This is a genomic window from Mycobacterium sp. NGS68 (assembly GCF_059812195.1).
Window position 1 is genome coordinate 1 of record NZ_JCALCE010000041.1, and the last position, 48,156, is coordinate 48,156.

45 protein-coding genes and 2 pseudogenes are annotated in these 48,156 nt (G+C 67.7%); 24 read left to right on the top strand and 23 right to left on the bottom strand.

Going from position 1 to position 48,156, the window contains the following annotated elements:
- Positions 1-779, bottom strand: a 779-nt coding sequence (locus AC5Y5V_RS27525) for an HpcH/HpaI aldolase family protein (RefSeq protein WP_499941511.1), incomplete at its 3' end; no start/stop codon positions are given.
- A gap of 77 nt (positions 780-856) precedes the next feature.
- On the opposite strand from AC5Y5V_RS27525, the gene AC5Y5V_RS27530 reads away from it, so the two are divergent.
- Positions 857-2,002: an acetyl-CoA acetyltransferase gene (locus AC5Y5V_RS27530; RefSeq protein ID WP_499941513.1), complete on the top strand. Its 1,146-nt coding sequence runs from the start codon at positions 857-859 to the stop codon at positions 2,000-2,002.
- Complete coding sequence (locus tag AC5Y5V_RS27535) at positions 2,002-2,400, top strand: Zn-ribbon domain-containing OB-fold protein (protein WP_499941515.1); 399 nt, start codon at positions 2,002-2,004, stop codon at positions 2,398-2,400. The genes AC5Y5V_RS27530 and AC5Y5V_RS27535 overlap by 1 nt, the downstream gene beginning before the upstream one ends.
- A 5-nt stretch (positions 2,401-2,405) precedes the next feature.
- Here the strand turns inward: AC5Y5V_RS27535 and AC5Y5V_RS27540 are convergent, their stop codons facing one another.
- On the bottom strand, positions 2,406-3,971 hold the full coding sequence (locus AC5Y5V_RS27540; RefSeq protein ID WP_499941517.1) for a class I adenylate-forming enzyme family protein: 1,566 nt from the start codon (positions 3,969-3,971) through the stop codon (positions 2,406-2,408).
- Positions 3,972-4,029: 58 nt separating this feature from the next.
- Here AC5Y5V_RS27540 and AC5Y5V_RS27545 point away from each other — a divergent pair, with 58 nt between their 5' ends.
- The 5 genes from AC5Y5V_RS27545 (at position 4,030) to AC5Y5V_RS27565 (ending at position 8,909) form a co-directional block, all read left to right on the top strand.
- Positions 4,030-4,896, top strand: a complete 867-nt coding sequence (locus AC5Y5V_RS27545; protein WP_499941519.1) for an SDR family NAD(P)-dependent oxidoreductase — start codon at positions 4,030-4,032, stop codon at positions 4,894-4,896.
- Between the two features lie 223 nt (positions 4,897-5,119).
- A complete protein-coding gene (locus AC5Y5V_RS27550) occupies positions 5,120-6,229 on the top strand; it encodes an acyl-CoA dehydrogenase family protein (RefSeq protein WP_499941521.1) in 1,110 nt (369 codons plus the stop codon).
- A gap of 11 nt (positions 6,230-6,240) precedes the next feature.
- A complete protein-coding gene (locus AC5Y5V_RS27555; protein WP_499941523.1) occupies positions 6,241-7,140 on the top strand; it encodes a TIGR03619 family F420-dependent LLM class oxidoreductase in 900 nt (299 codons plus the stop codon).
- A gap of 99 nt (positions 7,141-7,239) precedes the next feature.
- Positions 7,240-8,433: an amidohydrolase family protein gene (locus tag AC5Y5V_RS27560; protein WP_499941525.1), complete on the top strand. Its 1,194-nt coding sequence runs from the start codon at positions 7,240-7,242 to the stop codon at positions 8,431-8,433.
- Positions 8,430-8,909 (top strand): MaoC family dehydratase, encoded by a 480-nt coding sequence (locus tag AC5Y5V_RS27565; protein WP_499941527.1) that lies wholly within the window; start codon positions 8,430-8,432, stop codon positions 8,907-8,909. Before AC5Y5V_RS27560 ends, AC5Y5V_RS27565 begins: the two co-directional genes overlap by 4 nt.
- A 17-nt stretch (positions 8,910-8,926) precedes the next feature.
- On the opposite strand, the gene AC5Y5V_RS27570 is transcribed toward AC5Y5V_RS27565, so the two are convergent.
- Positions 8,927-10,150: a cytochrome P450 gene (locus AC5Y5V_RS27570; RefSeq protein ID WP_499941529.1), complete on the bottom strand. Its 1,224-nt coding sequence runs from the start codon at positions 10,148-10,150 to the stop codon at positions 8,927-8,929.
- A gap of 219 nt (positions 10,151-10,369) precedes the next feature.
- Between AC5Y5V_RS27570 and AC5Y5V_RS27575 the strand changes: the two genes are divergently transcribed.
- Both AC5Y5V_RS27575 and AC5Y5V_RS27580 read left to right on the top strand, forming a co-directional pair.
- Positions 10,370-11,989 (top strand): class I adenylate-forming enzyme family protein, encoded by a 1,620-nt coding sequence (locus AC5Y5V_RS27575; RefSeq protein WP_499941531.1) that lies wholly within the window; start codon positions 10,370-10,372, stop codon positions 11,987-11,989.
- A 30-nt stretch (positions 11,990-12,019) separates the two neighbouring features.
- The gene (locus tag AC5Y5V_RS27580; RefSeq protein ID WP_499941533.1) at positions 12,020-13,168 is read left to right on the top strand and encodes an NAD(P)H-dependent amine dehydrogenase family protein; all 1,149 of its coding nucleotides are present in this window, start codon (positions 12,020-12,022) and stop codon (positions 13,166-13,168) included.
- On the opposite strand, the gene AC5Y5V_RS27585 is transcribed toward AC5Y5V_RS27580, so the two are convergent.
- Entirely contained in the window at positions 13,125-14,363 is a 1,239-nt protein-coding gene (locus AC5Y5V_RS27585; RefSeq protein WP_499941535.1) for a cytochrome P450, read from the bottom strand. The genes AC5Y5V_RS27580 and AC5Y5V_RS27585 overlap by 44 nt on opposite strands.
- A gap of 126 nt (positions 14,364-14,489) precedes the next feature.
- Here AC5Y5V_RS27585 and AC5Y5V_RS27590 point away from each other — a divergent pair, with 126 nt between their 5' ends.
- Positions 14,490-15,596, top strand: a complete 1,107-nt coding sequence (locus tag AC5Y5V_RS27590; RefSeq protein WP_499941538.1) for an NAD(P)H-dependent amine dehydrogenase family protein — start codon at positions 14,490-14,492, stop codon at positions 15,594-15,596.
- A gap of 32 nt (positions 15,597-15,628) precedes the next feature.
- Here AC5Y5V_RS27590 and AC5Y5V_RS27595 read toward each other — a convergent pair whose 3' ends face one another.
- Positions 15,629-16,780, bottom strand: coding sequence for an ABC transporter substrate-binding protein (locus AC5Y5V_RS27595; protein WP_499941540.1), 1,152 nt, complete (start codon positions 16,778-16,780; stop codon positions 15,629-15,631).
- Positions 16,781-16,822: 42 nt separating this feature from the next.
- Here AC5Y5V_RS27595 and AC5Y5V_RS27600 point away from each other — a divergent pair, with 42 nt between their 5' ends.
- On the top strand, positions 16,823-17,455 hold the full coding sequence (locus AC5Y5V_RS27600; protein ID WP_499941542.1) for a TetR/AcrR family transcriptional regulator: 633 nt from the start codon (positions 16,823-16,825) through the stop codon (positions 17,453-17,455).
- A 149-nt stretch (positions 17,456-17,604) separates the two neighbouring features.
- Positions 17,605-18,402 (top strand): SDR family oxidoreductase, encoded by a 798-nt coding sequence (locus AC5Y5V_RS27605; RefSeq protein ID WP_499941545.1) that lies wholly within the window; start codon positions 17,605-17,607, stop codon positions 18,400-18,402.
- 12 nt (positions 18,403-18,414) lie between these two features.
- Here the strand turns inward: AC5Y5V_RS27605 and AC5Y5V_RS27610 are convergent, their stop codons facing one another.
- Entirely contained in the window at positions 18,415-19,221 is an 807-nt protein-coding gene (locus AC5Y5V_RS27610) for an enoyl-CoA hydratase/isomerase family protein (protein ID WP_499941547.1), read from the bottom strand.
- Positions 19,222-19,342: 121 nt separating this feature from the next.
- Between AC5Y5V_RS27610 and AC5Y5V_RS27615 the strand changes: the two genes are divergently transcribed.
- Genes AC5Y5V_RS27615 through AC5Y5V_RS27640 form a run of 6 tightly spaced genes read left to right on the top strand, consistent with a single transcriptional unit; the run spans position 19,343 to position 25,719 of the window.
- On the top strand, positions 19,343-20,593 hold the full coding sequence (locus tag AC5Y5V_RS27615) for a hotdog family protein (RefSeq protein ID WP_499941548.1): 1,251 nt from the start codon (positions 19,343-19,345) through the stop codon (positions 20,591-20,593).
- A gap of 15 nt (positions 20,594-20,608) precedes the next feature.
- Entirely contained in the window at positions 20,609-21,415 is an 807-nt protein-coding gene (locus AC5Y5V_RS27620) for an enoyl-CoA hydratase/isomerase family protein (protein WP_499941550.1), read from the top strand.
- Complete coding sequence (locus AC5Y5V_RS27625) at positions 21,412-22,656, top strand: acyl-CoA dehydrogenase family protein (RefSeq protein WP_499941552.1); 1,245 nt, start codon at positions 21,412-21,414, stop codon at positions 22,654-22,656. The genes AC5Y5V_RS27620 and AC5Y5V_RS27625 overlap by 4 nt, the downstream gene beginning before the upstream one ends.
- Positions 22,653-23,474 carry an enoyl-CoA hydratase/isomerase family protein gene (locus AC5Y5V_RS27630; protein ID WP_499941555.1) on the top strand — a complete coding sequence of 274 codons (822 nt, stop codon included), beginning with the start codon at positions 22,653-22,655 and terminating at the stop codon, positions 23,472-23,474. The genes AC5Y5V_RS27625 and AC5Y5V_RS27630 overlap by 4 nt, the downstream gene beginning before the upstream one ends.
- Positions 23,471-24,277, top strand: coding sequence for an enoyl-CoA hydratase/isomerase family protein (locus AC5Y5V_RS27635; protein ID WP_499941558.1), 807 nt, complete (start codon positions 23,471-23,473; stop codon positions 24,275-24,277). Before AC5Y5V_RS27630 ends, AC5Y5V_RS27635 begins: the two co-directional genes overlap by 4 nt.
- Positions 24,274-25,719, top strand: a complete 1,446-nt coding sequence (locus AC5Y5V_RS27640) for a class I adenylate-forming enzyme family protein (RefSeq protein ID WP_499941560.1) — start codon at positions 24,274-24,276, stop codon at positions 25,717-25,719. Before AC5Y5V_RS27635 ends, AC5Y5V_RS27640 begins: the two co-directional genes overlap by 4 nt.
- Here AC5Y5V_RS27640 and AC5Y5V_RS27645 read toward each other — a convergent pair.
- Positions 25,705-27,228: a class I adenylate-forming enzyme family protein gene (locus AC5Y5V_RS27645; protein WP_499941562.1), complete on the bottom strand. Its 1,524-nt coding sequence runs from the start codon at positions 27,226-27,228 to the stop codon at positions 25,705-25,707. The genes AC5Y5V_RS27640 and AC5Y5V_RS27645 overlap by 15 nt on opposite strands.
- 87 nt (positions 27,229-27,315) lie before the next feature.
- Here AC5Y5V_RS27645 and AC5Y5V_RS27650 point away from each other — a divergent pair, with 87 nt between their 5' ends.
- Positions 27,316-27,936 carry a cysteine hydrolase family protein gene (locus AC5Y5V_RS27650; protein ID WP_499941564.1) on the top strand — a complete coding sequence of 207 codons (621 nt, stop codon included), beginning with the start codon at positions 27,316-27,318 and terminating at the stop codon, positions 27,934-27,936.
- Positions 27,937-27,940: 4 nt separating this feature from the next.
- Here the strand turns inward: AC5Y5V_RS27650 and AC5Y5V_RS27655 are convergent, their stop codons facing one another.
- Positions 27,941-28,645: a haloacid dehalogenase type II gene (locus tag AC5Y5V_RS27655; protein ID WP_499941603.1), complete on the bottom strand. Its 705-nt coding sequence runs from the start codon at positions 28,643-28,645 to the stop codon at positions 27,941-27,943.
- 30 nt (positions 28,646-28,675) lie between these two features.
- Here AC5Y5V_RS27655 and AC5Y5V_RS27660 point away from each other — a divergent pair, with 30 nt between their 5' ends.
- Positions 28,676-29,041, top strand: coding sequence for a YidH family protein (locus AC5Y5V_RS27660; RefSeq protein WP_499941566.1), 366 nt, complete (start codon positions 28,676-28,678; stop codon positions 29,039-29,041).
- Positions 29,038-29,370 carry a DUF202 domain-containing protein gene (locus AC5Y5V_RS27665; RefSeq protein ID WP_499941569.1) on the top strand — a complete coding sequence of 111 codons (333 nt, stop codon included), beginning with the start codon at positions 29,038-29,040 and terminating at the stop codon, positions 29,368-29,370. The genes AC5Y5V_RS27660 and AC5Y5V_RS27665 overlap by 4 nt, the downstream gene beginning before the upstream one ends.
- Before the next feature lie 6 nt (positions 29,371-29,376).
- Here AC5Y5V_RS27665 and AC5Y5V_RS27670 read toward each other — a convergent pair whose 3' ends face one another.
- The 5 genes from AC5Y5V_RS27670 to AC5Y5V_RS27690 form a co-directional block, all read right to left on the bottom strand.
- Entirely contained in the window at positions 29,377-30,405 is a 1,029-nt protein-coding gene (locus tag AC5Y5V_RS27670; protein WP_499941571.1) for a hypothetical protein, read from the bottom strand.
- A 2-nt stretch (positions 30,406-30,407) separates the two neighbouring features.
- Positions 30,408-31,592 (bottom strand): glycoside hydrolase family 19 protein, encoded by a 1,185-nt coding sequence (locus AC5Y5V_RS27675; RefSeq protein ID WP_499941573.1) that lies wholly within the window; start codon positions 31,590-31,592, stop codon positions 30,408-30,410.
- An 81-nt stretch (positions 31,593-31,673) separates the two neighbouring features.
- Positions 31,674-33,260 (bottom strand): serine/threonine-protein kinase, encoded by a 1,587-nt coding sequence (locus AC5Y5V_RS27680; protein WP_499941575.1) that lies wholly within the window; start codon positions 33,258-33,260, stop codon positions 31,674-31,676.
- Between the two features lie 43 nt (positions 33,261-33,303).
- Positions 33,304-34,257: a serine hydrolase gene (locus tag AC5Y5V_RS27685; protein ID WP_499941577.1), complete on the bottom strand. Its 954-nt coding sequence runs from the start codon at positions 34,255-34,257 to the stop codon at positions 33,304-33,306.
- A gap of 45 nt (positions 34,258-34,302) precedes the next feature.
- The gene (locus AC5Y5V_RS27690) at positions 34,303-35,049 is read right to left on the bottom strand and encodes an Rv3717 family N-acetylmuramoyl-L-alanine amidase (protein WP_499941605.1); all 747 of its coding nucleotides are present in this window, start codon (positions 35,047-35,049) and stop codon (positions 34,303-34,305) included.
- Between the two features lie 189 nt (positions 35,050-35,238).
- Between AC5Y5V_RS27690 and AC5Y5V_RS27695 the strand changes: the two genes are divergently transcribed.
- Positions 35,239-35,661, top strand: a complete 423-nt coding sequence (locus AC5Y5V_RS27695; protein ID WP_499941580.1) for a DUF6636 domain-containing protein — start codon at positions 35,239-35,241, stop codon at positions 35,659-35,661.
- A 30-nt stretch (positions 35,662-35,691) separates the two neighbouring features.
- Positions 35,692-36,843 (top strand): acyl-CoA dehydrogenase family protein, encoded by a 1,152-nt coding sequence (locus AC5Y5V_RS27700; RefSeq protein ID WP_499941582.1) that lies wholly within the window; start codon positions 35,692-35,694, stop codon positions 36,841-36,843.
- 50 nt (positions 36,844-36,893) lie between these two features.
- Here AC5Y5V_RS27700 and AC5Y5V_RS27705 read toward each other — a convergent pair whose 3' ends face one another.
- The 6 genes from AC5Y5V_RS27705 to AC5Y5V_RS27730 all read right to left on the bottom strand — a co-directional run bounded on the left by AC5Y5V_RS27705 (position 36,894) and on the right by AC5Y5V_RS27730 (position 41,775).
- Positions 36,894-37,529, bottom strand: coding sequence for a TetR/AcrR family transcriptional regulator (locus AC5Y5V_RS27705; protein WP_499941584.1), 636 nt, complete (start codon positions 37,527-37,529; stop codon positions 36,894-36,896).
- Positions 37,526-38,602: an oxygenase MpaB family protein gene (locus tag AC5Y5V_RS27710; RefSeq protein WP_499941587.1), complete on the bottom strand. Its 1,077-nt coding sequence runs from the start codon at positions 38,600-38,602 to the stop codon at positions 37,526-37,528. The genes AC5Y5V_RS27705 and AC5Y5V_RS27710 overlap by 4 nt, the downstream gene beginning before the upstream one ends.
- 72 nt (positions 38,603-38,674) lie before the next feature.
- Positions 38,675-39,253, bottom strand: coding sequence for a TetR/AcrR family transcriptional regulator (locus AC5Y5V_RS27715; RefSeq protein ID WP_499941607.1), 579 nt, complete (start codon positions 39,251-39,253; stop codon positions 38,675-38,677).
- Between the two features lie 48 nt (positions 39,254-39,301).
- On the bottom strand, positions 39,302-40,783 hold the full coding sequence (locus tag AC5Y5V_RS27720; RefSeq protein ID WP_499941590.1) for an MFS transporter: 1,482 nt from the start codon (positions 40,781-40,783) through the stop codon (positions 39,302-39,304).
- Positions 40,784-40,852: 69 nt separating this feature from the next.
- Complete coding sequence (locus AC5Y5V_RS27725) at positions 40,853-41,089, bottom strand: hypothetical protein (RefSeq protein WP_499941592.1); 237 nt, start codon at positions 41,087-41,089, stop codon at positions 40,853-40,855.
- 212 nt (positions 41,090-41,301) lie between these two features.
- Positions 41,302-41,775 carry an HD domain-containing protein gene (locus tag AC5Y5V_RS27730; protein ID WP_499941609.1) on the bottom strand — a complete coding sequence of 158 codons (474 nt, stop codon included), beginning with the start codon at positions 41,773-41,775 and terminating at the stop codon, positions 41,302-41,304.
- A 122-nt stretch (positions 41,776-41,897) separates the two neighbouring features.
- Between AC5Y5V_RS27730 and AC5Y5V_RS27735 the strand changes: the two genes are divergently transcribed.
- Positions 41,898-43,475, top strand: coding sequence for a serine/threonine-protein kinase (locus tag AC5Y5V_RS27735; protein ID WP_499941595.1), 1,578 nt, complete (start codon positions 41,898-41,900; stop codon positions 43,473-43,475).
- 19 nt (positions 43,476-43,494) lie between these two features.
- Here the strand turns inward: AC5Y5V_RS27735 and AC5Y5V_RS27740 are convergent.
- The 4 genes and pseudogenes from AC5Y5V_RS27740 to AC5Y5V_RS27755 all read right to left on the bottom strand — a co-directional run.
- Positions 43,495-44,097 (bottom strand): annotated as a pseudogene (locus AC5Y5V_RS27740) (nuclease-related domain-containing protein); the annotation flags it as partial.
- Between the two features lie 372 nt (positions 44,098-44,469).
- Positions 44,470-44,739, bottom strand: a pseudogene (locus tag AC5Y5V_RS27745) (PE family protein); the annotation flags it as partial.
- Positions 44,740-44,957: 218 nt separating this feature from the next.
- Positions 44,958-45,344, bottom strand: a complete 387-nt coding sequence (locus tag AC5Y5V_RS27750; protein ID WP_499941597.1) for a hypothetical protein — start codon at positions 45,342-45,344, stop codon at positions 44,958-44,960.
- The gene (locus tag AC5Y5V_RS27755; RefSeq protein WP_499941600.1) at positions 45,341-47,782 is read right to left on the bottom strand and encodes an AAA family ATPase; all 2,442 of its coding nucleotides are present in this window, start codon (positions 47,780-47,782) and stop codon (positions 45,341-45,343) included. The genes AC5Y5V_RS27750 and AC5Y5V_RS27755 overlap by 4 nt, the downstream gene beginning before the upstream one ends.
- Between the last annotated feature and the right edge of the window lie 374 nt (positions 47,783-48,156).

Consider the following 48,156-nt stretch of genomic DNA (forward strand, 5'->3'; position numbering starts at 1 on the left):
GTCCGACCCTCGAGCCCCCGGAGTGCGTGTGCGCGCGAGGTGGCCGCTTCGGTCATCATTCCGACGTCCGTGCCCGCCGAAATGAATCGCAGACCCAGGTCCACGAAGCGTTGCAGCAGGTCAAGAGACTTGATCCCGGCCACACCGAGCGCCACGCCATGAGCATGACAAGCCGCTGCGACAGACCTTACCGCATTGTGGAAACGCTCATTCTCATACTCCCCGTGGATGCCCATCTCGGCGGTCAGATCGCTGGGCCCGATGAGGATCAGGTCGACGCCCTCGACGGCGGCAATGGCGTCACTGGCGTCGACCGCCTCCGAAGTCTCGATCATGACCGCGACAACCGTGTGCCGCTCCAACGCCGCGGTCAACTCGGTCGCCGACCTGACCCCATACCCGCTGACCGCATTGGGACCCGAGATCGACCGATGACCGATCGGCGGAAACCGCGCCGCGGCGACCACCGCCTGAGCTTCCGATTTCGAATTGACATGCGGAACAATCACTCCCACGGCGCCGCAGTCAAGTACGCGCGCGATCACGCTCGGGTCATGCGAGGGCACCCGCACCAGGCCCGAGATGCCCGCACCGACTGCACCGGCGCACAGCATCGCCGCCGTCTCCAGAGATGTGGCGGTGTGCTCCAGGTCGACGTAGACCGCGTCGTATCCACAGGCTGCCGCGATCGACGGAACGTCGGGAGTGCGGGAGTTCAGCAGCGCCAGGCACAACACGAGGCGATCACCGCGCAGCGCCTCCCGCAAAGAACCCGGCACAACGCCACGTTAGCCGACCGGAGAACCCCGTCTCCATCTTTTCGGAAACGCCGTTATCCATGTGATAACCATGACGCATGCCGTCTAGCAGAGTCGCGATCGTGGGCGCAGGGCTGTCCGAATGCGGTCGCGTCCCCGACAAGACGGCGATGGGGCTGATGGCGCAGGCGTCGCGTCGCGCGGTCGCCGATGCCGGCCTGACCAAGGACCACATCGACGGCTTCGGGGCGCACGGCACGCTGCTGCCCCCCGTCGAGGTCAGCGAATACCTCGGCCTGCGTCCTTCCTGGGTCGACGCCACCAACGTCGGCGGATCCTCGTGGGAGGTGATGGCGCGGCACGCCACCGCGGCGGTCGCCGCGGGAGACGTCGGCGTCGTGTTGCTGACCTACGGCTCCACAGCGCGCTCAGACGTCAAGCGCCGGGTGCGCGCGTCGGCGGCCGCGATGGGCACGGGTGGGGCCATCCAGTACGAGGCCCCCTACGGGCCGACGCTGATCGCCAAGTACGCGATGGCCGCCCGGCGACACATGATCGAATACGGCACCACCGTCGATCAATTGGCCGAGGTCGCGGTGGCCGCGCACGAGTGGGCCGCCATGAACGAGCAGGCTTTCGAGCGCGAGCGCATCACCGTGGCCGACGTGCACGCGGCGCCGATGCTGGCCGACCCGTTCACCGCCAAGCACGTCTGCCTGCGCACCGACGGCGGCGGGGCGGTGGTGCTGGCCAGCGAGGCGGTGGCCCGCGACTGCGCCAGGGAGCCGGTCTGGATCCTGGGCGCCGCGGATGCGGCGTCGCACGTCAGCATGAGCGAATGGCGCGACTTCACCACGTCGGCCGCCGCGGTGTCCGGGCCCCGCGCCTTCGCCCGGGCCGGCGTCACCCCGGCCGACATCGACGTATGCCAGCTCTACGATTCGTTCACCTCGACGATCCTGCTCACCGTCGAGGATCTGGGATTCTGCGCCAAAGGAGAGGGCGGAGCGTTCATCGAATCGGGTGCACTGCGGCCGGGCGGGTCGCTGCCGACCAACACCGACGGCGGCGGGCTCGCCTCGTGTCATCCCGGCATGCGGGGGATGTTCCTCATGGTCGAGGCGGTCCGCCAGCTGCGCGGCGAATGCGGCAGCCGCCAGGTCGCCGACGCCCGCCTGGCGTGCGTGCACGCGATGGGTGGGTTTTTCACGCACAGCGCCACGATGATTCTGGGGAGGCAGTGATGACGGACGCGGACCGGCCGACCATCGACATCGACAGCCAAACGTGGTGGGCGGCCGTCCAGGACCACGCGCTCATGGTCAACGCGTGCCGCAGCTGCAACCAGAAGTCGCTGTACGCCAGGCCTTTCTGCCCGTACTGCTGGGCAGAAGACGTGGAGCTGACCCCGGCCAGCGGCGAGGCGCGGCTCTACACCTGGAGCGTCGTACACCAGAACGCCGCGCCCTTCGACGCGCGCACGCCCTACGTGATCGCAATGGTGGACCTGGCCGAAGGACCACGGCTGATGACCGTGGTGGAGGACTGCGCCGTCGAGGACCTGCGCGCGGACCTGAAGCTCGTCGTCGCCTTCCGCGAGGACGACGATGGCTTCGCCGTCCCGGTGTTCCGTCCCGCGTGAGCCGCTCAGCCCGCGGTAACCAGCCGATCCGCAAGTGCGCGCGGCCGTCCCGCGGACGCGGTGTCGAGCCTGTTGCGCTCCACCTTTCCGGCGGCGTTGACCGGTAGCGGTTCGTCCCAGAACACCAGTTCCTCGGGCAGTTTGTACTTCGGCAGTCCCATCCCCAGCAGCGCGTCGGCGACTGCCGGTAGCGATAGGTCGACGCCGGTGTCCAGCACGAGCGCGAGGGCGAGTCGCTCGCCGGTGGCCGCATCGGCGACGGGGTACGCCGCGCACTCGCGCACCCCGCCGATCCGGGCCACCGCCTCCTCTACTTCGGCGGCCGGAATCTTCAGGCCGTTGCGTATCACGATGTCCTTCAGCCGGCCAACGATGCGCACTCGGCCGTCGACGAGTTGCGCAAGGTCGCCGGTGCAAAACCAGTCGCCGTCGAACGCATGCGCTTCATCGTCGGCGTCGGTGTAGCCGAGGAACGCGTGCGGCCCACGGATGCAGCACTCCCCCGGGTCACCCGCCGAGCCCACACGCACCTCGACGCCATGCAGCGGTCTGCCGTCGTCGTGGTGGCGCAACCGCCTGGGCTCGGTCCGCGTGCCGGACGCGCTCACCGGAACCTCCGAGGACCCGTACGCACGCATGACGACGATCCCGAAGTCGCCCTCGGCGCGCGCCACGATCCGCCGGTCCAGCATGGCCCCGCCCAAATACACCGCGCGGAGCGGGATCTCACTGCCCCGGGCTACCGCCTCGTCGAGCAACCGGTCCAGCAGCCGGTCCGGACCGCCGTACCAGGTCGCCCCCGAGGCGACCAGCAGATCGCACGTTGACGCCGGATCCCAGCGATCCTCCAGCACGACGGGCGCCGACAGCATCGGGCCGACGAACACGGCCTGCAGCACGCCGGTCACCGACGCCAGCGGACTGATCAGGAAGATCCGGTCGTCGGGCCGCAGCCCGGCGGCCGCGATGTAGTTGGCCGACGTCGTGGTCAGCGTGCTCTGCGAATGGATCACGCCCTTGGGTGCGGACGTCGTGCCCGACGTGTACAACACCAGCGCCGGCTCGTCGGCGCCGCGCCGCGGCCGCCTAGTGACATCGGGCGGCACACCGTCGTCCACCGTGATCCACCGGCATCCCGACAGGTGCGCGTCCGCCACACCCGGCCAATTCGGTGCCACACCGAAGCGCGCGCCGGAGCGCGCGAGGATGTCGGCGACCAGGGCCGGGCCGGCGCTCCGCGGCACCAGCAGCGGGACGGCGTCCAGACGCAGCGCGGCGTGCACCGCCACCACCGAATCGGGGTCGTTGCCGAGCACGAGCAGCACCGGGGTCTCTGCGGCGACACCGCTCTCCGCCAAGGCATCGCAGCCACGATCGACGCGGTTGTCCAGTTCGGCGTAGGTGAGTTCGCCGCCCCGGCGCTTCAGCGCGAGCCCATTGGGATGCCGCGCCGCGGCCGCGCGAACGACGTCGAGGGGTTGTGACGACCACAGCCCCTCGGCGCGGTAGCGGAGCCGCCGATCCTCGGCGCGCCGCCGCGCGCGTTGCAGCAGCTCGGCCGGGCCGCCCATGTCATGTCCTCCGATGCAAATGAAAGTTCTCTTTAGCAGTAAATGTAACCTCTCATCCATGCAGACAATGACTTTCGATGGCCAGGTGGCGATTGTGACCGGCGCCGGAGGCGGACTCGGACGCTGCCACGCGCTCGAGCTGGCCCGTCGCGGCGCCCGGGTAGTGGTCAACGACCTGGGCAGCGCCGTGGACGGCACCGGAGCATCGATATCGGCGGCCCAGGCGGTGGTCGACGAGATCGCCGCTGCCGGCGGCACGGCGATCGCCAACGGCGACTCAGTGGCCACCGAGCAGGGCGGGGCGGCGATCGTGGCGGCCGCCAAGGATGCCTTCGGCCGGGTGGACATCCTGGTCAACAATGCGGGGATACTGCGCGACGCCGCGTTCAAGAACATGACCGCCGAGCAGGTAGATGCCGTCATTGCCGTGCACCTGTCCGGCGCGTTCCACGTCACCCGCGCGGTCTGGCCGGCGATGCGCGAGCAGGGTTACGGACGGATCGTCCAAACCACCTCGGGCACGGGACTCTTCGGCAATTTCGGGCAGGCCAACTATGGCGCGGCCAAGATGGGCCTGGTCGGCATGATGCACGTGCTCGCCATCGAAGGCGCCCGAAACGGTATCGCCGTCAACGCGATCGCGCCGATAGCGCGCACCCGGATGACCGAGGAGATCATGGGCGAAGCGGGCAAGGCGATGGACCCCGAACTGGTCACGCCGGTGGTGGTGTACCTGGCGCACCGCAGCTGCGACCGCACCGCACACATCTACTCGGTGGGTGCCGGCAAGGTGTCGCGCGTCTTCATCGGTGTGACCAAGGGCGTCGAGGACACCGGACTCACCGCGGAGTCGGTCGCCGAATCCATCGGTCAGATCGATGATCCGGCCACCTTCACCATTCGGGGCGGGCCCACCGCGGCCTGAGCGAACCGCGCTTCCCGCTGGCGAGAATCGATATTCTCTGAATTCAGAAAAGATACTATCCTGGTCCGGCAATGCCCGTGCCGCGCGGTGTCAGGCCGCGCGATCAGGTTTCGGCCGGCGCGGGCATCGACGCAGTCCGGCTCGAACCCACCCGCAGAGGACGACATGACCACAGCACCGGCCCCGTCGGGCTCCGCCTCGCGGCACGCTCGGGAGGTGGCGCGTGGCGGTGAGTGAGCTCGACGAGCTACGCGGCACCGTGCGGGAGTTCCTCGCCGAAAAGTCCCCCAGCGCCGAGGTCCGCCGGCTGACGACGACCGAGGCGGGCTACGACCAGAAGGTCTGGCTGCAGATGGCCACGGAGCTGGGGCTACATGGAATCGCGGTGCCCGAGCAGTGGGGCGGAGCCGGCGCGGGCATCGCCGAACTGGCGGTGGTCTTCGAAGAGATGGGCGCCGCGCTGTTGTGTGCCCCCTTCTTCAGCACCGTCGCGCTGGCCGCTCAGGCACTGCTGGCCACCGGGGACCGGGAGGCGATCAACGAGTTCATGCCGGCCATCGTCGATGGTTCGGGGACCGCGACGTTGATCCTCAACGGGCGGCTGGATGCCTGGGACCCCGCCGCCGTCACACTGACCGCCCGACGGGACGCTGACGGCCACCGGGTCGACGGCGCGGCGGCCCTGGTGCTCGACGGGCACACCGCCGACGTCATCCTGGTCGCCGCCAACACCGAAGCCGGCGTTTCGCTGCTTGCCGTGGGCGCGGACGCCGACGGCGTCATCCGGGAACCGCTGGCCGGGCTGGACCGTACCCGCAGGATCGCCCGGGTCCGGTTCGACGGCGCCCCCGCCCGGCTGATCGGCGCCGACGGCACCGCGGAGCCGGCACTGGCCCGCGCCTCGGACCTGGCCCTCGTCATGCTGGCCGCAGAGCAGGTCGGCGCCGCCCAGAGGTGCCTCGACATGGCGGTCGGCTACGCCAAGAACCGAATCCAGTTCGGCCGGCCGATCGGTAGTTTCCAGGCCGTCAAGCACCGGTGTGCCGACATGCTGATCCTGGTCGAGGGCGCTCGCTCGGCCGCCTGGAACGCCGCCGAGGCCGCCTGGAACGCCGAGGCCGCCGGGCTGCCCGTGGCCGCGTCCGTCGCGAAGATGGTGTGCTCGGAATCGTTCCTGCAAGTCGCGTTGGACAACATGCGCGTCCACGGGGGCATCGGATTCACCTGGGAACACGATGCCCACCTCTACGTACGACGGGCCAAAGCCAGCCAGTTGGCCTTCGGCAGCCCCCACTTCCACGCGCAGCGGCTGGCCGAGCTGGTCGCCTCCTGAAAGGACCTGCAATGACGATTTCGTATTCGCTTGAACTTCCCACCCAACGCGTCGACGCGCAGCAGGAGTTCGTCAGCGCGACGGCGGTCGCCGAGATCGCTCAGGCCGCCGAGGCCTGCGGGTACGCCGCGGTGCACGTCACCGACCACCCCGCCCCCGACGCCAAGTGGCTCGACCACGGCGGCCACCACGCACTCGACCCGTTCGTCGCGCTGTCCTTCGCGGCGGCGGCGACGTCCGGGGTCAAACTGCTGACCAACGTCTACATCGCCGCCTATCGCAACCCGTTTCTGGGCGCCAAATCCATCCAGAGCCTTCAGGTGCTATCCGGTGACCGCCTGATCCTGGGGACCGCCGCGGGCTACTTGAAACCCGAATTCAAGGCCTTGGGAATCGATTTCGATGCTCGCGGGAGCCTGCTCGACGAGGCGTTGGACGTGCTCGACGAGGTTCTCGGCGGCGGGGACGTCGCCATTGAGGGCAGCTCATTTGCCGCGCGCGGGGTGCGGTTGCGGCCGCTGCCCGCGCGGCCGCCGATCTGGATCGGCGGCAACAGCAAGCCCGCCGTGCGCCGCGCGGTGGGCCGGGCGCAGGGTTGGGCGCCCTTCAACACGTTCGGGTATGCCACTGCATCGCGCACCGCCGAGATCTCGACGGCCGACGAACTCGAGGCGGCGATCGCCTGGGCCACGGACTACGGTGCCTCGATCGGCCGGACCGAACCGTTGGACATCTGCTTCTCGGCGGGAAACCTGTTGGACGACAACAAGTCAACCGACGAACGCCACGCCACCATCCAGCGGCTGGCGGACTGCGGCGTCACCTGGCTGCCGATCGCACCGAGGGGGAACGACCGCGCCGAGTACATCGAACGCGCGCGAGAGTTCGCCAAGGAATTCATCGCAGCCTGAACTCGATCCACCCTGTATGGAGCTTGCCCGGCGCTGGTGATAACGTCATTCTCAAACATCGTAAACGGTCATATTCACTGTTCTCAGGAGGGTCGGCCGATGTCCCCGCGTTCACTTCCCTACCCCGTGTTCGACATCGACAACCACATGTACGAAAGGGAGGACGCGCTCACCAAATACCTGCCCAAGCAGCACCGCGGGAAGGTCGGCTACGTCGAGGTCAACGGACGCCCCAAGTTGGTCGTCAAGGACCACATCAGCCACATGATCCCCAACCCGACGTTCGCGCGGGTGGCCCGGCCCGGCAGCGCGGAGGACTACTTCCTGGGCAACAATCCCGAGGGCCTCAACTTCCGCGAATTCGTCGGTGAGGCAATGGATGTCATCCCCGCATTCCAGGACCCCGGCCCCCGCCTCGAGCTGATGGACGAGCTGGGCATCGACCGCTGTGTGATGTATCCGACGCTGGCGAGCCTGATCGAGGAACGGACCACCGACGACGTCATGCTCACCCATGCCGTCATGCACGCGCTCAACGAGTGGATGCACGAGCACTGGACATTCGACTACGAGGGCCGGATCTTCGCCACACCCGTGATCACCCTGCCGATCGTCGAGTTGGCAATCGAGGAATTCCACTGGTGCATGGAGCGCGACATGAAGACCTTCCTGATCCGGCCCGCTCCGGTGCCCAGCCGGTTCGGCGGCTCCCGCTCCATGGGACTGCCCGAATTCGATCCGTTCTGGGAGGAGGTGGTCAAGGCGGGCATCCCCGTCACCATGCACGCTTCGGACAGCGGCTACCAGAAGCACCTCATGGAGTGGGAGGGCGGCGACGAGTACCTGTCGTTCAAGCCGAGCGCACTGCGCGAGGTCGTGATGGGCCACCGCGCCATCGAGGACAGCATGGCGGCGCTGATCTGCCACGGCGCGTTGACGCGCTTCCCCGAGCTGAAGGTCCTGTGCGTCGAGAACGGCAGCGGCTGGGTCCGCGGATTGCTCGACCAACTCGACACCGCCTACCGGATCATGCCCAAGGAGTTCGACGAGCATCCGGTCGAGGTCTTCAAGCGCAACATCTACATCCACCCGTTCCTGGAGGACGACGTCGCGGGCATCGTCGACATCATGGGCGCCGACCACGTGTTGTTCGGGTCCGACTTCCCGCATCCGGAGGGCATCGGCGATCCGCTGAGCTTCGTCGACCGGCTCGACGGCGTGTCCGACGAGGACACCGCCAAGATCATGGGCGGCAACGCGATGGAGCTGTTCGGCATTCGCGTGTCGGCGTGACCACGGTGCCCACCAAACCCCTTCGTTACGAAGGAATCTCGGACTTCGAGGCCCACGTCGGTGAACACCTCGGCTACAGCGGCTGGCACGAGGTCACCCAGCGCGAGATCGACCTGTTCGCCGAGGCCACCGGCGACCATCAGTGGATACACGTGGATGCTGAAAAGGCCGCCCAGGGCCCGTACGGCAAGACGATCGCCCATGGCTATCTGACGTTGTCGTTGGTCCCCCTCCTGGTGCGGGAGATCTACCAGGTCACCGGGCTGTCGATGCAGGTGAACTACGGCGTCGACAAGCTGCGGTTCCCCGCCCCGGTGCCGGTCGGTTCTCGCATTCGCGCCGGCGCCGAGTTGATCCGTGTCGCACGCTCCGACGGCGGCGGGCGGGCCACCGTGCGAGTGACCGTCGAGGTGGAAAATTCAGACCGGCCGGCATGCGTGGTCGACACGATCGCGGCGATGCGGGAAGCGCGGTAGGACCCTCGACGGACTGATCAGGTGGTCGCCCGAACCGGGACGTGCGACCATCCGAAGACGTTGGACATCGCCACGCGCCTGCATTGGTCGCGGTCCACCTCGTACGACGGCAGCAGGTCCAGCAGCGCCTGCAGCGCGATGCGGCACTCCATCCGGGCCAGCGCCGCGCCCAGGCAGCTGTGAATGCCGTAGCCCAGCGCGAGGTTGAAGCCCATCTTTCGGTCCCGATCGATGTCGAGCACGTCGGGCTCGGCGAACTTGCGCTCGTCGCGCGTCGCGGATCCGGTGACCAGCAGCACGGCGCTTCCCGCTGGAATGGTGTTGCCGTGCAAGGTGACATCCCGCGTGGCGCAGCGCACCTGATACTGGGACGGCGCCTCGTACCTGAGCAGTTCCTCGATCGCAGCGGGTATCTTGCTTCGGTCGGCGCGCAGCTTGCGCCACTGGTCGGGAAAGTCGGTGAACGCCACCATCGCGTTGCCGATCAGCTTGGTGACCGTTTCGGCACCGGCTCCCCCGAGCATGGTCGCGAAGCCGGTGATGTCGACGTCGGTGAGCTTGTCCACCTGACCGTCCCGCTCGACCTCGGTCTCGATCAGCCGGCTGATCATGTCGTCGCACGGTTTCGCTCGACGCTGCCGAACAAGGTCGTAGTAGTACAGCCCGGTGTTCACCGAGGCCTGATAGCCCTCCGGGCTGATGGCAAGCTGGCCGGGGCTGCGCGCGAGCAATTGGTCGAGCCAGAGCCGGATCTGGTGCCGGTCCGGTTGCGGCACTCCCAGCATCGTGGTGATGACCTCGTTGGGAAAGATCGCCGAGAATTCGGCGACCACGTCGAATGAGGTGGGCTCCAGCGCCCTCACGCAGTCGTTGACCTTTTCGCGCACCATGTCTTCGAGTGCGGCGATGGCGCGCGGGGTGAACACGCTGCTGACCAGTTTGCGCATCTTCTGGTGCTCGGGCGGATCCATCGAGATGATCACCTTGGGCACCGGGATGGCCTGTTCGGGCGCGTTGACCATGTCCAACGTGGCGCCCTTGGCCGACGAGTAGGTCTGGTGATCCTTGGTTGCCGCCGCCACGTCGTCGTAGCGGGTCAGGGCCCAGAAGTCCCAAGCGGCGTTGTAGTAGACCGGCGCGTGGTCGCGCAGCCACCGGTATGTGTCCCACGGGCCGTTGAAGAAGTCCTCGGAGAACGGATCGAAATCGACCGCGCCCGCGGCCGAGTTGCCGTCGCTCACAGCACCGCCCGATCCTCGTACTCGACGTCGGAAATGATACGGGCCTCCAAGTCCACGACGATAACGACTATTTACGATTTTGAGAATGACACTTTCGATCGACTTTGTAAATTTCAGTAGGCCACGTCGGGCCGGCTATCCCAGGGAGGTTCGACGCCGGCGTCGGAAACAAGAACGGGTGTTCTCGTTTACCGGAAAAGCAACTATCCTGCAGGAACCATGCCCTTCCCTACCATCGCCCCGACGATCCCCGCGCTGGTGCGATCGAGTGCGGAACGCTTCGGGAACAAGCCATGTGTGATCGCCGACGGGCAGCAGTTGACCTACGCCGAGCTCGAGGCGCGTTCGGCGCTGCTCGCGCGGGCGTTGCTGGCCGAGGGCATCGGCAAGGGCGACCGCGTCGGGATACTGATGCCCAACGGCATCGAGTGGGTGCTGTCGTGGTTCGCGACCACCCGCATCGGGGCGGTCGCGGTGCCGCTCAACACGTTCTACAAGCCCGCCGAACTGTCCTGGACCGTGCGACACGCAGATCTCGGCGCGATCCTGACGGTCCCATCGTTCGGCCTCCACGACCTCGTCGCGCGGCTGGAAGAGGCGCTGCCGGGCCTGTCCGGGCAACGCACGCCGGGGCGGTTGGCGGTCACAGCGGCACCCTGTCTGCGCGCCATCGCGGTGTGGGGACCCAGTGAACGGGACTGGGCAACTCCGCTCGGCCGGGCGGCCGAATCCGAAAGCCCCCGGATCGACGCCGAATTTCTGGCGGCGGCCGAATCGTGCGTGACGCCCGCCGATGACCTCACGATCATCTATACCTCGGGCAGCACGGGCGACCCGAAGGGCACCGTGCACAGCCAGGGCGCATTCGTGCGTCACACGTTCAACCTCACCCACCTGTATCTCGTCGCACCGGACGATGTGCTGTTCACCGCCATGCCGTTCTTCTGGGTCGGCGGGCTGATCACGGGCCTGCACGCGGTAATTCACCACGGCGCGACGCTGGTGACCCAGGCGGCGTTCGACGCCGCGGGGGCGCTCGAACTCATCGAGCGGCACCGGGCAACCATCACGCTCGGCTGGCCGCAGCAGGGCAAGACCCTCGCTGCGCATCCCGACTTCGCGCGCCGCGACCTGTCGTCGGTCCGGCGCACCAGCATGCCGGCGATGGTCCCGCCGGACCGCCGCCCCACCGGGACCGACTCGTTGGGCATGACCGAACTCTGCGGCAATCATCTGGGCGTCGACCCGTATCTCGCTCAGCCGCCGACGCGCACCCGCACCGGCGGCCCTTCGGTCGAGGGGCTGACGCACCGCATCGTCGACCCCGACACCGGGCGCCCGGTTCCCGCCGGCACCACCGGAGAGATCTGGGTGCGGGGCTATTCCCTGATGCAGCGACTGCACAAGCGCGAGCGCGAGGACGTGTTCACCGCCGACGGCTTCTATCGGACCGGCGACTGCGGCGTGCAGGACGAGGACGGCTGGATCACGTTCACCGGCCGCCTCGGAGACATGATCAAGACCGCGGGCGGCACGAATGTGACGCCGGGCGAGGTCGAACTCGCGCTCACCGCGTGCGAGGGCGTGCTCGAGGCCTACGTCGTCGGCGCCGAGGACGGTGACGCCGGCACCGTGGTGGCGGCCGCGGTGGTCGCAGGCGGCACGGGCGGCCTGGACGCCGAGGTGTTGCGCAACTCGGTGCGTGACCGGCTGTCGACGTACAAAGTGCCCAAGTTCATCTGGGTGGCCGAGAAGCAGGAGCTACCCTTCACCGCGACGGGCAAGGTGCGGAAATCGGAACTGTCGCAACGGCTGAGCACGCTGATGGCCGGCCGTTAGCCTCGACCGCTTGCGAAAGGACTTGGGACTATGCGGGAACAGTTGCGGGACCGGACACTGCGGGTGGCCGTCATCTCCACCGGCGGCGTGGGCACGCTGGCGTTGCGCGCCATCGCCGGGCGCCCGCAGTTGCAGCTGGTCGGCGTGTGGGTGCACAGTGCCGACAAGGCCGGGCGCGACGCGGGCGAGCTGGTCGGTTTGGGACCGATCGGCGTGACCACCACGGGTGACCTCGACGAGATCATCGCGCTGCGACCGGATTGCGTCCTCTATGCCGCTGCCGGCCCGGAGATGGATGCCGCGGCGGTCCGCGACTACGTCCGGATCCTGCGGTCGGGCATCGACGTGGTGACGACCAGCACGCCGGGAATGATGTTCCCGGCCAGCTGGATTCCCGGATTCGCCGACGACGTGCAGCAGGCGGCGCTGGCCGGCGGCGCCACCATCTACAACTCGGGCATCGAACCCGGTTTCGCCGGCGACCAATTCGCGGTGGTGCTGTCGACACTGTCCAACACGATCACCTCGGTGCGCGCCCAGGAGATCTTCGACTACTCGGCGTACCCCAACGAGTACCTCATGGTCGACGCCATGGGCTTCGGGAAACCGCTCGACTACACGCCGCTGATCGCCCTCAACGGCGCGCAGCGGTTCGCCTGGGGACCGCCGATCGGTCTGGTGGCGCATGCGCTCGGAGTCACGGTCGACGACATCACCGAGAAATACGAGCGGGTCACGACTCCGCGCGAGCTGCACGTCGCGTGCGGCGTCATACCGGCCGGCACGTGTGGCGCGGTGCGCGCGGAGACGACGGGTGTCGTCGACGGCAAACCCCTGATCACGATCGAGCACATCAACCGGATGGCGCCCGATCTGGCTCCGCAGTGGACCTCGGCACCGCACGGCACCTACCGGATCGTGATCGAAGGGCAGCCCCGCATCGAGTGCGACCTGCGGCTCGGTACCGGCGAATCCGCCGCCGCCGCCAATGATGCCGGGATGGAGGCCACCGCCATGCGGGTGGTCAACGCAATCCCCTACGTGGTCGACGCGCCGCCCGGCATCGTCACGTCGCTTGACCTTCCGGTCACGGCTCCACAGGGGGCCGTCAGCGTCGCCGCGCAGTCCTTCCCGCTCAATCCCACACCACGTCCAACCGCGGCGGGGAACGGAACATGACACCGGTCACGTAGGGCGCCGGCGCATCGGGATCCAGCCGTAATCCCGGCAATTCGTCGAAGAGCGCGTTGAAGATCTTGGTGGTCTCCAGGCGAGCCAGGTGCATGCCCAGGCAGACATGGGCACCGTGGGCGAATCCGATGTGCGGCTTGCGTTCCCGGAAGATGTCGAAGGTCTCTGGATTCGCCCAACGGGTCTCGTCATGGTTGGCGCTGCCCAGGCTCAGCATCATCGTCGCGCCCTTGGGAATCGCGACGCCACCCAACTCGGTGTCCACCGTGACTTCCCGCATGAAGTTCAGCAGCGGTGTCTCCCAACGGATTCCCTCTTCGATCGCCTGCGGCAGCAGGGTGCGGTCGTGCCGCACGGCGTCCAGCTGGTCGGGATGGGTCAACAGCGCCATGCCCAGGCTTGCCATCGAGCGCGACGTCGTCTCGGCACCGGCGGGCAGCAGGTTGCGCATGAACCCGATGATCTGCTCGTCGGACATCTTCACCCCGTTGACCTCGGCCCGGGTCAGGATCGACACCATGTCGTCGCAGGGCTCGCAGCGGCGCTCGGCGAGGATGTCGACGAAGTACGCCTTCATCTCCGCGGAGGCCCGCATGGCGCACTCCATGTCGCCGCGGAACCCGAGCAGGTCGATCGCCAACCGGTGGAACTCGCCGATGTAGGCCTCCGGAAGCCCCAGCAGCGCGGCGATCACGCGAACCGGAATCGGCATGAACACCGTGTCGACCAGGTCGGTGCGCTTCCCGTCCTTGAACTTGGCGATGGTGCGGTCCACCAGCGGGCCGACGAGTTCGGCGTCCCAGCGCGCCATCGACGAGCGCGCGAATGCGAACTCGTGCAGCCTGCGGTACACCGCGTGCTCGGGCTCCTGCATCTCGAGGATCGTCGGGCCTTGCAGGGGACGCACCACGTCCTCGTAACAGCGGGTGCTGTAGGTGAGGTTGTCGGTGAATACCGCCTTGACGGCGTCGAACGTGTACGCAGTGAAGGTCATCGGGCCGTCTGCCGACTGGCCCATCATGCCGAGTTCGGGCCATCCCGCGTGTACCGGACTCTGCGCCCGCAACGCGGCCAACAGCGGATAAGGGGAGGCATCCCCGTCCGCGCCCATCCGAGCGTTGAACTTGTCCTGCGAGTCCCGGATCCGTTGATCGAGGTCCTCGGTAGCCGCCGACTCCGCCATGGTGCACCTCCGAAACATGTGCGCGACTCGCATCAACATACACCCTGGTGGTTGCTGCCCCGCATGTTGTACGTTGACTTGGCCGCCCGGTGCCCGCAGGGTGAAAGCTCAACGAGGAGCACTCCATTGAGAAATCGGACAACTCGCGTCGTACAGTGGGCCACCGGGGCCGTCGGACGGCACGCGTTGGCCGAATTGATCGAGAATCCCGATTTCCAACTCGTGGGCGTGCTGGTCTACGACCCCGACAAGGCGGGCCTCGACGCCGGTGCGCTGTGCGGGCTGCCACCCACCACCGGGGTGCCGGCCACGACCGACAAAGACGCGATCGTCGCATTGGGCGCCGACGTAGTGGTCCACGCGGCCAGCAAGGCGCACGCAGTGGAGACCAACGCGCAGGACATCTGCCGGTTGCTGGCCGCCGGCAGCAACGTCATCACCACCACGTCCTACAACCACCTGCCGACCTACGGCACGCAGACCGAGACGGCCTTCGCCGAGGCGTGCCGGGCCGGCGGGTCGCGGTTCCATGCCGCCGGCGAGAACCCCGGGTTCATGTTCGAGCGGCTCATCGCGACCCTGACGGGGCTGAGCAAGACGATCGAGCGCATCGACCTCTACGAGGCCACCGACGTGTCGGCGGTGCCCAGTCGGCCGATGCTGGTCGACCTGATGGGCATGGGCCGTCCCCCTGAGGACGTGGCCATCGATTCGCCGATCATCAAGAAACTCGACATGGCCTACCGGCAGACGCTGAATGCCACCGCGGATGTCCTGGGCGTCACGTTGTCCCACATCGACGTCGCGGTGGACGCGACCACGCTTACGCACGACATCGAGATCCCGATCGGCACGATTTCAGCCGGTACCGTCGTCGGACAACGCTTCTCGTGGGTCGGCCACCTCGCGGGCCGCCCGCTGCTCGCGGTGCACGAGGAGTGGGTGCTCACCCGCGACCTGCCGCAATGGGGCCTGCGACCCCTGGCGCCAGGTGATAAGGCGCCGCTGATCCGCGCCGTCGTCAAGGGCATGCCCAGCTTCGAACTGCAACTCGACGTCGGGTCGGATGACGTGGCGTCGGATGACGTGGCCCCGACCGGCCAGCACGCGATACCCGGACACCTCATGATCGCCATGAGCGCTGTGCGCGCCATTCCCGACGTGCTGGCCAGGCCGCCCGGGATCGTCACGGCGCCGGTGTTCGGAGCGCTGCGACTGGGCGCGCCGCGTTGACGCTTATTGCGGATCGGGGTGCGCCGCACCGATCAATTCCCGGCCGCCCCGGGTCGCCCGCCGCGCGACAGGTAGTCACTCGGGGCGGCGTGGAAGACGTGGCCACTGGCGTCCGGCAGCACCCGGCGGGCCACCAGGTAGTCGACGCCCATCCACCCTTGCCGGATGTAATGGCCGAAGCGCAAACATGTTCCGGGTGCGCCGCTGGCACTGGGGACCAGCTTCACGTCTTCGATCGCCTCCTTGACGCCGGCACCGGTGAGCGGTCGGGCGCCCGCGAGCCCGCGGACGATCACGGTCGCGACGTCATGGCACAGTCCTGGCATGAAATACCGCCGACGGTGGCCGTACCGCGCCTCGAACCGGTCCAGGAAGGCCTGGCCCACCTGGTTTCGCTCGTCGTAGCTGTCCAGCCCGATCCAGCCTGCGAGGTGTCGCATCCATTCGTCGCTGATATGCGCCATTTCGAACGCGGTGGTCGTATAACGCGGCGGATCCCAGTCCGCCACCGCCAGTGCGTCGTTGAATCCCCAGAGTCCGTGTCCGAATCCCACGTGCACGATCGCGTCCGGCGCTGCGCGGCGAAGCTCGGCGACGGCTGCGACCTTGTCGGTTTCCACCTGCGGTATGGCGACGGTGGTGACCAACTGCAGCCCCGCCTCGGTATAAGCCCGCTCGGCGTAGGCAAGGTATTCCTTGCCGATCAGCGAGGACTCCCACGCGATCGCGATGCGCCGGTGACCGTCGCCGCACAGCACTGCGGCGAGCATGCGTGGTTCCTCGGGCATCGACCCGTTGTTGAGTGCGAAGCACCACTCCCCAAGCGCGCCTTCGGAACCCGACAAGACGATGATCGGCACCTTGGCGACCCGCTCGACGTGCGACCGCAGCGGCACGGCGTTGTCCGAGACGTAGGGCCCGAAGATGACCAGACAGCCCTCGGCGACGAGTTCGTCGAAGGCCCGTTCGACCGCGTGGTAGGTGCCGTTGGGCAGGCCGACCACGTCGCGTCGCACCAACTCGACGGGCCGGTCGATCAGACCCGCGGCCAACGCCTCCTCGAACACCAACTTGAGCGCGTCCACGGTGTCGTCGTCGGTGTCTGCCTGGGTCGGATAGTCGTTGAGCAACCCGACGCGCAGCGGAGCCACCGAACCGTACCCACGCACCGCCCCGCGAGCCATACCCCGCAACATACATGATGAATGTTGCTACGATCACAGACTATGGCCAGACGAGGCGGCACGGCCGACGACCGCCGCGCCCGCGGCGACCAGACCCGGCGCGACCTGGTCGACGCCGGACGGGCACTGTTCGTCGAGAAGGGCTACTTCAACACCAGCATCGGCGACCTGGTAAACCGGTCCGGGGTGGGCACCCGCGGTGCGTTCTACCACCACTTTCGCGACAAAGCCGAGTTGTTCCGCGCGGTCTTCGAGGAGGTGGAACGAGACCTCACCCTGCGCTCCATCGCCAGTCCGCCCCAGGGCGCCGATTCGTGGCAACGCCTCAGCCATGGCCTGCACGGGTTTCTCGAGTCGGCCACCGAACCTGAGGTCCAGCGCGTGATGCTGCTCGACGGTCCGGTGGTCCTCGGCTGGCGGTCGCTGCGGGCGATCGAGCGGGACAACAGCCTGGCGATGATCAACGACATGGTGCGCGACGCGATCACCGACGGGGTCATCGAGGATGAGCCGGTCGAGGAACTCACACACGTCCTGGTGGCCGCCGTCGAGGAGGCCGCGCTGCTGGTCGCGCATTCGGCGGATCCACGCCGCGCCCGCGAGCGGGCCGCCAGAATCCTGGATCGGGTACTGCTCGGCTTTACGCGAAGAAATCGAAAAGCTTTCCACCAGTGACGGTTCAACCGAGGCAATCGACATGGACGAGCGGATGAAAATCACCGTTTCCGGTGCGGGATTTCGTTGGTTCGCCATCTGATAGCGTCGCTTTCAACCTGCTCCAAGGAGAACCATGCAGCCAGAGGACATGATCCTGGTCCGCGCCGATGACCCTCTCGAGTTCGATGCCTGAGCGGCTGCGGGTCGCGGTCGTCGGGGCATCGGCGGGTCTGGGCCGGTGCATCGGCACCGGCATGGCCGAGCGCGGTGCCCATGTCGCACTGCTCGCCCGCCGACGCGAGCGGCTCGTCGACGCCGCCAAAGAAGCCGGCAACGGCGCCGTGGCCATCGTCTGCGACGTGACCGACGCGGCCGCGTGTCAACGCGCATTCGGTGAGGCCGTCGAAGCGCTGGGCGGCCTCGACGCCATGGTCTACAGCACCGGCATCGGCATCCTTGCCCCGCTGGCCGACGTCAGCGCTGAACAGTGGGCACAACTGTTCGCCACCAACGTGATTGGCGCCTCACTGGCGACCGCGGCCGCCGCTCCGCACCTCGCCGCCGCCGGCGGATCGGCCGTGTACCTGTCGTCGCTGAGCGCGTCGTACTCCACGCCCTGGCCGATGCTCGGCGCCTACGCGGTCAGCAAGGCCGCCCTGGACAAGCTCGTCGAAGCATGGCGGGTCGAACATCCCGGGATCGGCTTCACTCGCCTCTCCGTGGGCGACAGCGTGGGCGGCACCGGCGACTCGCAGACCGAATTCAACAAAGACTGGGATCCCGCGACATTTGCCACCGCGATGAACTTCTGGCTGGAACACGGCTACATGCAGGGTGGTCTGGTCGACGTGGATCATCTCACCGGCATGGTCGATTCGATCATCCGTTGCGGCAACAGCAGTTTCATCCCCTACCTCGTCCTGGCTCCCCGCCCGTCCAACGCCGTCAAAGAGCGCTTCTCATGACGCGGGAACACCTCACCTGCCCTGAAAGCGGGCGGGTCGCCGCTGCGCGAATGACAGTAAGCCCTCCTGCAGGTCGGCGGTGTGCGAAACCACTTCGGCCGCCCAGGCTTCCTGTTCGAAGGCACGTTGACGGCCCGATTCCGACGACACCGACAGCAGACGCTTGGTGAGCGAGAGCGTCACGGTCGGCCCCTGGGCCAGCCGCCGCGCCCAGTCTTCCGCGGTGCCGTCGACGTCATCGGCGGGGACCACGCGGTTCACCAGTCCCAGCCGCTCACAAGCGTGGGCGTCGACGGGATCGCCCAGCATCAGCAGTTCGGCGGCCCGGCGCAGGCCGACGATGCGCGTGAGCAGGTGGACGGCTCCCGAATCGGGCAGGATGCCGCGGTGGACGAAGGTTTCGACGATCTTCGCCTGATCGGACATCACCACGAGGTCGCAGGCGAGCACCAGGCTCGCGCCCGCGCCGGCCGCCGTGCCGTGCACCGCGGCCACCACCGGCTTGTCGCAGTCGAGGATGGCGACGATCAATCGCTGCCAACCCTGTTGCAGCATCCGGGCAATGTCTCCGGGCAGACGTGGCTCCGCGGGCGCCCCGGACGGCGTCAGTCCCGCGCCGGTGCAGAAATGGCGCCGGCCGGCGGCACTGAGCAGCACCGCGCGCACCTCCCGAGCATCGTGCGCGCGCTGGAACGCGTCGAGCAATGCGTCACGCGCCAAGGGCGACAACGAATTACCCACATCCGGGCGATCAATGGTGATACGGCAGACGCCGTCCTCGCCCACCGACGCCCGGATTCCCGGCTGGTCTTCGGTCATCTCACGGCCTCATCTCGAACCAGTGTTAACGGCGTTTCCGCTTTTCGGGTATCTTAATTTCCATCCTCACATCCCATCCTCACAGCGAGGGTGTCTGCAGCCACAAGGAGGAGGGCGCTTGATGGCGGATGCCGGCCAGATCACCGACGAAGGCCTCGCCAGGTTGCGCGCCACAATCGGTATCGCCGTTCCCCATACCAGGCCCCCGCACTACCTTCGCCCGAACGAGGATTGCTTCCGCCATATCGCCGAATGCTACGGCGACCCGAATCCGCTGTGGACGGATCCCGAATATGCGGCGAAGTCGCGGTGGGACGGACCGATCGCGCCGCCTCCGTTGGTGGGCGGTGACACCCTGATCGGCGAAGACGAAGTCACCGAGCTCTCGGACGAGGACCGCGCACTGACCAAGGGGGACCCACTGCGCGGTGTGCACGCCTTCTACTCGGGAGCCGCGCGCGAGTGGTGGGCACCTCTGCGCGCCAACCACCGGGTATTTCGGCGCAATGCCCTGGTCGCCGCGCTGGACAAGAGCAGCGATTTCGCCGGACGCGCTATTCACGAGTGGTCGGCACAGGTCTTTCGCGACGACGACGGGACCATCCTTGCAGGCCAGTACCGCAACATGATTCGAACCGAGCGAAATAAGGCCCGCGGCCGCAAGAAGTACGACGGTGTCGAACTCAAGACGTGGACCGAAGCCGAAATCGCCGAGATCGACGAACGATACGCCCGCGAGGAACCCCGGGGTGCGCTGCCGCGCTGGTGGGAGGACGTGCAGGAGGGCGACGACCTCGGCCCGCTGACCAAGGGTCCGCTGACCGTCACCGACATGGTCTGCTGGCACGTCGGAATGGGCATGGGCCTGTACGGGGTGCTTCCGCTGCGGTTGGCATGGCAGAACCGGCAACGGATTCCGCGCTTCTACACCCCTAACGAAGAGGGCGTCCCCGACGTGCAGCAACGCGTCCACTGGGAACCGACTGCGGCACGAAACGCCGGTAACCCCACCACATTCGACTACGGCCGAATGCGCGAAACCTGGCTGATCCACCTGTGCACCGACTGGATGGGCGACGACGCCTGGTTGTGGAAGCTGGATTGCGAATTCCGGCTTTTCAACTACGTGGGCGACCTGCATACGGTCCGGGGCAGCGTGACGCGCAAGTACCTCGCCGACGGCAACCGGCCGGCGGTCGACGTCGACCTCGCCGCAACCAATCAGCGCGGCGAGCTCACTACCCCGGGCCACGCCACAATTCTGTTGCCCAGCCGCCGATACGGCCCGGTGCAGCTGCCCGATCCGCCCGGGGGCGCCACCAACCTGCCCGACCTGCTCGACGCCGTCGCAGCGGATTTCGCGAACCGCTAGCCCCGGATGACGTCAATGACGTATGCGAGCGTGCCCGGCCTTCGCGCCGGCCTCGACGGCCCGGTGCTGAGGTTGACGCTGGACCGGCCCGACCACCGCAACGCGATCGACGACGACATGCTCGACGCCATGATCGGCCACATCACCGCGGCCGGATCGGACGAACGAGTGCGCGTCGTGCGCATCGACGGTGTGGGACCGGACTTCTGCGCCGGCAAGGACCTGATCGCGGCCAACTCGAAATCGGGCCCCAAGCCGCGGGTCGGAACCAACCAGCGCCGGTTGCCCCACACGGCACACCGGCTGATCCCGCTGTTGACGCAGACGCAGGTTCCCGTCGTCGCGGTGGTCCGGGGCTGGGTCGCGGGCCTCGGGTTCCACATCGCCTTGGCGGCCGACTTCTGCCTTGCCGCAACCGATTCCCGCTTCTGGGAACCGTTCATGGCCCGCGGCTTCACACCGGACAGCGGTGCGGGGTGGCTGTTGCCGCGACTCATCGGCCTGGTGCGAACCCGGCAGCTGCTGATGCTCGGCGAGGAGATATCCGGTGCCACCGCGGCCGAGTGGAACATCATCGCGGGCGCGCATCCGGCGGACCAATTGGATTGCGCCGCAGATAGCCTCGTCGCCAAGCTGGCCCAGGCGCCCACCGTCGCCCTCGGCCTGACCAAGTGGTTGCTGCACAGCGGCACCACTCTCGAACTGGACCGCTATCTGCACAACGAGGCGATGGCGCTGGAGCTGTCCGTCCGCAGCGAAGACTTCCGCGAGGGCCTGGCCGCATTCAAAGACAAGCGCGCTCCGCGCTTTCAGGGACGATGAGCCGGCCCCCGGTCACCGCCACTACCACCGTCGACGGCGCCGTCGCCGCGGTCAGGAAGTGGGTCGCCGAGCAGGTGCCACAGGAATGGCAACGGGCCGCCCGGGATGGGCCGGTCGCGTTGCGTGCTGTCCGCACGCCGGACGACTACCGGCGCTGGTACCCAGCCTTCGCTGCGTCGGGCCTCGTCGCGCCGACGTGGAAGGTGGAATACGGTGGCCTCGGCGTCGGCAGCGACGTCGCCCGCGCGATCGAGGGGGTGCTGGCGCCGCTGCGGCTGGGCAGGCTGAATCCTTTGGGTCTCAACAACACCGCGGCCGCCCTGTTCAGCCACGGAACCGAACAGCAGCGGCTGCGGTTCCTGCCGCCGATCGTCCGCAACGAGGAATTGTGGTGTCAATTGTTCTCCGAACCCGGCGCCGGCTCGGACCTCGCATCGCTGGGCACCCGCGCCGTCCAAGACGGTTCGGGGACAGGAGACTGGATCATCTCCGGCCAGAAGGTCTGGACCACCTGGGCCGATACCGCCCATTTCGGCATCCTGCTGGCCCGCACCGATCCAGACCGCCCCAAACACACCGGTATCACCTATTTTCTGCTGGACATGCACCAGCCGGGCGTGCAGGTGCGCCCGCTGCGCCAGATCACCGGGGAGACCGAGTTCAACGAGGTATTCCTCGACGAGGCAAGGGTTCCTGACGCGTACCGTATCGGCGAGGTGAACGACGGTTGGCGGGTCAGCGCCTCCACGCTGTCCAGTGAGCGGCAGATGGTGTCCGGCGACACGGGCCGCATGGGCGGCTCCAGCGCCGAGCGGCTGATCGACCTCGCTAAACGCACCGGCCGCTGGGACGACCCGGTCATTCGCGACAAGGTGATGCGGCTGTGGGCGCAGGAGAAGATCCGCGGCTGGACCAATGCCCGCGTGCGCGCCGCACTTTCGGCCGGACAGTCACCGGGGGCGGCCTCGTCGATCGGTAAGGTGCACCAGGCCACACTCAATCAGCAGATCCAGGATCTGATGGTCGACCTATTGGGCACCTCGGCGCTCGCGTGGCCGGCCGGGGACGATGCCGACGCGCTGCCCCGCGAGGTGCACGGCATGCTGCGCAGTCTCGCCAACGGCACCGAGGGCGGCACCACCGACATCAACAAGAACATCCTCGGGGAACGCGTGCTCGGACTGCCCAAGGAACCCGATCCCTGGAAGGGCAAGCCCTGGAAAGACATCCCACGCTCGTGAGCGGCTACCAACGCCTGATCGTCGAGAAGCAGGACGGCATCGGCTGGCTGATCCTGAACCGGCCGGAGTCCGGCAACGCGTTCGACGCCCGCATGCTCGACGAACTCGAGGCGGCCTGGTCGCAACTGGACGACGACCCCGACGTGCGGGTGATCGTCAACACCGCCAACGGCAAGTCCTTCTGTACCGGCATGGACCTGGGGCAGGTCGCGCGGGACAAGGAAGCGATGCGGCGGCACTCCCGCCGCACCCGGGACGCCGAGCTGAGGATCTCGTCATGGCAGTGCGGTGTCTGGAAGCCCGTCATCGCGGCCGTCAACGGGGTCTGCGCCGGTGGGGGCATGCACCTGGTCGCCGACGCGGACATCGTCATCGCAGCGGGGGGTGCGTCGTTCGTCGACCCGCACGTCTCGCTGGGCCAGGCCGTCGCCTACGAGGCCATCACGCTGCTGCGCAAGTCCCCGATGGAGGCCATCCTGCGAATGGCGTTGACCGGCAAAGGCGAACGCATCTCGGCCGATCGCGCATATCAGCTCGGCATCGTGTCCGAGGTGGTCGACGACGGGCAGTTGCGCGCTGCGGCGGCCCGCGTGGCGGCGGCGGTCGCGTCGAACTCGCCGACTGCCCTGCGCGCCACCAAGATCGCGCTGTGGCATTCCCTGGAGGTTGGCCTGAGCGACGCCTGCGCTCATGCCCGCGAGCTGATCTGGGAACTGCGCGATCACCCCGACCACGCCGAGGGCGCCCGCGCCTGGCGCACAAAGCGTCAGCCGCGTTGGCAACCCGCGGCCAGATTCGCTACGGAGGCGCGACCGTGACCGAGGGCTATCACCACCTGATCGTGGAGCGGCGCGGCCCGGTCGGCTGGATCATCAACAATCGTCCGGAACGGCTCAACGCCTACAACGCCGTGATGCGCGCCGAGTTCCCCAGGGCGTGGACCGAACTCGACCGCGATCCCGAGGTGCGGGTGATCGTGCACACCGGCAATGGCCGGGCCTTCCAGACCGGTGCCGACGTGAATGACCTTGACGGCGAAGGAATTCTGCAGTTCCAGGAGGCCATGCGTACGCTGGATCTGCGGCTGACCGGGGCGAACATGAACGTCGGCAAGCCGGTGATCACGGCCGTCAACGGGGTGTGCGCGGGCGGTGGCCTGCACTGGGTCGCCGACGCCGACGTGGTGATCGCCGCCTCGGATGCCACCTTCCTGGACCCGCACGTGTCCATCGGACAGGTCAGCGCGCTGGAGACGATCGCGCTGATGCGCAAGATGCCGGCCGGGGCGGTCCTGCGAATGGCGTTGGTGGGCAGCCACGAACGGCTCACCGCGCAACGCGCATACGAACTGGGCATGATCAGCCAGGTGGTGGACCCGCCTGAGATGCTGCGCGATACGGCGCAGGAACTCGCCGAGAAGATCGCCCGCAACTCCCCCGCGGCGATGCGGGCCACCAAGCGGGCACTGTGGGGAGCGCTCGAGTACGGCCTGACCGACGCCTGCCGCGCCGGCGCCGAACATCTGACCTCGATGTGGGGACACCCCGACCAGAACGAGGGACCGGTGGCGTTCGCCGAGAAGCGTGTTCCCAATTGGCTTCCCCTGGAACCGGACTCATGACGCTTGCCGATGTGCTGGACGGCATCCCGGAGATCCCGGTCCACACCCGCAACGGCGATGTGCCCGCCGCCGCCCTGACGGACAGCGCCGAGCGGCTCGGCCGGATACTCGCAGAGCTGGGCCTGACGACCGGGCAGGTCGTGGCGGCGATGATGCCCAACGACGCCAACACGGTCGCGGCCCTCTTCGGGACCTGGCACGCCGGCGGGGTCTACACGCCGCTCAATCCCCGCGCCGCGGACGCCGAACTGACCGCCCAGCTGCAGCTGCTGGATCCGGTCGCGGTGGTCACGACCGACGACCTCGCATACCGCTTCACGGCCTGTGGGAGGCATGTCGTGACGTGCACCGGCCTGGCCTGGTCCGAGCGGCGCCACGACGTCAAACCGCGCCAGGTGCGCGCCTACGGGCCCGAAGTGGCGTTGTTGCAGTTCACTTCCGGCACCACCGGCGCCCCTAAACCCGTTCCACTGAACCATGAAACCGTCCTCGACCTGATCGACCGGCTGCTGGCCAGGCTGCGCGGCGCCAAACCGGTGGCGGGCAACCGAACACCGGTTCCCAACCTGGTGCCGCTGTCGTTGTCCCTGTGGGCCGGAATCTATCAGGTGCTGTTCGCTTTTCGCGCCGGCTCCGGCGTCGTGCTGATGGACCGGTTCACGCCGGCCGACTTCGCCGCCCTGGTTCGTCGGCATCAGGCGCGCTCCACGGTGCTGCCGCCGGCCGCCTTGACGATGATCCTGCACGACGACGAGATCACCGACCTGTCGCCATTGAAGATCGTGCGCTCGATCACCGCTCCCCTCGCGCCGGCGCAGGCCCGCCGATTCCGCGACCGGTTCGGGGTGATCGTGCTCAATTCCTATGGGCAGACCGAACTCGGCGGTGAGGTCGTCGGCTGGTCGGCCGCCGACGCCCGCGAGTACGGCGAGACCAAGCTCGGTTCGGTCGGACGCCCGCTGCCGGGCATCGACGTCACGGTGCGCGACGACGAGGTCATGGTCCGCACCCCCACGACCGCGGCACGCAAGATCGACGCGCAGTTCCACGACCGCCTGACCGACGACGGCTGGTTCCACACCGGCGACCTCGGGTGGTTCGACGATGACGGCTTCCTGTGGCTCGACGGCCGCATCTCGGACATGATCAACCGCGGTGGCCTGAAGGTGTTCCCGGGCACCGTCGAGGACGTGCTGGCCGCCGCCACGGGTGTCCGGGAGGCGGCGGTGGTCGGGATCGCCGACGAGCGCGTTGGCGAGGTGCCCTGGGCGTTCGTGGTGCGTGCCGACGAGCGAGTGAGCGCCGCGGACCTGCTGACCTGGTGCCGGGAGCGGCTGTCGCCGTACCGGGTACCCGAACGGATCGTGTTCGTGGACCGACTGCCGCGCAACGACACCGGCAAGATCGTCAAGCGTGAGCTCGCCGCGTTAGCCGAACCGTGAACGCAGTTCGGCCTTGAGCACTTTGCCGGTCATGTTGCGCGGCAACACGTCCACCATTTCGAGGCGCTCCGGAAACTTGTGTCGGCTCAGTCCGGCCGCGCGGCAATGCGCCACCAGGGAATCCAGCTCGATCCCGGCGTCGGAGGCCGGCACCACCACGGCACACACCCGTTCGCCGGTGCGCACGTCCGGCACCCCGATGACGGCTACGTCGGCGACGTGCGGATGCGTCACCAACACCCCTTCGACCTCGAGCGCCGATATGTTTTCCGCGTTGCGGATGATCGCGTCCTTGATTCGGCCGGTGATCGCGATGTTGCCGTCGGCGTCGATGCGGCCGCGGTCCCCGCTGCGGAACCAGCCGTCGGAGTCGAATGCGTCCGCGTCCAGGGCCGGATCGACGTAGCCGAGAAAACACTGCGGACCCTTGAGGCGCAATTCGCCTTCCCCGCCGGAGCCGACGTCGTGCCCCGAATCGTCGACGACCCGGACTTGGACTCCGCGCACCGGCGGCCCGACAGTGTGGTCCATCACGGCGGGCTCCGCGTCGGTCGGGGGCGAGGTCACCACCGGAAACTCGGTCAGCCCCCACGAATTCGCGATACCGGGCACCGAGAACGTCTCGCGGACTTGTCTTCCCAGCTCAGGTGTGATCGGAGCACCGCCGCCCAGACAGGCTCGCAGTTCCGGGAAGAGCGGGGTCTCGCCGTGCCGCCCCTGGGCCGCCATGAACGCCACGAAAAACGGCGTGGCCGTGCCGAGAAAGGTGGGGCGGTGCGCGGCGATCGCTGCCGGTGACGTCGCCGCGTCGAAGTGGTCGAACAACACCAGCCGCATGCCCGTCAACATGCTCCCGGCCAGCATCACTGCCCCGCCGATGTGGGAAACCGGAAACGCGATCGGGTTGACATCGGCACTCGTCGCGCCGACCATGCCCACCACGCCCGCCGACCCGGCGACCACCGACCCGTCGTTGTGCCGCACACCCTTTGGGGCCGCCGTCGTCCCCGATGTGTAGTAGACCCAGCGGGCCTCGTCACCCGACCTCGGCGGCGGGGGCAGGGCAGCGGGATCACCGGCGGGCAACCGAAGCCCGTCTTGCGGCGCCGCTTCATGGTCGACGACGATCGTCGCCAATCCCAGGTCTGCCGCCAAGGCGCCGTGGTCGAAGCCGCGCCACACCCCGGGAACGATCAGCACCTCGGTGCCGAGTTGGGCTGTGACAAAACCGACTTCACTCTCACGCCAGATCGGCAATATCGGATTCTGCACGGCGCCCAGGCGGGCCAGGGCGAGCATGACCACCATCGTCTCCAGCGTCGTCGGCAGTTGCCACGACACCACCGATCCGGCGCCGATACCCCGCGCCGCAAGTGCCGCCGCGCTGCGTTCCGCCGCGTCCCGCAGTTGCAGGTTGGTCAGGCTGCGGCCGTAGTCGTCGCACAGGATCAGCCGATCGAGATGGTGGCGCGCGGCCGTTTCGACGAGTCCCCAGTAGGTGTCGCTCACGTGGTCACCACCGCCTCAATCTGGCTCGCGCGTGAAAGTCACGACGCGACACGCCAGGTTACCGTCAGCACGATAACGTCTATTCTCATGCCCGGACCCACACTCGCGGAACTCCTCACACCAGCCACCACCGCCCTCGTCACGCAGGAATGCCAGGGCGGAGTCATCGGCCCGAACGCGGGGCTCCGGATGCTTGCCGACGCGGCGCGTCCCGTGGCGATTCCCAACATCGGCCTGCTGCTCGACGCGGCCCGTGGCGCGGGTGTCACCGTCGTGCACTGCCTGATGCAGCGGCGCGCCGACGGCCGCGGATCCAACACGAATGCGCGGCTGTTCGCGGCGGGCAAGTCGATGCGGGTCGACTTGGCGCCCGGCAGCGAAGGCGGCTCGGTGCTGCCGGAATTCGGTCCGGCGCCCAGCGACCTGGTGCTGACCCGGACCCACGGGGTCGGGCCGATGACCGGCACCGACCTGGATTCGGTGCTGCGCAACCTCGGGATCAGAACGATTGTCGGCGTCGGCGTTTCGGTCAACGTCGCGATACCCAACTTCGTGATGGACGCCGTCAACCGGGCATACCAGTTCGTGCTGCCCCGCGATGCCGTCGCGGGCTTCCCGCAGGACTACGTCGACGCCGTGATCGACAACACCCTGGCGCTGCTCGCGACCGTGACCACGACAGCCGAGGTCGTCAAGGCCTGGACGTAGACCGTCAGCACCCGAGTCGGTCGGCGAGGTCGAGGAAGTCGGCCGCGTTGATGTCGAACTCGTCGGAATAGCCCACGTCCGCGACGCCGTCGGCCCCGAACTCCAGCGGCCGCGCGACGAAGGCGGTGCGAAAGCCCAGGCCGCCCGCCGCACGGATGTCGTACTTGTGGCTCGCCACCATCATGATCTCGGCGGGATCCAGGCCGAGATACTTGGCGGCCATCCGATAGCCGGCCGGGTCCGGTTTGAACACCCCGGCCATCTCGGCGGCGAAGATGACGTCCCAGGGCAGGCCCGCGCGCTTGGAGATGTTGACCACCGCGCTGACATCGGCGTTGGACAGCGTGGCCAGGGTGTACGCGGTCTTGAGCCGGGTCAGTCCGGGCACCACGTCCGGCCACGGCCGCAGCCGCTGCCACGCCAGCGCGAGATCCTCACGCTCGGCCGGCGAGAATCCGGTCATGCCGGCGTCGTTCAGCACGGCGTCCAACGCGGCGCGATACACCGAGTGCACGGAAACCCACGGGCCTCCGCCGGCGCACTCCAACGCGGCAAAATAGCCTGCGCGCCAACGCCTTACCAGTTCAGGCCAGTCGGCGTCGGGGTAACGCCCCGCGCTGATCCGCCGCGCCTCGGCGCAGACGGTGGAGTGAAAGTCCGTCGCCGTACCCTGCACGTCGAACAACAACGCCTTCACCGCGTGGGTCATCATCCAATGTTCCCAGGCCGCGAATCTACGATGTGCCTCGTGGCCGACGAACCGACCGAGACCGAACCCGACTACCGCTTCACCCTGGCCAACGAGCGGACGTTTCTGGCCTGGCAGCGCACGTCGCTCGGGTTGCTCGCGTCGGCGGTCGCGTTGGTGCAACTCGTTCCCGAACTGGCGATCCCCGGTGCGCGCCGACTGCTCGGCATCGGGCTTGCCGCGCTGGCGATCTTCACCAGCGCCATGGGCCTGGTGCGCTGGCGGCAGGCGGACCGCGCGATGCGCCGCAACCAGCCGTTGCCGCGCCATCCCACGCCGGGCTTTCTCGCGGTGGGCCTGATCGTGCTCGGTGTCCTCGCCCTCGGCCTGGTGATCGCCAAGGCGGTGTGGGGGTGAGCCGGCCGACGGCGGCGGGCGGACCGAGTCGCGGGCTGCAGGCCGAGCGCACCCGGTTGGCGTGGACCCGGACGTCGTTCTCGTTCCTGGTCAACGGCGTGCTCCTGGCGCTGAAGAACGTGCACAATTCCGAAGGGCTGGTCGCGCAGATCCCGACCGCGCTGGCGGCCGCCGTCGCGCTCGGTACGTACCTGATCTCGGTGCGACGCGAGCGTGTCCTCGCGATCCGTCCTTTGCCGCCGCGGATCACGCCGCGCCGCGAGGTGTACATCATCGGGCTGAGCACGCTGGTACTGGTCCTCGTGACGGCGGTCGCACACTTGATCTGAGCGCCGCTATGACACGTCGGCGATCGAAACCGTCGGCGCGGCAAGGTCGGTGACGTTATCGGCGACGTGGTCCCGTCGGCCGTCGGTCACCACGAACAGGGTTCCGGCGGGCGGCTTCGGTGTCGTGGGCGCGACGAAGGCGACGACGTTGCCGTCCAGCCGTCTGGACACCAGCGTCTGCTCGGAATCCGCCTGAACCCACTTGCCCTGGTCCAGTTTCCACGCCGTCGTCGAAATCGCGGAGGTCCCCGCGCACGCCTGCTGGGCGGCGCTTATGTGAAGCAGGCCGTCCCTATCCCACCAAATCGCCCTGGTGGTGCCACGATTGTCGATCGCATACGGCGTGGGCGCCGACGTCAGCGCACCCGTTGCGGTATCGATCACGCCGACGGCATCTTTCGGGCAGGCCGCGCGTATCGCAGTGACATACGCAAACTTCCGCCCGTCGGGACTCGGAAAGCCAACGCGGATGGGCTGTTTGTCGGGTGCGGGGCCTAGGGGATGGAACGCGAGGTCACGGCCCATCGCGACGAGGTCATCGCCGCTGTCGGGCGCCCCGCCCGGCCGGACGAAGACCGCGATTCCGCCGGCTAAGCTAATCAGGCGCGTGCCCGCGGGCAGATCGACCGGTTTCCTGGTCGGCGCCGCGCCCGGATTGCCCAGGTCGACGGACACCAGGTTGGGGGCCTCCCACCACGTGATGGTGTCTCCCCCGCCGGCGAACACCCGCTCGGCGGTGGACGGGATGGTCCTGGCGGAGTGGGCCGCAAATCCGACGGCGACGATCTGGCTGCCGTTGGCGGCGGCGACGAACTTGCCGCTCTCGGTGAAGACCGGGTACCTGGGCTCGGCCGAGGAGGCGACGGTCGCGGTGACGGTCGAGCCGCGAACGAGGGCGAGCTGAGCGGCGGTGGTGAACGCGAAACCGGGCTGCGTGGCAGTGCTGACGGTGGCGCGCGGCCCGCCGCAGCCGACCACCGCCGCGACGGCGACGCACAGCGCCGCCAACCGGGTCCGGAGTATCGGCAGGCCCATGCTCAGCGGCTCAGCACGGCGATGGCTTTGTTGAAGTAGGCGAGGCGGTCGTCATACCCCGTGAGCCCGCCGTTGATCGCGCGGGTGACGGCCGCGAAGTTGCCGGTTTCCGCGGCCTGGTTGAGCGGCACGACGCTGCCGTCGGGCAACGTCGCGGGGTGGTTGTTCCAGAACCAGGTCGCGACCTTGAAGCCGTACTCGGGGCTGGCGACCAGGTCGGGGTTGTTGACCAGGTCGACACCCAGCGCCTGTCCGGCGAGGTCGTAATTGTGCCGTCCCGTGAGCTGGATCGGCCCGCGCCCCCGGTACCGGTAGCCGTCGCCGGGCTGCGTGTTCCCGAGCTGTCCGGACACATTTGTGTAGGAACCGCCGACGCCGTCGAGGGTGCCGGGAGGGAAGGTGACGCCCGCATACTCGGGACCGTACATCTTGGTGCACTCGGCTTCGCTGCGCAGCTCCGACCAGTACTTCAGTTCGCCCGACTCCACGGCGAACGTGGCCAAGAACGCGGCGCGCGCCTCGGGCGAGGTCATTCCCGCCTGCTGCATCGCATCGCTGAGCGGACCCGCGTATCGTTCGCAGTCCGCCATCGACAGCGTCGGGAAGATCTCGTGCAGCTGTTCGGCAGTAACGCCCGGCCCGGGTGGCGGCGGTTGCTGAGGCAGCGGCAACCCGTTGGCGTCCAGTTTGACGTCGCCGACGGCACCGCGCAGCGCGTTGGCCAGCTCCTGATCGGCCGTTTGCGCCTGAACCTTGACCTTGTCCAGATCCTGCTGCAGGAGCTGCCAGGCGGTGACGAACTGCAGGTCGCGCGAGCGGCCCTGGCCGGTGTTGCCGATGTCGATCTTCCAGTCCGGGGTCACCGTCCAGCGGTTGCGGCGCGCGGTGTCGTCGATGTCGGCCAGGGCCGTCTTGCATGCGGCGATGTCCTTCTCCGCGCGCGATACCGCCGCCGCCACCCGTCCCGACTCCTGCCCGTGCTCGTCGAGGTCGGCGCGCACCTTGCCCGCCTCCTGGCGGAACGCGTCACCGCCGGCGCCGTGCCAGTCCGCCAGGTTGTGCTCGACGTCCCGCAAATTTTCCCCGAGCCGGTGCAGGGTCTTCCCGCGGTCGGTGGCGATGTCGAACACCCGTTGAATCGCGCCGACATCCCATGCCCGCACATCGTCGGTGGTCAGTGGGGTCACCCGGCGATCGTATGCAGGGCCGGCGACGCTAAGCATCGGTCATCGCGATCCGATGAGACGCGTTGCGGCGAGCCGAACCCGCTACCAGAGATAGACGACGGCGTCCTGCCCGCCGGAGCACCGGATCCACGGTTGCGACCCGTCCCCGGCGCATTGCATGCGGAAGTTCGCCGGATTGCTCGGGTCGCAGTTCGCGCCGGGGATGGTGGCGCAGGACACGGCGCCCCGAGCCGATACCTGCCGCGGCGCGAGGCTGGCGTTGCCGTATTCGTTCCAGTACGCCTGCAGCACGGAGTTGGCGAAAAAGCAGGACGTCCGGTCGGAGCCGCGTCCGGCGCGCGTCCCGAACCCGGTCCGATTAGCCACGGTAAAGGGCTGATCGCAGGTCGTGCGGGTGGCACTCTGATCCGGGCCGAGTACCAGCGGCGGCGGCACGTTTCCGCTCGGCAACGACTCGGTCGAGGGTTGCGGCGCCTGCGCGCTGTTCGAAGTCGCGCCGACGGACGTGGCCGTACTGGTAGTCGACTCGGCCGCGGGGGCCGAGTTGGAGTTCATCTTTGCGACGAGCCCGATGATGATGCCGACCGCACCGAGCAGCAGCGCGGCGGAGACCGCGATCACGGTCGGCACCACCCACCGCGACCCGCCGGGCGCTTCGTCAGGCGTGACCGGAGCGGGCGCCGGCGGCGGAAAGTACTGCGGTGCGGCGGGTCTCGGTGGCGGCTGCGGCGGCCGCTGCGGCTGCGGTGTGGGCGGCCACGACCGGTACTGGGTGGGCGCCGTCTCCGGCGTGTGGACCGGCGCGTTGACCGGCGGGTCGATTTGGGTGGTGACCGCGTCTTTCAGCGCCCTCGCCGCCGCCCGCCCCAATGCGCCCGCGCTGCCATAGCGGTCGTCGGGTTCTTTGGCCATGCCGCGCGCAATGACCTCGTCGAAGGCCGGGGGAACGGCCGGATTCGTGACGCTGGGCCGGGGCGGCGGCATCGTGATATGCGCCGCGATCATCGCCTGCTGACTCCCGTCGGGGAACGGCAGCACACCGGTCAGGCATTCGTACAGCACGCACGCCAGCGAGTAGATGTCGATCGCGGGCGTGATTTCCTTGTCGCGAAACCGTTCCGGCGCCATGTAGGCCCAGGATCCGATGGCGGCCCCGACCTGCGTCAGACGCGTGTCGCCCGTGTCGCCCATCGCTTCGGCGATGCCGAAATCCACCAGGTAAGCGAAATCGGCCGGTGTGACGAGAACGTTCTGCGGCTTGACATCCCGATGGATCAGCCCTTCGGCGTGCGCCGCATCCAGCGCCGCCGCGACCTGGCTGACGATGGAGACCGCCCGCTCCGGGTCCAGGGGGCGCTCTTCGAGCATGGCTTGCAGGTCGGTCCCGCGGACCAGTCGCATGTCGATGAACAGTGACCCGTCAATCTCCCCATACCCGTGAATCGGAATGACATGCGGCTCTTGCAACATGGCCGCGGCGTGGGATTCGCGCTCGAACCGCAGACGGTACCGGCGATCGTCCGCGTACTGACTCTTGATGATCTTCAGCGCGACGGTTCGGTTGATCTGGTTGTCACGGGCCTCGTAGACCTCGCCCATTCCCCCTTGCCCGAGAAGACCGGTGATCGTGTATTTGCCGAAGGTTGTCCCGACTCTGGGATCAGTCACCGCACCTCCTTATTCGCACGCACAGTATGCGCCAATGCGCATGTCAGCCACCACACTTTCCGGCAGGTAGCGCCGCGAGGTGTTGGCGCAGCCACCCGGCCACCTCGTCCAGATCCTTGGTGCCGTCGGCGAATTGCCCGGACGCGGGTTCGGCGGCGACGGCGACGGCAACCTTTCCGGTCGGGGTGGTCACGATGCCCACCTGTCGCACAAGGTATTTGCCGGTCGGCGACGGCCCCCACCCACCTTTGAACTCGGTGTCGGTGATGCCGCCGATTCCCCAACTCTGGTTCTGTACGACGTGGCCCATGAGTGCGAACACCGGGCCGTTGTCGCTATTGCAGTAGGCGCTGGCGATGAACCGGACCTGATTGCTGAGCGACCAGATCGTCTGCCCGAACGCGGTGTATTCCGGCCGCACCTTCCGGTATTCGACGACGGTCGGATCGCCGGTCTCGCGCAGGACCTGTTGCACCTGCTGTCCCGCGACGACGGGTTCACCGAGCTGCGCCCACAGCCGTTCGGCCGCGGCATTGTCGGATTCGGTGATCGCAGCCCGCATCGTGTCGGTGATTTGGTGGGGGCTCTGCTGCCGGTACGCCGCGATCACCAGCGGCACCTTGCTCGTCGACCAGGCCGGCCCCTCGGTCCAGTCGCCCAGGACGATGGGCGCCTGCGCTTCGCCGACGGCACTCACGACGACGCCGATCTTGGCGTTCAGCCTTGCCTGCAATTGGTTGAAGTCCGCGACCAGCGGGTTGCTATGCGGCGGTGGCGGTGTCGAGGCCACGGTCGCCGCCGGCGGTGAACTTTTCGGCGTCGACGTCCGCGAAGGCGCGGACGGACCGAGGTGGTAGCCGAAGACGATGGACAGCGTCACGATCGCGGCCATCAGCACCAGCGTCACGAAGATCGCGATCGCGCGTCGCGCGCGCCGACCCCGCCGCTTTGGCCGGGCGAGGCTGTGCCGCCCGCCGGACTTCCCCGTGGGCGTCACCGTCGGCACCTCGTTACCGCACCGGTTGCTGTCAACGATGCTCCGCTAGCCGGGCCCGGCTTTGCCCGTCAGGTACGCGACTATCCCCTTGGTGACGGCCGCGGCATACTGCGCGCGGCCGTCGGCGCTTTCGATCCTGGCCGCGTCTTCCGCGTTGCGCATGTTTCCAAGTTCGACGAGCACCGCGGGGTATTCGGCCAGATTCAGCCCGGCGAGGTCTGCCCGGCCGTACAGCCCGTCGGATCCGATGTAGTTGGCGGGTTGCAGGCCCGAGGCGGCCAGGGCGTCGCGCATCGTCCGCGCCAATTGCATCGCCGGGCCCGACTGGGCCTCGTTCAGCGGCGGATTGGAGTAGTTGACGTGGAATCCGTGGCCGGACGGCGGCCCCCCGTCGGCGTGGATGCTGACGATCGCGTCCGGGCGCATCGCGTTCGCCCGCGCGGCACGCTCGTCGACGCACGGTCCCACGGAGCCGTCGTTTTCTCTCGACAGCTGGGTGCGCACGCCGAGCTGGTTGAGGGCCGCGGCGATTTGCCCGACGACATCCCAGGTGAACGCGTGCTCCGGATAGCCGCCGTTGCCCGACGTCCCCGACGTGTTGCACTGCTTCGTGCCGCCCCGGCCGTTGGGCACCTGGCGGTTGATCGAGGCGTCGGCGACGGCGTTGTGGCCGGGATCGAGGAAGACACCCATGCCGGAGATGCCGGCCGACGCGCGCGGCGGGTCGGCCAGCAGGGCGCCGAGGATGACCGGCGCGACACCGGCGTATCTCAGGACCTCGCGCCTGCACAACGGTCGCAGACGGCCATTTTCCACCGGATCGCTCACTGCGCGATGGTAACAATCCGGCCATCGCGATGCCCTTCACGCCGTCGGGAGCCGACTGGGCGGCAACGTCCTTTCCCCTAACCGGCTGACAGGCGGCATGGGCTCACGGTAAATCTGTAGAAATTCCGGAAGCACTCTCCAAGAGGACAGACGATGAAGATCAAACAGCTCGCCCTCGTCGCGACCGCTGCGGCCGCCGCAACGCTGGCCCTGCCCGCAGCCGCGCACGCGGACAGCCAGATGTTTCAAACGCCGTCCGGCAACATCGCCTGCATGCTGGGTGCCGAAGGCGCCGCGTGTGACATCGCCGAATACACCTACCAGGTGCCGCCGGGACCGGAATGCGCCCAGCACATCAAATGGGGCAATCGCTTCACCCTCGATGCGGGCAAGCCGGGCGCGATGGCGTGCCACGGGGACACGCTGCGCGTCGCAGGCGAACCGACCCTCAACTACGGGCAGTCCCTCTCCGCCGGAAGCATCACCTGCACCAGCGACCAGGCGGGCGTGAAGTGCACCGACAAGAGCACTGGCCACTACTTCCAGGTCTCGAAGGACTCCTACCACCTCGGTTAACATACTAAAAAGTATGGTACGGTCGGGCTCATGTCAGCGCACGGTGTCACCGACGATTTCGTCGCGCGGTTAGCCGAGCGCGCAGACGAGACCGAGCGGCTGCGCCGCCTGCCCGCGCAGACGATCGACGAGTTCCGGCAGACCGATCTGTTTCGCCTGCTGCTGCCGGCCCGCTTCGGCGGCATTCAAGCGCCGCTTCCCCAAGTGCTGGAACCGATTCGGCGGATGGCACACGGATGCCCGTCGAGCGCATGGACCCTGGGTTTCTATGCGCTGCACAACTGGATGCTGGCGCTGTTTCCCCTGCAGCTGCAGGAGGAGGTGTTCGCTTCGGGACCGGTCCTGGCTCCCGGTCCCCTGGCCCCGACGGGACGCGGCACCCCCGTCGACGGCGGGGTGCGCCTCGCCGGTCGTTGGTCGTGGGCGACCGGCGTGATGGATGCCGAGTGGGTGATGGTCGGTGCCCTGATCGAGAGGCCGGACGGCCCCGTGCTGGCGCTGGTGGTCTTGCCGGCCGACGAGGTCGAGGTCGACGACGTGTGGCACACCGCGGGCATGCGCGGCACCGGTTCCCACGACGTCGTCGTCACCGACGGCTTCGTGCCCGAGCACCGCATCGTCGCGGTCGCGGACATCTACGGCGGCACTTCGCCGGGCGGCCACGTCCATGGGGCGCCGACCTACCGGTGGCCGCTGGTTCCCGCGCTGGCGCTCGTGGCGTCGATGCCGGTGCTCGGGGCCGCCGAGCGGGTGACGGAACTTTTCGCCGAGCGGCTGGGCAGCCGGGTGCTGGCGTATAGCGGTGTGGCGCAGAAGGATCAACCGGCCGCTCAGATCCGGCTGGGAAAGGCACGGGTGCGGCTGCGCGCGCTGCGGACGCTGCTCGACGAAACCGCGGGCGGCATCGACGAACTCGTCACCGGCGGCACGCGCGTGAGCCGGTCGGTGCGCGCCGACGCGCGCCTGGCGGCCGCCCATGCGGTGCACGAGTCCCGCGCTGTGATCGCCGATCTGTTGGAGGCCTCCGGCGCCAGTTCCCAGTTCCTGTCGAACCCCTTGCAGCGGTTCAAGCGCGACGTCGACATCGCCGCCGGGCATGTCGTGTTCGACTACGACCTGAGCTGCGAGCTGGCCGGGGCTAGGGCGATCGGCGCCAAGATCTCGCCGCTCGCAATGATCTAGCCCCGATGTAGCCCGCCGCCTGCCCGCGACCGTGTGCAATCGCGGGCACACTAGCCGGTTCGGGCCCGCAGCGCACGGTACGCGGCGCGGCCAACGATGTCGGCCAGGGCATCCGGCGACCACGCGTCCGGTTGCTCGAGCATCATCCGCGCCGCCGTTTCGCACAGCCCGACGAACACCTCCGTGAGCGCCGGCGTGACGCGGTCGATGTCCTCGATCTGCCAGCGTTCGAACAGGGGCCGCATCACCGCCGCGACCTGCTGGCTCATCCGCCGCCGTCCGCGTGAGATTGCCTCGGCGAGAATCGGTTCGGGGTCGTTGGCAAAGATTATCCGCCACGACGCGGGACGGCGTTTGACGTCGTCGAGCAGCGAGCGGAAGCCGTCGACGAACATCTGCTCCACCGACGTCGTCTTCATCGGCGGCAGGATCGACAGCAATGCATTCAAGGCGACGTCCGTCTCGCGGTCCAGCAGGGCGCGCAGCACCTCGCCGCGGCCGTTGTAGCAGTCGTAAACGACCGGGCGACTCACCCCCATGCGCGCGGAGATGGCCCCCATGGTGACCCCGGAAACCCCGTCGGCGGCGGCGATTTCGAGCGCCGCGTCCAGCACCTGAGGCCGACGACGCTCCGGTCCCAGATGCTCGGCCCGGGCGCGGTCGCGCGACGCGTTGCGCGGGGTCACACCACAGAACCGAGGATCGACTGGGACTCGACGATGCCCTCTTCGCTGGGCAAGCTGCCCTCGTCGAACACCCTGGCCTTCTGGCGGTCGCGGAACTGCTTGTGCGCCAACGCGGGAGCTTCGAAACCGAAGCGGTCCTGCGCCATCCGCGGCGTGGTGGTCACCGGATTGCGCGCCGGAACGGAGCGCAGCACGGGGGCGACGACCTCGACCGTGGTGGGCGACAGCAGCTTGAGCAGCATCAGCTGGAAGCGAGTGTTCAGTCTGACCGTCCTGAACGCCGCGCGCAGCACGGGGACCACGGCCGCGTCCAGCGCGGGATTGACTGGGAGTCCGGACATCCGGCGCATCCACTTCGGCATGGTGGCCAGGGTCCCGCGCCGCAGGACCGCGGCGACCAGCAACGCGCCCGGCTGCAGCAACAGCGGCGTCGGCGGCAGCATCACCTCCGCGCGCAGCAGGTGGTTCATCGCCTGCTTGGCGATGTCGGAACCCAGTAGCCGGGGCCGCATCTCCTCGAAGTATCGCTGGATGCCCTCGCGCGTGGTAGGCACGTCGGCCGGATCGCAGGTCTGCAACTCGGCGGCCAGTGCGCACTCCGCCCAGTACCGCTCTTCCTCCTCCTGCGAGAGCCGGCCGGGCCCGTACTTCTCATACGCCATCAGGATGGAGTGCCACGCCGTGAGGTGGATCCACAGCTGGGACGCGGGATCGTTGGCGTCGTAGCGAATGCCGGTCACCTCGTCGGTGCCGACCGCCTTGGAGTGAACCTTGACCAGCACGTCGGCCGCCTTCGCAGTGGATGCGCTGTCGCCGAACGCGACCATCGAGAAGTAGCGCAGCGTGCGGTCATAGCGGGTGCGGGGCCGCTTGTAGATCTCGTGGGTCTTGTCGACGGCCGCTACCAGCGCCGGGTCGAGTTCCTCGATCACCACCGAGCGCTGGAACCCGATGGTCAGCGACGTCGGGTAGCTCCACACCTTCCAGGTCACCGAGCCGGGGCCGAAGAACCCGTAGTCCTCGGCGGCCTCGACCGGCGGCAACGTCACAAATTCGCGGATCATCCCGATCATCCGGTCCCCATTTCCGACACTCTGTAGGAATTTCCGACAATGTGTAGGATAAGCACCCGGGGGCGCGGCCTGTCAAGGCGATGAGGGCGAATCGGCCAGCATCAGATCGAGGAGTTGTTCGCGCCGCGCAGCCTTCTGCGCCTGCGCGGGCGAGCCCGTAAGGTGCAGCAATCCGATTCCGGCGGCGAAGGTCAGCTCCGCACGCAGCTTGGCGTCGCTCGGGCCGAAGCCGTAGTCGACATATGCCCGGGCGACGGCCTTGATCAGGCGCCGGTCGGCAGCGCGGATGTTGGCGGCGGCAGCCGGGTCGGTGCGCGCCCACTCCCGCATCGCGCGTTCGAGCATCCAGTGCTGCGGGCTGGTGAGCGCAGTCATCATGGCGGACAACCGTTCCCGCGGTGCCAGCGCGTCGAGTTCGGCCAGTTCGTGACGATCGCGTTCGAGGAATTCCTGCCACGATTCGACGAGCGCGGCGCGATAGCCGTCCATGTCCTCGAAGTGCCAGTAGAAGCTGCCACGGGTGACACCGACCTGCCGGCAGAGGGTTTCGACCTTCAGCGCCCGCACGCCCTGCTCGGCGAGCACGGTGTAACCGGCCTGCAGCCAGTCCTCGACGGAAAGGCGCGACTGGGGCTTCCGGGCTGTTGGCACACCGTGCAATTTACGCTCGCGAGCAGCCACAGAATCGCAGGAAACCGTCTAATTCTGGGTCTGCTCGTCGTCGTCACTCTCGGCGTCGGCCACGGTCAACGGCAGCGCCAACTCCTCGAGTGACCGACCCTCGGCGGCCACGCCGAGCCAGATCTCCACCACGCCACCCACCGCCATCACGACCGCGCCGATCAGGAACGACCAGACCACGAGGCCGCGCTGCCCGGAGTTGATCAGTTCACCGAACAACAGCGGCCCGCTGATGCCGCCGATCGCCGTTCCGACCGCGTAGAAGAACGCGATCGCCAGCGCGCGGGTCTCCATCGGGAAGATCTCGCTGACGGTCAGATAGGCCGCGCTCGCGCCCGCCGAGGCCAAGAAGAACGTCGCGGCGAGCACGCCGATGAACAGCCAGACGCCGCCGGTCGGGCCCGCGAAGACCACCGCGAGAACCACGGCCATCGCCGCCGAGCCCAGATAGGAAAACGCGATCATCGGCTTGCGCCCCACACTGTCCATCAGCCGACCCAGCACCAGCGGGCCGAGGAAGTTGCTCAGGGCCCACAGGATGAAGAACGTCGGCACCGTCGAGTCTGCGATCGAGTAGAACTCATGCAGCAGCGTGCCGAGGTTGAACGTCACGCCGTTGTAGAGGAACGCCTGCCCGACGAACAGCGCCAGCCCCAGCACCGCGCGTCGCGGGTACAGCTTGAAGGCCACCTTCGCGATCTCGACGAACGAAATCGTCTCGCGCTGGCGGATCTTCAGCGGCTTGCCGTGCGGCGCGGACAGCGGCTCGCCGGATTGAGCCTCGACCTCGGCCTCGATCTCGCCGACGACCTGTTCGGCCTCTTCATTGCGACCGTGGATGAACAACCACCGCGGGCTTTCCGGGACGTTGCGCCGCACCAGCAGGACGAAGATGCCGAAGATCGCCCCGATGCCGAAGGCCAGCCGCCAGCCGACGTCGGCCGCGAAGTTCGCCGTGTTCAGCAGGACCAGCGCGCCCGCCGCGCCCAACGCCGAACCGAGCCAATAGGTCCCGTTGATCACCAGGTCCACCTGGCCTCGCACACGCGCGGGAATCAACTCGTCGATCGCCGAGTTGATGGCCGCGTATTCGCCCCCGATGCCGGCGCCGGTGAAGAAGCGGGTGAGGAAGAAAAACCAAGGGGCAAAAGCGAATGCGGTCGCGACGGTGGCCAAAAGGTACACGACGAGGGTCAGCACGAACACGTTACGCCGCCCGAAACGGTCGGTCAGGTGGCCGAAGAACAGCGCACCCAAACACGCCCCGGTGATGTAGATCGCCGCCGCCACGCCGATGTCGGCCGGGGTCAGCGCGATGCCGCTGTTCTGCTCGGTGAGGCGTGCCGACACGTTGCCAACCATCGTGACCTCGAGCCCGTCGAGGATCCACACGCCGCCCAGGCCGACGACCACGCGCCAGTGAAACCGCGACCAGGGCAGTCGGTCCAGCCGCGCCGGCACGTGCGTCTCGATGGTGCCCGTCTGTACCTTGCCGCTCATCGTTACCCCCAGTACCCGCTTCGGTGCCATCGCAAGCCTCAACGGTATAGCGGCTCCGAATCCGCGTACTCAGCCCACCTTCCGCAGCCGGAACGGCAGCATGATCACCAGCGCCCGATTGATCCCGCACGCCCCGCTGTCTCCCGAGGTCAGGTCGACGCCGGCGAGCATCGGTGAACCCCATGACACCAAGCCGTTTTCGTCGACCGGATAGAACCGATAGATCTCGTGTCCGGTATGCGCGCCGCCGTCGGATCGGTTCCCAGTTGGGGATGTCGCGTTTGACGACGTAATCAGAGCCGTCAAGCTGACGCCCGCGCTCCGACCCTGGTCGCTGACGACGCGTCCCGTGCATTCGACCGGGGTCGTGCAGGCGCCCGGCGCGAAATGCGATTGGCCGCAACAAGATCATCGCGGCGCACCAATGGCGGAACGTGGAGCGGCGCGACCGAGGCACTTAAGAAGCTGTTGAGGCGGGTCTCGTCATCGATCGGCGCCGGCAACGGGCGGAGATCAACTCAGGTTCGGCTTCTCACACCGCGGCGGCGCGTGCCGTCGTCGAAATCCGCGCCGAGCGCCTCGTAGGCCCCACCGTACTTGCGCGTCAGACGTGCGCGGTCGGACTCACTCAGCGACGCCAGGCGAGCCGGGTCGGTGTTGTCGGCCAGGTCGGCGAGCTTGACTTCGCGGGCAATTGGGTGGTCGCGAATGAGCCGGTAGTACTCGGCCGGCGGCTGGTCGGCACGACGGGTGAGCAGTTCGACAGCGTCGATCGCCTCAGCGGGGATACCAGCGGCGGCGAGGTCCGCAGCGGTGATGCCCGCGTCTTCGATGACGTCGTGCAGCAACGCCGCGACTACCCCTAGTGAGTTGCCCGGGTCGACATACGACGCGACGCGGCGCACGTGTCCCACGTACGGCATGCCGGCCTTGTCGACCTGGGTGGCGTGTGCGGCGGATGCGATCGCGTCGGCCGTGGCGATGAGGTCCATCATCAGCCACCATAACGCCGGCCTCGTCGGGCTACATAGGTACGAACCATCCTGAACAAACGAGTGCGCGTTGTCGCTACTCAGCGGATACTTACCGAGAGCGTCGAAAGGCAGGGGGTTTCGTGAAGTCGCTCGTCGGGGAGACGTTCGGCAAGTACCGGATCAACCGGATGCTGGGCAAGGGCGGCATGGGCGAGGTGTACGAGGCCTACGACACCGATAAGGGCCGGACCGTCGCCCTGAAGGTCCTCGCCGACCAGTACGCGCAGGACGACACGTTCCGCACGCGGTTCCTGCGCGAGTCGCGTGCCGCCGCCGTCCTGCAGGAGCCGCACGTCATCCCGATCCACGACTGGGGCGAGATCGACGACACCCTCTACATCGACATGCGGCTGGTCCAGGGTCAGACCCTGCACGAGATGCTCAAGCTGAACGCCCTTGAGCCGCAACGGGCCGTCGACATCGTGCGGCAGGTCGCGGCGGCTCTGGACGCAGCGCACGCCGAGGGGCTGATCCACCGCGACGTCAAACCGCAGAACATCATCGTCACGCCAGACGATTTCGCGTACCTGGTGGACTTTGGCATCGCCGAAACCCGCGGCGACACCCACCTGACCATGACGGGTTACCACATCGGCAGCTTCGACTACATGGCGCCGGAGCGATTCCGCGACCAATCAGCGACAGCGGCCGTCGACATCTACGCGCTGACTTGCGTTCTCTACGAAGCGTTGACGGGCCGCAAGCCGTTTCCCGGACCCAGCGAGCAGGTCATCGCGGGCCACATTTCGGCGCCACCGCCGCGGCCTAGCGCGATGGATCATCGTATCCCGGCGGCCCTTGACGAGGTCATCGCCCGCGGCTTGGCGAAGGAGCCCGACGACCGCTACGGCAGCGCCGGCGCGCTGGGCCGCGCGGCCAAACGCGCTCTCGCGGAAGGGCCGACCGCCCCGCGTCCCGCGCCGACGATGCAGGCCACCGCGTATCGGCCTCCTCCCCCACCGCCGCCGCCGAATTACGTTGCCCAGGCTGGGTATCCGCCCTACAACGCGCAATTCAGCGCTCCCGCAACGGGTCCCAGACCTCCGGTAGGTCCTCCGGCGCCGGCACGATCGGGAAAGCCGTTGGTGCCGATCGTCATTGCCGTGGCGGCGGCGCTAGTGCTCGCCGCCGTCGGCGTAATGATCGGTGTGCTCGTCAACCGGAAGTCCGAGCCGGCCAGCAGCACGGCGCCAACGGTCGCCTACTCCACGCCCAGCTCCGGAGCGTATGAGACCGGGTATCCCTCGACGTCGTCGCCGCGCACGACCGCGACATCGCAAGATCCTCTGCAACAGTTGCGGCAGTTGGCGGCAAGCGATCGCGCCTACGTGGCCGCGCAATTGGCGGACCGTTGGGTGCCGCAGCTGAGTTCGAAGCGGCCCGGTGTCGTCGACAACGGAGTCACTTGGGACAACGCCATGACGTTGCAGGAACACCAGCAGCTGCGGCAGCGGTTCCCTGGGGCCCGACTGCTGTGGTCGGGTGACTGGTCGACGTTCTCCGCGCCGGATTTCTGGGTGACCGTCGCGGGCGATGTCTTTCCCAATGCCGCCGGCGCTTTGGGCTGGTGCCGCGGAAATGGATTCGACCGGGACCATTGCATCGCCAAGATCGTCAGCACCACGCGTCCGGTCGAGGGGAGCACGGCCTACAACTGAGGCCCGTGGCTCAGGCGACGGCGTCCTCGTCTTTGAGGCTGTCCGCGGCGTGCTTACGCCGAGGGAATCCGCGCCCGCCGAGGGCAGTCTGCAGTTGTTGGATGCCGGATTTGTCGAGCAGCGGCCGCTCGATCTCCTGATTGACCAGGACGTTGCGCAGCCGGGGCGCGAGCGTGGGCAGCTGGGTTCGGTCGATGACCTTCCAGCGCGGACACTCCGGCAGGGCGAAGTCCTGCGGCACGTCGGTGTTGGGCAGGACGACGATGTGGTCCCAGCGAAGCCGGCCCCGGGTCCAGCGCGGGTCCCTTTCGACGAAGTTGCGCAGCGCGTAGCAGGCTTCGCGGGCCTGGCGGACGGGTTCGATCTTGACGTCCTTGTTCCGCCGCCGCTGCCGCCAGTGGGTGCCGTCGTGCCAGACTTCGCCGCCCTTGACTTCGATGCACGCGATCCCGGCGCCCTCGATCGCGACGGTGAAGTCGATCTCGTGGTCCTTGAGGTGGTCGGTGACGCGCTGGCCGACGATGACGAGGTCGGCGGGTAATAGTTGGTCGATGAGGGCCTGCCAGACCGTACGCTCGGCGCCGTTGGCCAGGTTCGGCGAGTCCGCCCGAGTGATCGTCATCGGGCCGTCGATCCCGGAGCCTCGCCGGTCACCGTGGTGAGGCTCTGGCCCGCGCGGAGCGTCGCGGCCTGATGTGGCGGCGTCCCGCGCGGCACTGGGCGACGCGGCCGGTGGTGCATAGCTACGACGGGCGGGCGCCTCGTCGGACGCGGCGCCTGCCCTGGCTCCGCCGGCCCCCACGGCGGGGAACAGCAGGCCGCCCGGGCCGGCGTTGCCGAGTGACGGAGCCCTGCCACCGCCGACGGCGCGCGCCAACGGCACCATCGCGTCGACGCGATTGCCGGCCAGCGGCGGGCTTGACATTGTCTGGCCGGGAGCAGTGAGCAGGCTTGGTGGTGACACGCTCTGCAACGGCGAGGCGTTGGCCGCTTCGGTGGCGCCATACGAACCTCCGGCGCCCTTCAAGGCCTGCACAAAATCCTGATGAAACTCGTCTGCCTTGGCAGCGAGCGCCTGGAAGTCCTGGGCGTGGGTGGAAAAGTATGCCGCGATGGCCAGCGATACGTCGTCACCCGCAGCGGCAATGACCGAGGTGGTCTGGGCCGCCGCCACCATGTTGGCCGTGGTCAGCGACGTGCCGATTTCCTCCACACTCGTTGCCGCAGCCAGCACCAGCTGTGGGATCACCGCCAGAAGCGACATCGCGCTGTCCTCTCATCGGTCACCCCCGCGGCAGGTCCAGCATAAAATGGCAATGACGGGTGTCAACGCTATCCGGCAACTTTTTCGCGTTTGGGGCTCAGGCGACCGGCCGAGCGGACCCCGACGGAACCCGGAACGGGGGCTGGTGACGCCACAGCCAGGCGGCGCTGCAGCGCGCGGGCGCGCATCCGCTTCTACGTCGGCTACTTCAACGTCACTCAAGCCCATCTTGCCCAATCTGCCGAAGGGTCCCGCGGCGTAGGTGCGACGAGTTGCCGCACCTGTCGGACCAGATAAAGCACCTCCGTCTGCGACGGCTGTAACTCATACGCATGGTGGTGCACTGACCTGCTCAGGGCATGCCACGCGCGCCGGGCACGCGCACCGACTTCCTCTCCCTGATTTCTACTCAATACAACGAGTTTCGAATTCATGGTCGGGGCCTTGGCGCTCGTGCGGCACCACGAGGCGCTCTGTTCGTCGAGCCAGTCCTCGAGGGCCATGCGTGCCAGTAGCGCCGCAGTCCGTGCTGCACGAGAGCCGAGCGCAATCTTGCCGGCGAGCACCTCGTCGGCATAGTCGAGAAGCGCGCTGCGGCCAATCATGCTGCGCCCCTAGCCAGATCGCCGACGGCCAATCGTGCATCATTGACCGCACCTTTGAAATCGGCCACGCCCTGGTGCACACCCTTGTTCACCACAGACAGCGTGTCCCGGCGTGCCCGGCCGCCAGCCTTCCACTTGTCGACTGCCATAGCGTCATCGGCGTTGCCCGCCAAAGCCAGCGCCAGCCTTCTTGCGGTCTTGGCGGTCGCCTCCCACGTACGCTCGATGTCTTCGCGAGACTCCCCACCCGCCAGCGCCTTCGATGAGTAGAGATCCCACGCGATCGCCTCCAAAGCCTCCCGGCACAGTGCCGGGATGGCGGATCGCTTGATGCCGTCGGGAACGGCCTCGTCGACCGCGATTGCGAAAGCGTCGTCGAGCAGCCGCGTGGCCGGCCGTGTAGACTCCACCACGCTGATAGCGGAATTCAATGCACGAGTCACTTCGACGATCCGGGCGGGTGCACGCGAACCGCGAATCGCCGCAGGCAGCCGGTTGTCATGAGTCAGCACAATCACTTGCCGGTCCTTCGCAATATCCGTCAGGACGTCGAGAAACCCATCGATCTTCGACGGGTCCATCGCCTGAATAGGATCATCGAAGACCAGGAAGCGGAAAGGGCTTTCGGGCGACGTGGCCCGCGGAATGAAGATGGCCAGTGCCAGTGCCTGCAGCTCGCCTTGGCTCATCACCCCGAAGGCCTCCGTCTCAGAGCCGTCGACGGCGGCCTGCAGCACGACTCGCCGGGTGGTCTTCTGACCCTCCAGCCGTATGCCGCCAAGCTCGACGTTGCTTTCCTGCCGTAGTGCTGACCAAATCTCCCGCGACTTATCGGCCAGCGGTGCGATCCGTTCGTTGCGTAACCGTCCGGCATTGGCCTGCAGCCACTTCAGCGCTTCGGTCGCCACCGCCAGTTGCTTGGCCGCGGCCGCGGCCGATTCAGCCTTGTGCAGCCATTCCGCCAGGTGCACAGCGACTGGACCCCACGCATCTTCGCGCGCTTGGATGAGGGCAGCGGCTTCCTCGGCCAGCGCCGCATAGGCCGCCCGCAGTGGCGGCAGCGTTGTATCGACGTGATCAGCCAGCGCAACGTCATCGCCAACGGGAACGGCGGCAAAGAGATCGTAGGCGGCCCGCGCGGCATCAAGCGTGTGCAGGTCGGCGTCGGCGAGCGGCGGGCGCGCAACGGAACGAATGGTCGCCATCACCGCCAAACGAGCCTGCTGGGTTTCCGCCCGCGCGGCGGTAAGGTCGCGTAGCGCTATTTGGTCGCGCTCCAACGCCGCGCGGGCGGCAACAGCCCAGCTGCTGTCAAGGGTGCCCTGTCCGCAGACGGGACAGCGCTGGTCACCGTGGTGCTCGTGGAATTCCAGACTCGATTGCAGCAGTTCTGCACGGTCGGCGGCCAGCGCATCTACTCGCCGTGATTCCTGCTGTTCCGCGTTCGCAGCTGACCGCAGCGCCGTGCATTTCGGTTCGCTTTCCGCGGCTGGCGGAACGACAATCTGGCGTGCCTGGTGCCACGCCGCGGGGATGCTCGCCGCATGACCAGTTATCAAGGGCCGCACAGCGTCGAGGTCCGGTTTGGTCTTTTTCACCTGCGCCAGGGCGACTCCGGCGCGAGGATCCGCGTGAGTCGCCAGGACGGGCTTGACGATGTCGGCGGCACGTTTGAGACCAGCTGCGGGCTCTCTGAGCTTCTTGACCTCGGCATCGAGGACTTCGATCGCCGTGGTGAGCTGCTGCAAGCCAAGCAACTTGAAGAGCTGGTCGTAGAACTCGCTGGGCTTGCCTTCCAGAATGCTGCTCAGCTCGTCGTAGCTCAGCAATGGGCGGTACATGGTCAACGCGCTATCCCACCCGAGCACACTCACCGGTGCGCGTTTCTGACCTGTCCGCTGTACCCAGGGCTTCATCTGGTCCACCGGTATGTCTGCACCCGCGGGCCAGTCCACCCCGATTGTCGTTGTGCCCGAGCCTTCCTCGGCGATGTCGACACGGATCCGCGCCGGTTCGCCGCTGTGCAGATTGCGCCAATTCTGCGACCAGATGACCGGCTTGTCTTTCCAGCGGGAGTTGACGCCGGTGAGCGCAAGCTCCAGCGCTTCGGCCAGCGTCGACTTTCCCGAGCCGTTGCGTCCTGCAATCACCGTGAGGCCCGGGCCCGGCTGCAGCGGGACGGTGATCTCGGCGCCGACGCCACGAAAGCCGGCCACCGTAATCGACTTCAGATATGCGCCGACGGGTTCCGACGCGGTTTCGTCGGCCGCGGTCAGCGCATTGACGGCCTCTGAGGTATCCGCCGCGCCACCCAACGCTTCGGACAACGCGTCAGGATCCTCGAGCGCTGCTAGCACCGCCAGTCGCGCGGGCTCACCGAGCGACTCATCCGCATCAGCGAGCGCCAGCACATAGTTCTTTAGCGTGTCGTTGGCCATGGCCTCTCCCCTTACGTCCCCTGGGCACCGAGGGTAAGAGCACTCGCCGACAACTCGATGCCGAATGCGAAAGCTGATCCGCGAACCAGCTGCGGGATGGTGGCAAAGAGTGGTTTCATAGCCAACGCGAACTGTGTCGGTGGGGGGACATACGCTGGCCGCACGTCCAGACAAGGGCGGCATGGTCCGTCGAGATGAGCTGGGAAGAGTTGCCGTGAGCGAGGGAAACTGTCACTCTGCCCTTGCGCCGACGGCACTTAGTACGACAGATTCGGGTGACGCTGTCATCATTCGGTTTCGAAAGACGGCATGGTTGCCACCGGCGTGCTTGCCGACCAATAGCTACCTCGGCCCGTCCGGCAGCGATGCACCCG

Coding starts and splice junctions, on each gene's coding strand:
- AC5Y5V_RS27620 (WP_499941550.1), top strand. CDS start 20,609: ATGACGTATGCGAGCGTGCCCGGCCTTCGCGCCGGCCTCGACGGCCCG.
- AC5Y5V_RS27730 (WP_499941609.1), bottom strand. CDS start 41,775: ATGGACCTCATCGCCACGGCCGACGCGATCGCATCCGCCGCACACGCC.
- AC5Y5V_RS27545 (WP_499941519.1), top strand. CDS start 4,030: ATGCAGACAATGACTTTCGATGGCCAGGTGGCGATTGTGACCGGCGCC.
- AC5Y5V_RS27605 (WP_499941545.1), top strand. CDS start 17,605: ATGACCCTCTCGAGTTCGATGCCTGAGCGGCTGCGGGTCGCGGTCGTC.
- AC5Y5V_RS27625 (WP_499941552.1), top strand. CDS start 21,412: ATGAGCCGGCCCCCGGTCACCGCCACTACCACCGTCGACGGCGCCGTC.
- AC5Y5V_RS27710 (WP_499941587.1), bottom strand. CDS start 38,602: ATGATCGGGATGATCCGCGAATTTGTGACGTTGCCGCCGGTCGAGGCC.
- AC5Y5V_RS27535 (WP_499941515.1), top strand. CDS start 2,002: ATGACGGACGCGGACCGGCCGACCATCGACATCGACAGCCAAACGTGG.
- AC5Y5V_RS27755 (WP_499941600.1), bottom strand. CDS start 47,782: ATGGCCAACGACACGCTAAAGAACTATGTGCTGGCGCTCGCTGATGCG.
- AC5Y5V_RS27575 (WP_499941531.1), top strand. CDS start 10,370: ATGCCCTTCCCTACCATCGCCCCGACGATCCCCGCGCTGGTGCGATCG.
- AC5Y5V_RS27530 (WP_499941513.1), top strand. CDS start 857: ATGCCGTCTAGCAGAGTCGCGATCGTGGGCGCAGGGCTGTCCGAATGC.
- AC5Y5V_RS27670 (WP_499941571.1), bottom strand. CDS start 30,405: ATGGGCCTGCCGATACTCCGGACCCGGTTGGCGGCGCTGTGCGTCGCC.
- AC5Y5V_RS27580 (WP_499941533.1), top strand. CDS start 12,020: ATGCGGGAACAGTTGCGGGACCGGACACTGCGGGTGGCCGTCATCTCC.
- AC5Y5V_RS27750 (WP_499941597.1), bottom strand. CDS start 45,344: ATGATTGGCCGCAGCGCGCTTCTCGACTATGCCGACGAGGTGCTCGCC.
- AC5Y5V_RS27595 (WP_499941540.1), bottom strand. CDS start 16,780: ATGGCTCGCGGGGCGGTGCGTGGGTACGGTTCGGTGGCTCCGCTGCGC.
- AC5Y5V_RS27695 (WP_499941580.1), top strand. CDS start 35,239: ATGAAGATCAAACAGCTCGCCCTCGTCGCGACCGCTGCGGCCGCCGCA.
- AC5Y5V_RS27650 (WP_499941564.1), top strand. CDS start 27,316: ATGCCCGGACCCACACTCGCGGAACTCCTCACACCAGCCACCACCGCC.
- AC5Y5V_RS27660 (WP_499941566.1), top strand. CDS start 28,676: ATGTGCCTCGTGGCCGACGAACCGACCGAGACCGAACCCGACTACCGC.
- AC5Y5V_RS27555 (WP_499941523.1), top strand. CDS start 6,241: ATGACGATTTCGTATTCGCTTGAACTTCCCACCCAACGCGTCGACGCG.
- AC5Y5V_RS27615 (WP_499941548.1), top strand. CDS start 19,343: ATGGCGGATGCCGGCCAGATCACCGACGAAGGCCTCGCCAGGTTGCGC.
- AC5Y5V_RS27610 (WP_499941547.1), bottom strand. CDS start 19,221: ATGACCGAAGACCAGCCGGGAATCCGGGCGTCGGTGGGCGAGGACGGC.
- AC5Y5V_RS27600 (WP_499941542.1), top strand. CDS start 16,823: ATGGCCAGACGAGGCGGCACGGCCGACGACCGCCGCGCCCGCGGCGAC.
- AC5Y5V_RS27560 (WP_499941525.1), top strand. CDS start 7,240: ATGTCCCCGCGTTCACTTCCCTACCCCGTGTTCGACATCGACAACCAC.
- AC5Y5V_RS27700 (WP_499941582.1), top strand. CDS start 35,692: ATGTCAGCGCACGGTGTCACCGACGATTTCGTCGCGCGGTTAGCCGAG.
- AC5Y5V_RS27640 (WP_499941560.1), top strand. CDS start 24,274: ATGACGCTTGCCGATGTGCTGGACGGCATCCCGGAGATCCCGGTCCAC.
- AC5Y5V_RS27655 (WP_499941603.1), bottom strand. CDS start 28,645: ATGACCCACGCGGTGAAGGCGTTGTTGTTCGACGTGCAGGGTACGGCG.
- AC5Y5V_RS27720 (WP_499941590.1), bottom strand. CDS start 40,783: ATGAGCGGCAAGGTACAGACGGGCACCATCGAGACGCACGTGCCGGCG.
- AC5Y5V_RS27540 (WP_499941517.1), bottom strand. CDS start 3,971: ATGGGCGGCCCGGCCGAGCTGCTGCAACGCGCGCGGCGGCGCGCCGAG.
- AC5Y5V_RS27585 (WP_499941535.1), bottom strand. CDS start 14,363: ATGGCGGAGTCGGCGGCTACCGAGGACCTCGATCAACGGATCCGGGAC.